The organism is Streptomyces sp. NPDC048277, assembly GCF_040652235.1.
Classification (GTDB): Bacteria; Actinomycetota; Actinomycetes; order Streptomycetales; family Streptomycetaceae; genus Streptomyces.
The window spans coordinates 114,101-171,063 of record NZ_JBEZLQ010000007.1; the positions used below are offsets into that span (position 1 = coordinate 114,101).

The 56,963-nt window shown below is 71.1% G+C and carries 53 protein-coding genes and 1 tRNA gene (1 of these 54 cut by a window edge); 29 read left to right on the forward strand and 25 right to left on the reverse strand.

Going from position 1 to position 56,963, the window contains the following annotated elements:
* From AB0D85_RS17675 to AB0D85_RS17685, 3 genes are all read left to right on the forward strand, one after another.
* Positions 1-407, forward strand: the final stretch of a protein-coding gene (locus tag AB0D85_RS17675; protein ID WP_362320682.1) for an MMPL family transporter. It extends 1,804 nt beyond the left edge of the window; the window shows 407 of its 2,211 coding nt (coding positions 1,805-2,211); the start codon falls outside the window, past its left edge; the stop codon is at positions 405-407.
* A gap of 130 nt (positions 408-537) precedes the next feature.
* A complete protein-coding gene (locus AB0D85_RS17680; RefSeq protein ID WP_362320685.1) occupies positions 538-1,056 on the forward strand; it encodes a YbaK/EbsC family protein in 519 nt (172 codons plus the stop codon).
* Positions 1,053-1,898, forward strand: coding sequence for a DMT family transporter (locus AB0D85_RS17685; RefSeq protein WP_362320688.1), 846 nt, complete (start codon positions 1,053-1,055; stop codon positions 1,896-1,898). Before AB0D85_RS17680 ends, AB0D85_RS17685 begins: the two co-directional genes overlap by 4 nt.
* 208 nt (positions 1,899-2,106) lie before the next feature.
* On the opposite strand, the gene AB0D85_RS17690 is transcribed toward AB0D85_RS17685, so the two are convergent.
* Positions 2,107-3,327 (reverse strand): transposase, encoded by a 1,221-nt coding sequence (locus AB0D85_RS17690; RefSeq protein WP_362320691.1) that lies wholly within the window; start codon positions 3,325-3,327, stop codon positions 2,107-2,109.
* Entirely contained in the window at positions 3,324-3,752 is a 429-nt protein-coding gene (gene tnpA, locus AB0D85_RS17695) for an IS200/IS605 family transposase (protein WP_362321346.1), read from the reverse strand. Before tnpA ends, AB0D85_RS17690 begins: the two co-directional genes overlap by 4 nt.
* A 156-nt stretch (positions 3,753-3,908) precedes the next feature.
* Here tnpA and AB0D85_RS17700 point away from each other — a divergent pair, with 156 nt between their 5' ends.
* From AB0D85_RS17700 to AB0D85_RS17720, 5 genes are all read left to right on the forward strand, one after another.
* Positions 3,909-4,850 carry an ABC transporter ATP-binding protein gene (locus AB0D85_RS17700; protein WP_362320694.1) on the forward strand — a complete coding sequence of 314 codons (942 nt, stop codon included), beginning with the start codon at positions 3,909-3,911 and terminating at the stop codon, positions 4,848-4,850.
* Positions 4,847-6,205: an ABC transporter permease gene (locus tag AB0D85_RS17705; protein ID WP_362320697.1), complete on the forward strand. Its 1,359-nt coding sequence runs from the start codon at positions 4,847-4,849 to the stop codon at positions 6,203-6,205. The genes AB0D85_RS17700 and AB0D85_RS17705 overlap by 4 nt, the downstream gene beginning before the upstream one ends.
* Positions 6,206-6,218: 13 nt before the next feature.
* Positions 6,219-8,972 carry an alkaline phosphatase family protein gene (locus AB0D85_RS17710; RefSeq protein WP_362320701.1) on the forward strand — a complete coding sequence of 918 codons (2,754 nt, stop codon included), beginning with the start codon at positions 6,219-6,221 and terminating at the stop codon, positions 8,970-8,972.
* 134 nt (positions 8,973-9,106) lie between these two features.
* Positions 9,107-9,988 (forward strand): NAD(P)-dependent oxidoreductase, encoded by an 882-nt coding sequence (locus tag AB0D85_RS17715; protein WP_362320704.1) that lies wholly within the window; start codon positions 9,107-9,109, stop codon positions 9,986-9,988.
* A 44-nt stretch (positions 9,989-10,032) separates the two neighbouring features.
* The gene (locus AB0D85_RS17720; RefSeq protein ID WP_362320707.1) at positions 10,033-10,308 is read left to right on the forward strand and encodes a DUF1876 domain-containing protein; all 276 of its coding nucleotides are present in this window, start codon (positions 10,033-10,035) and stop codon (positions 10,306-10,308) included.
* Between the two features lie 50 nt (positions 10,309-10,358).
* Here AB0D85_RS17720 and AB0D85_RS17725 read toward each other — a convergent pair whose 3' ends face one another.
* From AB0D85_RS17725 to AB0D85_RS17750, 6 genes are all read right to left on the reverse strand, one after another.
* Positions 10,359-11,528: a serine hydrolase domain-containing protein gene (locus AB0D85_RS17725; RefSeq protein WP_362320710.1), complete on the reverse strand. Its 1,170-nt coding sequence runs from the start codon at positions 11,526-11,528 to the stop codon at positions 10,359-10,361.
* A 97-nt stretch (positions 11,529-11,625) separates the two neighbouring features.
* The gene (locus tag AB0D85_RS17730) at positions 11,626-12,072 is read right to left on the reverse strand and encodes an organic hydroperoxide resistance protein (RefSeq protein ID WP_362320712.1); all 447 of its coding nucleotides are present in this window, start codon (positions 12,070-12,072) and stop codon (positions 11,626-11,628) included.
* Between the two features lie 132 nt (positions 12,073-12,204).
* A complete protein-coding gene (locus tag AB0D85_RS17735; protein WP_362320715.1) occupies positions 12,205-12,666 on the reverse strand; it encodes a MarR family transcriptional regulator in 462 nt (153 codons plus the stop codon).
* A gap of 53 nt (positions 12,667-12,719) precedes the next feature.
* Complete coding sequence (locus tag AB0D85_RS17740; protein WP_362320718.1) at positions 12,720-13,487, reverse strand: ABC transporter ATP-binding protein; 768 nt, start codon at positions 13,485-13,487, stop codon at positions 12,720-12,722.
* On the reverse strand, positions 13,475-14,236 hold the full coding sequence (gene cbiQ / locus AB0D85_RS17745) for a cobalt ECF transporter T component CbiQ (protein ID WP_362320721.1): 762 nt from the start codon (positions 14,234-14,236) through the stop codon (positions 13,475-13,477). Before cbiQ ends, AB0D85_RS17740 begins: the two co-directional genes overlap by 13 nt.
* Position 14,237: 1 nt before the next feature.
* Positions 14,238-15,278, reverse strand: coding sequence for an energy-coupling factor ABC transporter permease (locus AB0D85_RS17750; RefSeq protein ID WP_362320724.1), 1,041 nt, complete (start codon positions 15,276-15,278; stop codon positions 14,238-14,240).
* Positions 15,279-15,426: 148 nt separating this feature from the next.
* Between AB0D85_RS17750 and AB0D85_RS17755 the strand changes: the two genes are divergently transcribed.
* On the forward strand, positions 15,427-15,774 hold the full coding sequence (locus AB0D85_RS17755) for an SsgA family sporulation/cell division regulator (RefSeq protein WP_362320727.1): 348 nt from the start codon (positions 15,427-15,429) through the stop codon (positions 15,772-15,774).
* Between the two features lie 24 nt (positions 15,775-15,798).
* Here AB0D85_RS17755 and AB0D85_RS17760 read toward each other — a convergent pair whose 3' ends face one another.
* The 3 genes from AB0D85_RS17760 to AB0D85_RS17770 all read right to left on the reverse strand — a co-directional run bounded on the left by AB0D85_RS17760 (position 15,799) and on the right by AB0D85_RS17770 (position 21,117).
* Positions 15,799-17,469, reverse strand: coding sequence for a penicillin-binding transpeptidase domain-containing protein (locus AB0D85_RS17760; protein WP_362320730.1), 1,671 nt, complete (start codon positions 17,467-17,469; stop codon positions 15,799-15,801).
* 103 nt (positions 17,470-17,572) lie between these two features.
* Positions 17,573-19,183: a penicillin-binding transpeptidase domain-containing protein gene (locus AB0D85_RS17765; protein WP_362320733.1), complete on the reverse strand. Its 1,611-nt coding sequence runs from the start codon at positions 19,181-19,183 to the stop codon at positions 17,573-17,575.
* Positions 19,184-19,326: 143 nt separating this feature from the next.
* Positions 19,327-21,117: a phospholipid carrier-dependent glycosyltransferase gene (locus AB0D85_RS17770; RefSeq protein ID WP_362320736.1), complete on the reverse strand. Its 1,791-nt coding sequence runs from the start codon at positions 21,115-21,117 to the stop codon at positions 19,327-19,329.
* A gap of 145 nt (positions 21,118-21,262) precedes the next feature.
* Here AB0D85_RS17770 and rsmI point away from each other — a divergent pair, with 145 nt between their 5' ends.
* The 8 genes from rsmI to AB0D85_RS17810 all read left to right on the forward strand — a co-directional run bounded on the left by rsmI (position 21,263) and on the right by AB0D85_RS17810 (position 30,956).
* Positions 21,263-22,111: a 16S rRNA (cytidine(1402)-2'-O)-methyltransferase gene (rsmI, locus tag AB0D85_RS17775; protein WP_362320739.1), complete on the forward strand. Its 849-nt coding sequence runs from the start codon at positions 21,263-21,265 to the stop codon at positions 22,109-22,111.
* Between the two features lie 453 nt (positions 22,112-22,564).
* The gene (locus AB0D85_RS17780; protein WP_362320742.1) at positions 22,565-22,996 is read left to right on the forward strand and encodes a hypothetical protein; all 432 of its coding nucleotides are present in this window, start codon (positions 22,565-22,567) and stop codon (positions 22,994-22,996) included.
* Between the two features lie 47 nt (positions 22,997-23,043).
* Positions 23,044-23,982, forward strand: a complete 939-nt coding sequence (locus tag AB0D85_RS17785) for a TatD family hydrolase (protein ID WP_362320745.1) — start codon at positions 23,044-23,046, stop codon at positions 23,980-23,982.
* Between the two features lie 376 nt (positions 23,983-24,358).
* Positions 24,359-25,786, forward strand: coding sequence for a ubiquitin-like domain-containing protein (locus AB0D85_RS17790; RefSeq protein ID WP_362321349.1), 1,428 nt, complete (start codon positions 24,359-24,361; stop codon positions 25,784-25,786).
* Positions 25,787-25,824: 38 nt separating this feature from the next.
* Positions 25,825-26,694, forward strand: a complete 870-nt coding sequence (gene rsmA, locus AB0D85_RS17795; protein WP_362320748.1) for a 16S rRNA (adenine(1518)-N(6)/adenine(1519)-N(6))-dimethyltransferase RsmA — start codon at positions 25,825-25,827, stop codon at positions 26,692-26,694.
* Entirely contained in the window at positions 26,691-27,608 is a 918-nt protein-coding gene (locus tag AB0D85_RS17800; protein ID WP_362320751.1) for a 4-(cytidine 5'-diphospho)-2-C-methyl-D-erythritol kinase, read from the forward strand. Before rsmA ends, AB0D85_RS17800 begins: the two co-directional genes overlap by 4 nt.
* Before the next feature lie 122 nt (positions 27,609-27,730).
* Positions 27,731-28,990: a HEAT repeat domain-containing protein gene (locus AB0D85_RS17805; protein WP_362320754.1), complete on the forward strand. Its 1,260-nt coding sequence runs from the start codon at positions 27,731-27,733 to the stop codon at positions 28,988-28,990.
* Positions 28,991-29,153: 163 nt separating this feature from the next.
* The gene (locus AB0D85_RS17810; protein WP_362320757.1) at positions 29,154-30,956 is read left to right on the forward strand and encodes an ABC-F family ATP-binding cassette domain-containing protein; all 1,803 of its coding nucleotides are present in this window, start codon (positions 29,154-29,156) and stop codon (positions 30,954-30,956) included.
* A 102-nt stretch (positions 30,957-31,058) separates the two neighbouring features.
* On the opposite strand, the gene AB0D85_RS17815 is transcribed toward AB0D85_RS17810, so the two are convergent.
* Entirely contained in the window at positions 31,059-31,442 is a 384-nt protein-coding gene (locus AB0D85_RS17815; protein ID WP_362320759.1) for a hypothetical protein, read from the reverse strand.
* 103 nt (positions 31,443-31,545) lie between these two features.
* Here AB0D85_RS17815 and AB0D85_RS17820 point away from each other — a divergent pair, with 103 nt between their 5' ends.
* From AB0D85_RS17820 to AB0D85_RS17835, 4 genes are all read left to right on the forward strand, one after another.
* Positions 31,546-32,007: a MarR family winged helix-turn-helix transcriptional regulator gene (locus tag AB0D85_RS17820; protein ID WP_362320762.1), complete on the forward strand. Its 462-nt coding sequence runs from the start codon at positions 31,546-31,548 to the stop codon at positions 32,005-32,007.
* A gap of 263 nt (positions 32,008-32,270) precedes the next feature.
* Positions 32,271-34,049 (forward strand): PQQ-binding-like beta-propeller repeat protein, encoded by a 1,779-nt coding sequence (locus AB0D85_RS17825; RefSeq protein WP_362320766.1) that lies wholly within the window; start codon positions 32,271-32,273, stop codon positions 34,047-34,049.
* A gap of 110 nt (positions 34,050-34,159) precedes the next feature.
* Positions 34,160-35,890, forward strand: coding sequence for a PQQ-binding-like beta-propeller repeat protein (locus AB0D85_RS17830; protein ID WP_362320769.1), 1,731 nt, complete (start codon positions 34,160-34,162; stop codon positions 35,888-35,890).
* 203 nt (positions 35,891-36,093) lie between these two features.
* Positions 36,094-36,786 (forward strand): LuxR C-terminal-related transcriptional regulator, encoded by a 693-nt coding sequence (locus AB0D85_RS17835; protein ID WP_362320772.1) that lies wholly within the window; start codon positions 36,094-36,096, stop codon positions 36,784-36,786.
* Positions 36,787-36,844: 58 nt separating this feature from the next.
* Here the strand turns inward: AB0D85_RS17835 and AB0D85_RS17840 are convergent, their stop codons facing one another.
* The gene (locus AB0D85_RS17840; RefSeq protein ID WP_362320775.1) at positions 36,845-37,168 is read right to left on the reverse strand and encodes a hypothetical protein; all 324 of its coding nucleotides are present in this window, start codon (positions 37,166-37,168) and stop codon (positions 36,845-36,847) included.
* Positions 37,169-37,195: 27 nt separating this feature from the next.
* A complete protein-coding gene (locus tag AB0D85_RS17845; RefSeq protein ID WP_362320778.1) occupies positions 37,196-38,908 on the reverse strand; it encodes a sodium:solute symporter family protein in 1,713 nt (570 codons plus the stop codon).
* 136 nt (positions 38,909-39,044) lie between these two features.
* Here AB0D85_RS17845 and galT point away from each other — a divergent pair, with 136 nt between their 5' ends.
* Genes galT through galK form a run of 3 tightly spaced genes read left to right on the forward strand, consistent with a single transcriptional unit; the run spans position 39,045 to position 42,226 of the window.
* Positions 39,045-40,103, forward strand: a complete 1,059-nt coding sequence (gene galT, locus AB0D85_RS17850) for a galactose-1-phosphate uridylyltransferase (RefSeq protein ID WP_362320781.1) — start codon at positions 39,045-39,047, stop codon at positions 40,101-40,103.
* Positions 40,103-41,071 (forward strand): UDP-glucose 4-epimerase GalE, encoded by a 969-nt coding sequence (gene galE, locus AB0D85_RS17855; RefSeq protein WP_362320784.1) that lies wholly within the window; start codon positions 40,103-40,105, stop codon positions 41,069-41,071. The genes galT and galE overlap by 1 nt, the downstream gene beginning before the upstream one ends.
* The gene (gene galK / locus AB0D85_RS17860; RefSeq protein ID WP_362320787.1) at positions 41,072-42,226 is read left to right on the forward strand and encodes a galactokinase; all 1,155 of its coding nucleotides are present in this window, start codon (positions 41,072-41,074) and stop codon (positions 42,224-42,226) included.
* A gap of 75 nt (positions 42,227-42,301) precedes the next feature.
* On the opposite strand, the gene AB0D85_RS17865 is transcribed toward galK, so the two are convergent.
* Entirely contained in the window at positions 42,302-42,739 is a 438-nt protein-coding gene (locus AB0D85_RS17865; protein WP_362320790.1) for a LysR substrate-binding domain-containing protein, read from the reverse strand.
* A 383-nt stretch (positions 42,740-43,122) separates the two neighbouring features.
* Here AB0D85_RS17865 and AB0D85_RS17870 point away from each other — a divergent pair, with 383 nt between their 5' ends.
* On the forward strand, positions 43,123-43,734 hold the full coding sequence (locus AB0D85_RS17870) for a Uma2 family endonuclease (RefSeq protein ID WP_362320793.1): 612 nt from the start codon (positions 43,123-43,125) through the stop codon (positions 43,732-43,734).
* A gap of 14 nt (positions 43,735-43,748) precedes the next feature.
* Here AB0D85_RS17870 and AB0D85_RS17875 read toward each other — a convergent pair whose 3' ends face one another.
* A complete protein-coding gene (locus tag AB0D85_RS17875) occupies positions 43,749-44,207 on the reverse strand; it encodes a GNAT family N-acetyltransferase (RefSeq protein WP_362320796.1) in 459 nt (152 codons plus the stop codon).
* 259 nt (positions 44,208-44,466) lie between these two features.
* Between AB0D85_RS17875 and AB0D85_RS17880 the strand changes: the two genes are divergently transcribed.
* Positions 44,467-45,240, forward strand: coding sequence for a response regulator transcription factor (locus AB0D85_RS17880; RefSeq protein WP_362320799.1), 774 nt, complete (start codon positions 44,467-44,469; stop codon positions 45,238-45,240).
* Between the two features lie 107 nt (positions 45,241-45,347).
* On the opposite strand, the gene AB0D85_RS17885 is transcribed toward AB0D85_RS17880, so the two are convergent.
* Positions 45,348-45,845 (reverse strand): MarR family transcriptional regulator, encoded by a 498-nt coding sequence (locus tag AB0D85_RS17885; protein WP_362320803.1) that lies wholly within the window; start codon positions 45,843-45,845, stop codon positions 45,348-45,350.
* Between the two features lie 89 nt (positions 45,846-45,934).
* On the opposite strand from AB0D85_RS17885, the gene AB0D85_RS17890 reads away from it, so the two are divergent.
* On the forward strand, positions 45,935-46,750 hold the full coding sequence (locus AB0D85_RS17890; protein ID WP_362320806.1) for a trans-aconitate 2-methyltransferase: 816 nt from the start codon (positions 45,935-45,937) through the stop codon (positions 46,748-46,750).
* The gene (locus AB0D85_RS17895; RefSeq protein WP_362320809.1) at positions 46,750-47,118 is read left to right on the forward strand and encodes a VOC family protein; all 369 of its coding nucleotides are present in this window, start codon (positions 46,750-46,752) and stop codon (positions 47,116-47,118) included. The genes AB0D85_RS17890 and AB0D85_RS17895 overlap by 1 nt, the downstream gene beginning before the upstream one ends.
* Here AB0D85_RS17895 and AB0D85_RS17900 read toward each other — a convergent pair.
* The gene (locus AB0D85_RS17900) at positions 47,115-47,789 is read right to left on the reverse strand and encodes a TetR/AcrR family transcriptional regulator (RefSeq protein ID WP_362320812.1); all 675 of its coding nucleotides are present in this window, start codon (positions 47,787-47,789) and stop codon (positions 47,115-47,117) included. The two genes, AB0D85_RS17895 and AB0D85_RS17900, sit on opposite strands and share 4 nt — an antisense overlap.
* Complete coding sequence (locus tag AB0D85_RS17905) at positions 47,786-48,796, reverse strand: fatty acid desaturase (RefSeq protein WP_362320815.1); 1,011 nt, start codon at positions 48,794-48,796, stop codon at positions 47,786-47,788. Before AB0D85_RS17905 ends, AB0D85_RS17900 begins: the two co-directional genes overlap by 4 nt.
* A gap of 308 nt (positions 48,797-49,104) precedes the next feature.
* Between AB0D85_RS17905 and ppc the strand changes: the two genes are divergently transcribed.
* Positions 49,105-51,837 (forward strand): phosphoenolpyruvate carboxylase, encoded by a 2,733-nt coding sequence (gene ppc, locus AB0D85_RS17910; RefSeq protein WP_362320819.1) that lies wholly within the window; start codon positions 49,105-49,107, stop codon positions 51,835-51,837.
* Positions 51,838-51,904: 67 nt separating this feature from the next.
* Here the strand turns inward: ppc and AB0D85_RS17915 are convergent, their stop codons facing one another.
* The 6 genes from AB0D85_RS17915 to AB0D85_RS17940 form a co-directional block, all read right to left on the reverse strand.
* Positions 51,905-52,405: a hypothetical protein gene (locus AB0D85_RS17915; protein WP_362320822.1), complete on the reverse strand. Its 501-nt coding sequence runs from the start codon at positions 52,403-52,405 to the stop codon at positions 51,905-51,907.
* A gap of 64 nt (positions 52,406-52,469) precedes the next feature.
* A complete protein-coding gene (gene pth / locus AB0D85_RS17920) occupies positions 52,470-53,087 on the reverse strand; it encodes an aminoacyl-tRNA hydrolase (RefSeq protein ID WP_362320825.1) in 618 nt (205 codons plus the stop codon).
* Between the two features lie 171 nt (positions 53,088-53,258).
* Positions 53,259-53,855, reverse strand: a complete 597-nt coding sequence (locus AB0D85_RS17925; protein WP_362320828.1) for a 50S ribosomal protein L25/general stress protein Ctc — start codon at positions 53,853-53,855, stop codon at positions 53,259-53,261.
* A gap of 196 nt (positions 53,856-54,051) precedes the next feature.
* Positions 54,052-55,032: a ribose-phosphate diphosphokinase gene (locus tag AB0D85_RS17930; RefSeq protein ID WP_362320831.1), complete on the reverse strand. Its 981-nt coding sequence runs from the start codon at positions 55,030-55,032 to the stop codon at positions 54,052-54,054.
* A 150-nt stretch (positions 55,033-55,182) separates the two neighbouring features.
* Positions 55,183-56,631 carry a bifunctional UDP-N-acetylglucosamine diphosphorylase/glucosamine-1-phosphate N-acetyltransferase GlmU gene (glmU, locus tag AB0D85_RS17935; protein WP_362320834.1) on the reverse strand — a complete coding sequence of 483 codons (1,449 nt, stop codon included), beginning with the start codon at positions 56,629-56,631 and terminating at the stop codon, positions 55,183-55,185.
* 125 nt (positions 56,632-56,756) lie between these two features.
* A tRNA-Gln gene (locus tag AB0D85_RS17940) sits at positions 56,757-56,828 on the reverse strand.
* Between the last annotated feature and the right edge of the window lie 135 nt (positions 56,829-56,963).

The following is a 56,963-nucleotide window of genomic DNA, read 5'->3' on the forward strand; positions in this document are numbered from 1 at the left end:
TCGCCATGGACTACGAGGTGTTCCTCGTGACCCGGATGCGGGAGGCGTACGTCCACGGCGAGACGCCCGGCCAGGCCGTGGTGACCGGCTTCCGGCACAGCGCCCGCGTGGTCGGCGCCGCCGCGATCATCATGATGTCCGTCTTCGGAGGCTTCATCACCGCCAGCGAGTCGATGATCAAGATGATCGGCTTCGGCCTCGCCATCGCCGTCTTCTTCGACGCGTTCGTCGTCCGCATGGCGATCGTCCCGGCGGTGCTCGCCCTGCTCGGCAGGAGCGCCTGGTGGCTGCCGAAGTGGCTGGACTGCGTGCTGCCCAACGTCGACGTCGAGGGCGAGGGCCTGCGCACCGCGTCCGACCGGGCGGCCGGCAGCGACGACGAGGACCGGGAACTGGTCCGCGCCTGACGCACGGCGCACGACAGACGGCCGGTGAGGGTCCGTGGGGACGGGGCGCCCTCACCGGCTTCCTCGTACGGGGCGGCGGGCAGGGCGTTAACCACTCGCCGCCCCCGCCCCGCTTGGCTAGCGTGCCCCCATGACGACAGCCGCCACTGACGCCGATGCCCAGGGCTCCGGAGCCCACCCTCGTTTCGCCGCCGCCCTGGAGGAGCTGGGGCTGGGGGAACTGACCTCCCGGATCCGCCGCTTCCCGGACGCGACCCGTACCGCGGCCGAGGCCGCCGCGGCGGTCGGGTGCGAACTGAGCGAGATCTGCAAGTCGCTGATCTTCGCGGCCGACGGGGTGCCGGTGCTGGTGCTGATGGACGGCGCCTCCCGGGTCGACGTGGACCTGGTCCGCAAGGAGCTCGGCGCCGCGAAGGTGACGAGGGCCAAGGCGGACGTCGTCCGCGAGACGACCGGGTACGCCATCGGCGGCGTACCGCCCTTCGGGCACCGCACCCGCACCCGCGTCCTCGCCGACCGGGCGCTGCTCCGCCACGACGTGGTGTGGGCCGCCGCCGGCAACCCCCACGCCGTCTTCCCGATCGCCCCCGCCGCCCTGGTCGAACACGCCGGCGCCACCGTCGTGGACGTGCGCGAGCCCACCGCGTGACCCCTGCCGTCACCACGGCCGTCCTGCTCGCCGCGGTCACGCACGCGTCCTGGAACGCGATCGCCCACCGGATCACCGACAAACTCGTCGGCTCCTCCCTGATCGCCGCCGGAGGAGTGCTGATCGGGCTGGTGCTGATGCCGTTCGCCGCGGTCCCGGCGGCCGGCGCATGGCCGTACCTGATCGCCTCGTCCGTCGTCCATGTCGCGTACTTCGCGCTGCTGATGCTCTCCTTCCGGCTCGGCGACTTCGGGCAGGCGTACCCGATCGCGCGCGGCACCGCGCCCCTGCTGGTCACGCTGTTCGCCGCCGTGTTCGCGCACGAGGTGCCGGACGCCCCGGCGGCCGCGGGGATCGCCGTGTCCTGCGCCGGGCTCACCGGGGTCGCACTGTGGGGGCTGCGCGGCCGCAGGCCCGACTGGGCGGCGATCGGGGCCGCCCTCGCCACGGGCCTGTCGATCGCCGCGTACACCGTCATCGACGGCCTCGGGGTACGGGCCTCCGGCTCCTCCGTCGGCTACATCGCCTGGCTGATGGCCCTCCAGGGCCTGGTGATCCCCGCGTACGCCCTCCACCGCAGACGCGGCGAACTGCTCACCGCCGCCCGCCCGTTCGCCGTGCTGGGACTGTTCGGCGCCGTGCTGTCCGTGTTCGCCTACGGGCTGGTCCTCTGGGCCCAGACCCGCGCCGAACTCGCACCGGTCGCGGCCCTGCGCGAATCGTCGGTCATCGTCGGCGCGGCCATCGGCGCCGTCTTCTTCAAGGAGCGGTTCGGGGCGCCCAGGGTCGCGGCGGCCGGGTTGCTGGTCGTTGGGATCGGGCTGATACTGCACGCCGGTTAGCCGAGCCTTCCCGGTGCATTCGGGTGCTGCCCGGGTTCGGCCGGAATTCGTCTCCCCCTCGAACGACTTGCCGTTGCTTTGACGAACCGTTCGGCGGGCGTTCAGCCATTCGTCTGTGGCTGGGTTGTGTGTCGTCCATAGGGTCCCTGCGGATTGATTGCGGAAGAAGGGACTCGTGACTCCACCCACGCGTAAACGCGCGGGCTTCCTACGGTCGTGGCCAGGCCACGTCGCAGAGGACCAGCCCGGCCCTGTTGAGGACGTTCGTCGCGCCGACGTGGTCCGCGTTCGCCGCGAACCTGCACGCCGCGCATTCGAACTTCGCTTGGCTGACGCGGTTCTCCTTCGCGACATGCCCGCAGGACGGGCACGTGCGGGAGGTGTTGCGCGCGTTCACCGCGACCACGAGACGACCGGCACTCTCAGCCTTGTTCGCCAGGATCGTGAGGAACTGCGCCCAACCCGCATCGAGGATACTGCGGTTGAGTCCGGCTTTCGCGGCAGCGCCGTTCGGCAGGAAGCTGCCGGGCTGCTCGGGTTCGTTTTTGGGTGCGGGGGCTTTGACCGTGCCCGCCGTGTTGAGCTGTTCGTGCGCGATGACGTCGTGGTCGGCGATGAGTGCACGGGCTGTCTTGTGGTGGAAATCGGCGCGCTGCCGCCGGATCTTGGCGTGCAGTTCGGCGACCTTCCGGGCCGCAGCGCGGTGCTTCTTGGTGCGCTGCAGGGTCCGCTTGGGGAATGTCGCAAGGTGCCGCTGAGCCTCGGCCAGTTCCTCGGCCATCGCGTCGAGGAAGCGGGGGTTCGCGATGTGCTCGCCGCCGGAGGTGGTCAAGAAGTGGGTGACGCCCATGTCGATGCCGACCACCGCGCCGGTGAGCGGCAGTTCCTCGGCGGGGACGTCGTCGCAGGACAGCACGGCGTACCAGCGGCGCCCCTCACGCTTCACCGAGATCGTCTTGACACGGCCCTGGACGGGCCTGTGCCGGTGCACGCGGATGTGCCCGATGCCCTGGAGGCGGACGCGGGTGACGTTGTCGTAGGGCGTGGAGTCCCAGCGGCAGCCGTCGCCGTCCTTGGGGAAGACGACGGTGTCGAAGTGCCCGACGCCCTTGAACCTGGGGTAGCCCGGCGTGAGACCAGCCTTGACGCGGCGGAAGAACCCTTGGAATGCCTTGTCGAGGCGGCGCAGGGTGGCTTGCTGGGAGGAGAACGACCAGCGGCCCTGACGCTCGGGGTCGAATGCACGGATGCCCTTGAGCTGGGCGGACTGGTCACCGTAGCGGACGGTGGTCTTCGAGGTGTGCTGGTAGGCGTCCCGGCGCTCCTGAAGGGCGCCGTTGTAGAGCGAGCAGTGATCCCGCAGCATCTCACCCAGCGCGACGGCCTGACGGGCGGTGGGGCGCAGGAGGAACCTGTACGCCCGGATCATGAGTCGTTCCCCGCCTGCTTCTTCCCGGGGAGTTCCCACTGGGTGTGGATGTACCTCTCCACTACCGCCGCCGACACCGCGCCGGCCGACGCCGCGAAGTACGACGACGACCACAGCGTGGGCATCCGCGACTTCAGGTGCGGGAACTCCTCGCGCAGCACGCGGGAGGTGAAGCCCTTGAACTGGTTCGCGACGTACGAGGCCGAAGATTTCGGGTCATGTTTGACGAACAGGTGGACGTGGTCGGGCGTGACTTCGAGCGTCACGATCTCCCAACCCCGTTCGTCGGCCTTCTGTCGGATCAGTTCGTCCAGGCGTTCCGCGACCCGTCCACCGAGTACCGGGCGGCGGTACTTCGGGCACCACACGACGTGGAGGCCGAGGTTGTACACGCCGCCGGAGAATCGGCGAACCTTCCTGGTCACGGTCACGTGATCACTATATACACGCGACAAGTCTAGTGCGTCGGAAAGGCGGTACAGGGTGAACAGTGCAAATCCGTGCACTCAGTTGAGGTCAAGGCAGCCCGGAGGAGTCATTCCCCACCCCGCTAAAATGGGGCGTCCCCTGGCTAGGTTCTGATGGACACACTCCACGCAGTCCGGGCCCGCGGGATCACCAAGTGCTTCGGCGACGTCGTCGCGCTCGACGGCGTCGACCTGGATGTGACGCAAGGTCAGATCCACGGCCTGGTCGGACCCAACGGCGCCGGAAAGACGACACTACTGGGCCTTCTCCTGGGGCTGGCCGTCGCCGACGGCGGTCGGCTCGAGATCCTCGGCACCCCCGTCGAACGGGCGCTCGCCGCTCCCGACGGCGTCGCCGGCTTCGTGGACGCGCCCGGTCTCTACCCCTCGCTCACCGCCCGGCAGAATCTGGCCGCGCTGGCCACGCTCCGCGGCCTCGACGCGGGGACCGCCGGCATCGACGACGTGCTCGGCGAGGTCGGGCTCACCGCTGTCGCCGACGACAAGACCCGCGGCTTCTCCCTCGGCATGCGCCAACGGCTCGGGCTCGCCGCCGCCCTGCTCACCCGGCCCCGGCTGCTCGTGCTCGACGAGCCCGCCAACGGCCTCGACCCGGCCGGCAAGAGACATGTGCACGGTGTCCTCACCCGGCTCGCCGCGGACGGAACCGGCGTGGTGCTCTCCAGCCACCGTATGGACGACCTGGAGGCACTGTGCTCCGAGGTCACCATCCTCGCCACCGGACGCGTCGTGTTCTCCGGCCCGCTGAACAAACTGGCCGCCGAGAACCGCGAACTCGACTACCGGCTGCGCACCTCCGACCCCGAGGCCGCGCGCGGGCTGGCCGCGGACACGGACGGCATCCGGATCGTCGACGACACCGGACTGCGGCAGGACCCGGACGTGGTCGTCGTACGCGCCCTGGTGCCCGCCCTCGACGAACTCGTCGCGAAGGTCGTCCGGGCGGACGTGGCGGTGCGTGAACTCGCCCCCGTCGTGTCGCCGCTGGAGGCCGCGTTCCTCGCCCTCACCGAGCAGCAGGAGGCCGGCCGATGACCGTCGCCGAACAGGCCGTCATGACCGAACCCACCCCCGCCGTCCGCCGTGTCCCGGTGTCGCGCGGCTACCGGTTCGAACTGGTCAAGCTGGTCTCGCAGTGGCGGATCCGGCTGCTGGTCCTCGCCTGCTGGATCGCGCCGGGGCTCTTCGTCGCCGGGGTGAGCCAGCAGAGCACGCTGCCCGCGGACACGCTGTTCGGGCGCTGGATGCACGCGACGGGCTGGGCCGGACCGCTGGTGATGCTCGGCTTCGCGGGCACCTGGGCGCTGCCGCTGCTGACGTCGGTGGTGGCCGGTGACGTGTTCGCCTCCGAGGACCGGCTCGGCACCTGGCGCCACCTGCTGGTGGCGGTCCGTTCGCCCGCGCGGATCTTCGTGGCGAAGACGCTGGCCAGCCTCACCGTCATCCTGCTGCTGGTGGCCGGGCTGGCCGTCTCCAGCACGGCCGGCGGACTGGCGTCCGTCGGCAACCAGCCCCTGGTCGGCCTCGACGGCCACCTGGTGTCGCCCGGCGACGCGGCCGTACGGGTCCTGCTCTCCTGGGCCGCGGCCCTCGCCCCGACCCTCGCCCTCGCCGCGATCGGGCTGCTCGGCTCGGTCGCGCTGGGCCGCTCCCCGATGGGCCTGCTGCTGCCCCCGGTGGTCGCGCTCGCGATGTCGGTCGCCCAGATGCTGCCGCTGCCCGTCGCCGTGCGCCTGGCCCTGCCCGGCTACGCCTTCATCTCCTGGAACGGCCTGTTCACCGCCCCGGCCCAGCTCGCCCCGCTGCTGATCGGCGTCGCGGTCAGCCTGGTGTGGGCCGCGCTCGCGACCGTACTGGCCTATGCGCTGTTCGTACGGCGGGACTTCACCAACCCGGCCTACGACGGCAACGGGCGCCGCGCGCTCACCGTCGGGCTGCTGCCGCTGGCCGCACTGACCGCCGTGACCGTGGGCGCGGTCGCCGTGGCCACCCCCTCGACCGGCTCCGGGATCGACCAGGGCAAGGTCCAGCGCTCCCTCGCCACCGCCTTCGCCCACCTCTACCGGCTGCAGACCCGCCAGCTCCACCGTCCCGCCGTCACCGAGGCCCGGCTGCGGACCTCGGCGGCGTGCACCAAGAGCGACGGCCAGGCCGCCCAGGAAGGGGCGGGCAACGACTGGCGGTGTGTCGTCAGCTGGCATCTGCCCGGTGTCGCGGTCGCGGGGACGGCGATCTATCAGCTCGACATCACCTCGGACGGGCGGTTCGTGGCCGACGGCGACGGTCCGAAGGAAGTCAACGGCTACTTCCTCGTCAGGACCCCGACCGGAGACGCCCCGAATCCGCTGTGGCAGTTCGACGGGAACGTCGAACTGCTCGACACCCAGTGAAGGGAACAGTTCCGTGCAGGTAACCCGCCAGCGTCGGATCAACCAGAAGAGACAGATCAACCTGTTCGGCAGGAACGTCGGCCGCCGGACCCTGCTGGTGACGACCGGCATCGCCGTCGCCCTCGGCGTCACGGGCACCGCGGTCGCCTCCACCTACCAGTTCGGCACCCAGCAGGTCGCCCAGGTCACCGCCAACGGCCAGGTCGTCTCCGCCGACCAGTACATCAACCCCTACGGCAGCCGCACCGTCATCAACGACGGCAAGATCATGTCGTCGGCGGTCAGCCCGGACGGCACCCACCTCGCGGCCTCCATCGCCGACGGCGACGCCTCCCTCGTCGTCATGGACCTGAGCACCGGTCAGGTCAAGCAGAAGGTCGGCACCAACGCGGCGGACGACCTGCGCATCAGCAGCGGCGCCGTCGGCCAGGAAGGCCCGACGTACTCGCCCGACGGCAAGCAGCTGTGGCTGGGCCAGGCGAACGGCTACACCAAGTTCACCGTCAACGCGGACGGCACTCTCTCCACCCCGACGGCCGTACCGATCGCGGCCGACGGCACCAAGCAGGCCCTGGTGGGCGCGGCCGTGTTCTCCGCGGACGGCTCCACCGTGTACTCCGCGGTCAACGGCGAGAACAAGGTGGTCGCCATAGACGCGGCGACCGGCACGATCAAGCAGACCTGGGCTGTCGGCAACGCCCCGCGCGGCATCGCCCTGGTCGGCGGCAAGCTCTACGTCAGCAACGAGGGCGGGCGCCCGGCCAAGGCCGGCGACACCACCATCAACTCGTACGGCACCGACGTCGTCGCGAACCCGAAGACCGGCGCCAGCACCACCGGCACGGTCAGCGTCATCGACACCACGGACGCGTCCGCCGCCGTCGGCACCATCGACGTCGGTCTGCACCCGACCGCCGTGTACGCGAGCAAGGGCGCGGTGTTCGTCACCAACACCGCCGACAACAGCGTGTCGGTCATCGACAGCCGCAAGGACAGGGTCGTCCAGACCATCGCCACCCAGCCGTGGCCCGAGGCCTCGGTCGGCTACGAGCCCAACGCGGTGACCCTCACCGACGACGGCCGCCTCCTGGTGACCCTCGGCCGCGCCAACGCCGTCGCCGTCTACCGCTACTCCTCGCCGCAGCAGCCGGCCCGCTACGTCGGCCTGCTCCCCACGGACTACTACCCCTCGGGGGTCTTCGCCGACGGCAAGCAGGTGGTCGTCGCCAACACCCGTGGCGTGGACGCCCGCCGCCCCGACGCCGCCGGCCACAACACCCACGACACGACGTCGAGCCTGACGCAGTTCACCCTGCCGAGCGACCTCACCATCAAGGCCCAGACGGCCAAGGTCTTCAAGCAGAACGGCTGGACCCCCGGCTCGGTGAAGACGGCCAAGGGCAGGGGCCACACCACGGCGGTCGCGGTCCCCACGCGGATCGGCGACCCGTCGACGATCAAGCACGTCTTCCTGCTCGTCAAGGAGAACCGGACCTACGACCAGGTCTTCGGCGACCTCCCGCAGGGCAACGGCGACTCCTCGCTCACCCAGTTCGGCGCGAACGTGACGCCCAACCAGCACGCCCTGGCCCAGCAGTTCGGGCTGTACGACAACTTCTACGACATCGGCACCAACTCCGCCGAGGGCCACAACTGGCTGATGCAGTCCGACAACCCGGAGTACACGGAGTCGTCGGCCGGCGAGTACACGCGCAGCTACGACACCGAGGACGACGTCCTCGGCCACCAGAAGTCCGGGTTCATCTGGACGGGTGCCCAGGCGGCCGGCAAGAGCGTCAAGGACTTCGGCGAGTTCCAGTCGCTGGAGACCAAGCCGTCCGGCGCCACCTGGCAGAACCTGTACTGCGACAGCAAGACCATGGCCGCGACCGGGGCCCAGACCCAGTACCCGATCAAGACGGGTTCGGCGATCCCCTCGCTCAACGACGTGTCGGTCCAGGGCTTCCCGCTGTTCGACCTCAACGTCCCGGACATCTACAAAGAGCAGATCTGGAAGCAGGACTTCGAGAAGAACGGTCCGGCGAACCTGAACATGTTCTGGTTCTCCAACGACCACACCGGCGGTCCGGCGAACGCGGCGGCCGAGGTCGCCGACAACGACCTCGCGGTCGGCCGGATGGTCGACGAGATCACCCACAGCAAGTACTGGAAGGACTCGGCGATCTTCGTCGTCGAGGACGACTCCCAGGCCGGCCTCGACCACGTCGACGGCCACCGCGCCCCGGTCCAGGTCATCAGCCCGTACGCCCAGCACGGTGCGGTCGACAACCACTACTACTCGCAGATCACCATGGTCCGCACCATCGAGCAGATCCTCGGGATCCACCCGATGAACCAGCTCGACAGCGCGGCCACCCCGATGTACGGGGCGTTCACGAACAAGGCCGACGACACCCCGTTCACCGCGGTGGCCAACCGGACCTCGCTGACCCTCGGCGTGAGCCCGCAGCCGTCCTGCGGCTCGGACACCCCGGCGGCCCAGGACCCCGAGGCGGCGGCCGCGCCGACGACCGTGTCGGTGCCGGCGGCCGAGAAGACGGTCGCGGCCCAGTGGAAGACCTGGGCGTCGCACCAGCGGCTGACCGGCCCGAACGCCGTTCCGGACTACGCGAACGCCATGCAGATGAACCGCTACACCTGGTACCAGACCCACAACTGGACCAAGGCGTACCCCGGTGACAAGAAGATCTACACACCGAACGACGTCCCGGGCGCCTACCTGCCGACGTCGGAGAACGACGGCTGACCCACGGTCCGTTCCGGTCGGGAACCCCGGGCCGCCGGCCCGGGGTTCCCCGCGTTTTCCGGCCGGATGCCGTGCGCCGCCGGCCGCGCGGTGCGCCAAGCTTGCTGCGGAACGTACGAGGACAGGGAGACGTCATGACCGACAAGCCGACCGTGGGCGTGCTGGGCACCGGCATCATGGGCGCCGCGATGGCCCGCAACCTCCTGAAGGCCGGGCACACCGTCCGCGCCTGGAACCGCACCCGCGCCAAGGCCGAACCCCTCGCCGCCGACGGCGCCCAGGTCACCGACTCCCCGGCCGCGGCCGTCGAGGGCGCCGACATCGTCCTGACGATGCTGTACGACGGCAACACCGCCCTGGAGACCATGCGCGAGGCCGCTCCCGCGCTGCGCCCCGGGACGGTCTGGGCCCAGTCGACCACCGCGGGCCTCGACCAGATCCCCGAACTGGCCGCCTTCGCCCGCGAGCACGGTCTGGTCTTCTACGACGCCCCGGTCCTCGGCACCCGCCAGCCCGCCGAGGCCGGACAGCTCACCGTGCTGGCCGCCGGGCCCGAGCGGGGCCGGGAGACGGTCACGCCCGTCTTCGACGCGGTCGGCGCCCGTACGCTGTGGACCGGCGACGACGGGGCGACGGCCGCCGCGACCCGGCTCAAGCTGGTCGCCAACAGCTGGGTCCTCGCCGCCACGGCGGCCACCGGCGAGGTCGTGGCCCTCGCCCAGGCCCTCGGTGTCGACCCGCAGAACTTCTTCGACATCATCGCGGGCGGTCCGCTCGACATGGGCTACCTGCGGGCCAAGTCCCGGCTGATCCTCGACGGCGCGCTGACCCCGCCGTCCTTCGCGGTGGACACGGCGGAGAAGGACGCCCGGCTGATCGTCGCCGCCGGCGCGAGCCACGGCGTCCGCCTCGACGTCGCGGAGGCGGCTGCCGAACGGTTCGCCCGGGCCGCCGCCCAGGGGCATGCCGACGAGGACATGGCCGCCGCCTACTTCGCCAGCTTCGACAAGGAGTAGACAGGAGGAGCACCCTGGAAGCAGCGATTCCGGAGGTGATCCCCATGATGAAGACCGCTGTGGGATGGCATGTGGAGCTGGAGTTCCAGGAGGACGACACGCACACCCGCGCGGCGGCCCTGGTCCGCCTGCCCGACGGCACCGAGGTGCGCGCCCACGGCCATGCCAGCCGTCACGACTCCGACAACAACCAGCCCAGAGTCGGCGAGGAGATCGCAGGCGCCCGTGCGTTGAACGAACTGGCCATGCAGTTGCTGACCAAGGCGCACGGCGAGATCGACGCGGACTCGGGGCGCCACTCGCATCCGATCAACGTGTGACGGGTGCGCGAGTCAACGTGTGAAGAGCGTCGGCGTGCGGGGCGTCGCGGTCACGACAGCGCCGTGCGTACCGCCCGTACCAGCGCCTGCGCCCGTGGGTCCGCGGTCACGCTCTTGTGGAAGCCGTTGGTGACATAGCCGAAGGAGATGCCCGACTCCGGGTCGGCGAAGCCGAGCGCGCCGCCGCGGCCCGGGTGGCCGAAGGAGGCGGGGGACAGCAGCGGGGAGGCGCTGCCGTGCAGCATGTAGCCGAGCCCGAAGCGGGTGGCGACGACCAGCACCCGGTCCGGCCCCGCCGACTGCTCGGCCCGCGCCAGTTCCATGGTCTCCGGCGTGAACAGGCGGGTGCCGCCGTCGACCTCGCCGATGAGGGAGGCGTAGAACCGGGCCAGGCCGTCGGCGGTGGCGATGCCGTTGGAGGCGGGGAGGGCGGCCGCGCGGTAGCCGGGGTCGTTCTCGTCCGGGAGCGGGCTGATCGCGCCGAACGCCCGGCGGGTCAGCGACCCGGGGTCGGCGTACGCCTCGGAGACGGCGCGCTTGGGCCGGGTCCGCAGCGCGCCGGCGGTCCCGGGCGCCTCGACGGGTCCCACGCGCCCCACGCGCGCCTGCTCCGCCTCCGGCAGCCCCAGCCACAGTTCCGCGCCGACCGGCCCGGCGATCCCGTCCGCGATCCACTCGCCGACGCTCCGCCCGGTCACCCGGCGCACCAGCTCACCGGTCAGCCAGCTGTACGTCTGCGCGTGATAGCCGTGGTCGGTGCCCGGCTCCCACACCGGTGCCTGCGCGGCCACCGCGGCGGCGCCGAGACCGGGGTCGGCGGCTTCGGCGGGCGTGAGCGGCCGGTCCAGCACCGGCACGCCCGCGCGGTGCGCGAGCAGGTGCCGTACCAGTGTCCGTTCCTTGCCGGCCGCCTTGAACTCCGGCCAGTACGCGCCGACCGGGGCGTCCAGGTCCAGCTCCCCGCGCTGCCGCAGAAGCAGCAGTACGGCGGCGGCGACGCCCTTCGTCGCCGAGCGCACGATCTGGGCGGTGTCCCGCTCCCAGGGCGCCGCACCGGCGTCCCCGTCGAAGTCCCGGGCGCCGGCCCACAGGTCGACGACCCGGTGCCCGTCCCGGTAGACGGCCACCGCCGCGCCCCGGTCCCCGAGCACCTCGAAGTTCCGCAGGAACGCTTCCCCGACCGGCTCGAAGCCCTCGGCCACAGTGCCGTGCACGTCCACGTCCGGATCCCTCCACTCGCTCGCGACAGTGAGTGAAACATGGCCGCCAGGGCTCGGATTCCTCGCTACGGCGTGGTCTGCGGCACGTGCTCCGGGCTCAGCCGAGGACGATCGTCACCTCGATGTTCCCGCGCGTCGCGTTCGAGTAGGGGCACACCTCGTGCGCGGCGTCCACCAGCTTCGCCGCGATCTCCGCGTCCAGCACCGGCAGGGAGACGCTGAGGGCGACCGCGAGACCGTAGCCGCGTGTCTTGTTCGGGCCGATACCGACCTTCGCGGCGACGGTGGAGCCGGTCAGGTCGTAGCCCGAGCGGTTGCCGACGAGGATCAGCGCGTTGTGGAAGCAGGCGCTGAAGCCGGCCGCGAACAACTGCTCCGGGTTGGTGCCGTTCCCGTCCCCGCCCAGCTGCGGCGGCATCGCGACCTTGAGGTCGATCTGGCCGTCCTGGCTGGTGACGTACCCGTCCCGGCCGCCGTGCGCGGTCGCCTCGGCGACATACATGATCTTCGTCGGACGGGTGTCGACGGCGGCGCCTTCGATCACGACGGGACCTCCCCCAGGGCGGAAACAGTGGTGGGCAACACAGATGTGTGCAAGCACATCGTGCACAAGGTACCGACCGGTAGGAAGCCCTGGGAGCGGCAGGGGGTGGAAACCGCGGGTAACAGCAGGTGGCTACGCCGGCCGGGAGGCCGCCCCGCCCGCCCGTTCCGCGAGCTCCCGCAGCTCCTCGCGCAGCCGTGCCACCTCCGCGCCGCCGAGCCCCGTCGCGGTGAGCAGGGTGCCGGGTATGTGCGCCGCGCGCGCCCTCAGTTCCTCCGCGCGCCCGGTGCACGCCACGAGCACCGAGCGCTCGTCCCGCTCCGAGCGCTCCCTGCGCACCAGACCCGCCCCCTCCAGCCGCTTGAGCAGGGGCGAGACGGTGCCGTAGTCGAGGCGGAGCGCACCGGCCAGGTCCTTCACCGTGGTCTCGCCGCGCTCCCACAGGACGAGCAGCACGAGGTACTGCGGGTAGGTGAGCCCGAGTTCGTCGAGGAGCGGGCGGTAGGCGGCGGTCACGGCACGCTGCGCGGCGTACAGCGCGAAGCACAGCTGGTCGTCCAGCCGTGGCGATCCCGCGTCCTCTTGATGCGTCACGCGCCCATTGTCCCGGACACGGGGAGGCGCGGGACGGCCGTCACGGAAACGCGTCACACCTCCCCGCGCCCCGCCGTCGCCGCGCGTGGGTCGAAACCGAACGGCAGTTCCAGCCGGTGTGCGCGCATCAGGGCGTCGTCGGAGAGGAGTTCGCCGGTGGGCCCGTCGGCGGCGATCGTGCCGTCGCTCAGGATCAGGGAGCGCGGGCACAGCTCCAGGGCGTACGGCAGGTCGTGCGTGACCATGAGGACCGTGACGTCCAGGGAGCGCAGGATGTCCGCGAGTTCGCGCCGGGAGGCCGGGTCGAGGTTGGAGGAGGGCTCGTCGAGGACGAGGATCTCCGGCTCCATGGCGAGGACGGTCGCCACCGCCACCCGGCGGCGCTGCCCGAACGACAGGTGGTGCGGCGGGCGTTCGGCGAAACCGGCCATGCCGACCCGGTCCAGGGCGGTACGCACGCGTGCGTCGAGTTCGGCGCCCTTCAGCCCGGCCGCCGTCGGTCCGAACGCCACGTCCTCGCGCACCGTCGGCATGAACAACTGGTCGTCCGGGTCCTGGAAGACGATGCCGACCCGGCGCCGGATCTCCGCCATGTGCCGCTTGCCGACCGGCAGTCCGGCCACGGTCACGGTGCCCGTGCCGCCGCTCAGGATGCCGTTGAGGTGCAGCACGAGGGTGGTCTTCCCGGCGCCGTTCGGCCCGAGCAGCGCGACGCGTTCACCGCGCGCGACGCCGAAGTCGACGCCGAACAGGGCCTGGTGCCCGTCCGGGTAGGCGAAGGCGAGGCCGGAGACCTCCAGCGAAGCAGTCACAGGGCCCATCCCAGGAGGCAGACGACGCATGCGGACAGGGGCAGCGCGAGGGCGTACGACCACTGCGCCCGGGAAGCGGTCACCTCGTCGATGACCGGCATCGAACCGGCATATCCCCGGCTCACCATGGCCAGGTGGACGCGCTCCCCGCGCTCGTAGGAGCGGATGAACAGCGCGCCGGCGGACTTGGCGAGCACGCCCCAGTGGCGCACGCCCCGCGCCGCGAACCCACGCGACTCCCGGGCGATCCGCATCCGGCGCATCTCGTCGGTGATGACGTCGCCGTAGCGGATCATGAAGGAGGCGATCTGGACGAGCAGCGGCGGGAGCTTCAGCCGCTGGAGCCCGAGGAGCAGTTCGCGCAGCTCCGTGGTGGCCGCCAGGAGGACGGAGGCGGCGACACCGAGGGTTCCCTTGGCGAGGACGTTCCAGGCGCCCCACAGGCCGTTCACGCTGAGCGAGAGGCCGAGGACATCGACGCGCCCGCCCTCCGCCACGAACGGCATCAGCACCGCGAAGGCGACGAACGGCACCTCGATCAGCAGCCGCTTCAGCAGGAAACCGGCGGGCACGCGCGCGTGCCGGGCGACGAACGCGAGCAGCACGGCGTACAGCGCGAACGCCCACATCGCCTCGCGCGGTGTCGAGACCACGACGACCACGAAGGCGAAGGCCGCGGCGAGCTTGGTGTGCGGCGGGAGCGCGTGCACGGGGGAGTGCGCGTGCCGGTAGAGCCGGTGCGAGTGGCCCGCGCCCATCTCAGGCCGCCCCGGAGGGAGTACGGCGCCTGCGCACCGCCCAGAACACCGCACTGCCCGCGACGACGGTCGCGCCCACCCCGATGACGCCCGCGAGGCCGCCGGAGAGGCGGGCGTCGGAGACGTCCTCGACGCCGTAGTCGGCGAGCGGGGAGCCGGCGGCGGCGTGCTCCTCCGTCTTCGCGTCGATGCCCTGGTCGTGGGCGACCTTCTCCAGGCCGTCGGGATGGGAGGAGGCGTAGAAGCTGACGAAACCGGCGAGCACCAGCGAGGCCGCCAGACCGGTGATCCACAGCGCGCGGCGGGAGGTGCGCGCCGCCACGGGCGCCGTGGGCGCCGCCTGTGACGAGGGCACGTCCACCAGCACGCCGTTCACGCGCAGCTTCAGCCCCTGCCGCAGCCCGCGCGCCCCGTGCACCAGGTCGGGGCGTACGGCGATGACGGCGCCGACCGTGAGCGCGGTGATCGCGGCCTCGCCGACGCCGATGAGGACGTGCACGCCGATCATCGCCGTGGCCACCTTGCCGATGGACACGTCGGTGGTGCCGCCGACGGCGTAGAGGAGGGTGAAGGCGGCGGAGGCGGCCGGGACGGAGAGCAGGGCGGCGACGAAGGACGCGGCGGTCACCGAGCGCCGGGTGCGCGGCAGGACCTTCAGCAGGCCTCGGAAGACGGCGTACGCGACCACGGTGGTCACGATCGCCATGTCGGTGATGTTCACGCCGAGCGCGGTGAGCCCGCCGTCCGCGAAGAGGATGCCCTGCATCAGCAGGACCACGGACACGCACAGGACGCCGGTGCAGGGGCCGACGAGGATCGCGGCGAGCGCACCGCCCAGCAGATGGCCGCTTGTTCCGGCCGCGACGGGGAAGTTGAGCATCTGTACGGCGAAGATGAACGCCGCCACCAGCCCGGCCAGCGGAGCCGTCCGCTCGTCGAGTTCACGGCGGGCGCCACGCAGGCTCAGGGCGAGGGCGCCGGCCGCGACCGCTCCGGTGACCGCGGAGGTGGGGGCGTCTATGAATCCGTCAGGTACATGCACCCGTCGATTTTAGAGTCCTATTGCGAAGCTTTTGCAAGAGCGAGGAAGTATGGAGACGTCTTCAGGCGCATTTCGGAAAATATGGGACATTGGAGAAGAAGCGGATGCGCAACTGTCGCAGGGGTCACGGAGCGTAGAGGGTAGTCCGATGTCTGTAGTCGAGCAGTACGCGCGAGCACACATCGTCACGGACGAGGACGCGCGGGAGGAGCCGCCCGCGGTGCCCGTCGTCCTGCGCTACGACCCCGACGCCGACCCGCGGTCGGTACGGGTCGGGCTGCCCGGGACGGACGAGTGGACGTTCTCGCGCGCGCTGCTGGAGCAGGGCCTCAGGGCGCCGGCCGAGGCCGGTGACGTACGGGTGTGGCCGTTGGGGCGGGTACAGGCCGTGGTGGAGTTCCACTCCGACCACGGCACGTCGGTGGTGCAGTTCGAGTCGAAGGCGCTGCTGCGCTTCCTCAGGCGCACCTACATGGCCACGCCCGTCGCCGGCTGATCCCGCGCTCCTGCGGGGAGCCGTCTACAGGGAGCCGCCCAGCTTCAGCAGCGCCGCCACGATCGGTCCGGCCGTGTCGCCGCCGTGGCCGCCCGCCTGCACCACGCCCGCGGAGGCGAGGTCGCCGCAGTAGGCGGTGAACCAGCCGTTGGGCTTCTTCTGGCCGTCGACCTCCGCCGAGCCCGTCTTGGCGCCGCAGCTCGAACTCAGACCGGACATCGCCTTGGCCGCCGTACCGTATCCGGCCGTGTAGGACATGACCTCCTTCAGCTCGGACTGCGTCTTCGACGACATCGTCCGCGAGGCCTTGGCGATCGTCCGGTTGTCGACGCTCGGGGCGACCAGGTACGGCTGGTGGAAGGTGCCCGTCTCCACGGTCGAGGACACCGACGCCATGTTCAGCGGGTTCATGCGGACCCCGCCCTGCCCGATCAGCGAGGCGCCCATCTGCGCGCCGCTCTGCACCGGGACCGAGCCGTCGAAGGTCGGGACGCCGATGGCCCAGTTGTTCATGCCGAGGCCGTAGACCTGCTGGGCCTCGGTGGTGAGGTCGCTGTTGGACAGCTTCGGCGCGAAGTCGATGAAGGCGTTGTTGCAGGAGGCGCCGAAGCTCAGCTTGAACGTGCCCTGCTTGATCTCGGAGTTGTCGTCGTTGTGGAACGTCCAGCCCGCGAGCTTGTACGTCTTCGGGCAGGGGTGCGACGCGTCCGGGGTGATGAGGTTCTTCTCGAACAGCATCGTCGACGTGATGATCTTCATCGTCGAGCCGGGGGCCAGGGAGCCCTGGAAGGCGACGTTGAAGCCGTGGCTGCTGTTGGCGACGGCGTAGATCTCCCCGGTCGACGGGCGCATCACGACCACCGAGGCGTTCTTCTGCGTGGTGACCTGCTTCTCCGCGGCCGCCTGCAGGGTCGGGCTGAGCGTCGTCTTCACCGTGCCCGGGGTGCCCTTGCTGAGCTCCATCAGCGTCTTGTCGGACAGCTTCGCCTTCTCGGACGCCTTGCCGCGCACCACGCGCAGCTCGACGCCGGCCTTGCCGCCGGCCGTCTTGCCGAACTTCTCGCGCAGCCCGTCGAGGACCGAGCCGAGCGAGGGGTACTTGGCGGTGGTGATCTCCCCGCCGTCGCGGTCCAGGGCCTTGATGGGCGGGGTGCCGGACTCCCCGGTGACCAGGGTGTCGCCGTCCTCCATGTCCGGCTGCACGACCGAGGCGTGCCAGTCGACCAGCGGCTTGCCGTCGCTCTTGCGCCGGACGACGCTGAACGAGGAGTTGTACGCGAGCGGCTTGCTGACGCCCTTGTACGACACCGTCGCCTTCACGGAGAACGGGACCTTGGCCCCGGTGCGCTTGCCCTCGGTGAGGGTGACGTCCTTGATGTGGGCGTCCTTGGAGTAGCCGGTCAGCAGCCGGATGCAGGCCGCGGCGTCGTCCGTGACGGCGGCGGCCCGGGTGGGCCTGCCCTGCTGCCAGGACGCCAGGAAGGTCCGGGCCGTCGTCTGCACCTCGGTCGCCGACAGCGGGCCGGTCTTGACGGCCTTGTGGGCCGACGACGTGGACGCCGCGTCGGCCGCCGCGCCGCCGCCGTAGAGGGCGTAGACGCCGAAGCCGGCACCGCCGACGACGACGGCGATCATCCCGCCGATGACGGCGGGTCTTTTCTTCCGTCGCTCGGCGACGCGCCTTCTCTTGCCCACAGCTCAGTTCCTCCGCGCACTTCCCCAGGGCCCCCGCCGCCCCGTAGCCCTCACGCTCCCCAACGACTGCACCAGCCTAGAGTCCCGGCCTGTGGGAGTGACTTCAGCCACCGATCCGTAGCACACTCGCGACAATCGGGCCGGCCGCGTCGATGCCGTGACCGCCGTCCTGGGTCATGGCCGCGGCCGCGACGTCGTCGCGGTAGCCGGCGAACCAGCTGTTCGACTTGGACTGCCCGTCGACCTCGGCCGAGCCGGTCTTGGCGCCGATGCTGCCGCTCAGCCCGCGCATCACCCCGGCCGCGGTGCCGCTGGTCGCGGTGCGGTTCATCATGGCGCGCAGCTGGGCGGCGGTACCGGCCGACAGGCCCTTCGCGGTGGCCAGCGCACGGCCGTCCAGTTTCTGCGCGACGAGCACCGGCTGCCGGAAGGCGCCCGTCGAGGCGGTCGCCGCCACGGAGGCCATGTTCAGCGGGCTCATCTGCACCTGGCCCTGGCCGATCAGGTTGGCCGCGGTGTCCGGACCACCGGAGGCCGGCACCCGGCCGTCGAAGCTCGGAACGCCCACCTTCCAGTTGTTCCTCCCCAGCCCGAAGCGGTCCTCGGCCTCCTTGGTGAGCGAGTCGACCTGGACCGAGTCCGCGTACTTCACGAAGGCCGTGTTGCAGGACCGCGCGAAACTGTCCGAGAGGGTGGCCTTCTCGTCCGGCTGGAGCCCCTTGAGGTTGCTGAAGGTCTGGCTCTGCCAGGTCGCGGTCGGCGGGCAGGGGGCCGGCCCTGTGGCCGTCGTCAGCCCTGTGTCGATGAGGGCGGCCGCGCTGATGATCTTCATGGTGGAGCCGGGCGCCAGCTCGCCGAGGAAGGCCGCGTTGAAACCGTCCTCGCGGTGGTTGGCGACCGCGAGCACCTCGCCGGTGCTGGGCTTGACGGCGACCACCGACGACTCGGCGTACTTCGTCACCGCCGTCTCGGCGGCGGCCTGCACGCGCGCGTCGAGCGTCGTACGCAGCTTGCCGGCCTTCCCCGGGGCGAGGGTCAGCAGTGTGGTGTCGGCGGACTCCTCGGACGCGTGCCGGATCACCAGCTCGACCCCCGGGGTGCCGCCCGACTTGTCGCCGTACCGGCTGCGCAGCTCGTCCAGGATCGGGCCGAGGGACGGGTAGGTGTCCTTCGTGAGGACCTTGCCGTTGCGGTCCACGGCCTCGATCGGCGGGCTTGCCGCCTCGCCGGTGGACAGGGTGTCGCCGCGCCTCAGCTGCGGATGGACCACGGTCGGGTCCCAGTCGACGAGCGCGCGGTGCGTGGTCTCACCGCGCACGACCGTCAGACGGCTCTTGTAGGCGAGCGGTTTCGACGTCCCGCCGTAGGACACGGTCGCCTTCACCGAGAACGGCACGGTGGCGCCGGTCGCCGTGCCGGATGTGATGTGCACGTCCTTGATGTGCGCGGTGGCGCTGAAGGACGTGAGGACCGGTTCGGCGTCGGCGGAGTCGTTCGTGAACGACGCGGCGGTCACCGACGCGCCCTTCTCCCAGGCCGCGAAGAACTTCTGCGTGGTGTCCTTGATCTCGTCCTTCGTGGGCGGCCCGCTGCGCACGGCCGGCGTGCCGTCACCGTGGAGCGCCGACAGAACGGTGTAGGCGGCGTACCCGCCCCCGCCCAGCATGGCTGCGCAGACGCCGCCGACGATGGCGCCCTTGACCCCCTTGCGCATGGTGCGAAATCCCTCCCCGTGCGCTTTTGCCGCATTTTGTGAACGCGTTCAAAAGCTGGTTGTGGCTCGCACTTTAAGTCGTTGTGAGGACCCTGTGGCAGGTGTTGCTCGAATGTTGTCCGAACGGCGACCAGGGTGGTGACTCAGACCCAGGTGTCCAGCCACATGCGTGACCGCCACGAGTCGATGGGGATCGCCGTGCCCGTGTACAGCGGCCAGAAGTAGATGAAGTTCCAGGTGATCAGCAGCACCAGGACGCCCGCGCCCGACGCGCCGATCAGGCGGCGGGTGTCGCTGGAACCCGGCGGGCCGATGATCGCGCCGATCATCATCGCCACCGCGAGACACAGGAACGGCACGAAGACGACGGCGTAGAAGAGGAAGATCGTGCGCTCCTGGTACATGAACCAGGGCAGGTAACCGGCCGCGATGCCGCAGGCGATGGCGCCGGCCCGCCAGTCGCGGCGGAAGGCCCAGCGCCACAGGACGTAGGCGATCGCGAAGCAGGCCGCCCACCACAGCAGGGGCGTGCCGATCGCGAGCACCTCGCGCGCGCACTTCTCGCCCGCGTTCGTCGGGCAGCCGTCCACGCCGGGGGAGGGCGACTCGTAGAAGTACGACACCGGGCGGCCGAGGACGAGCCAGGACCACGGGTTCGACATGTACGTGTGCGGCGACGACAGGCCGACGTGGAACAGGTAGACCTCATGCTCGTAGTGCCACAGGCTGCGCAGCCAGTCCGGCAGGAACGTCCAGCTGCCGCCCTTGCCGTCGGTGGCCGCCCAGTTGCGGAAGTAGCCGCCGGTGCCGTCGGTGGGGGACAGGATCCAGGCGGTCCAGGAGACCAGGTAGACGGCGATCGCCACCGGCACGGTCGCCAGGAACGTGATCCCCGTGTCGTACTTCAGGACCGCCTTGTACGGGTGCACCGCACCGGCCACCTTGCGGGCGCCGACGTCCCACAACAGCGCCATCAGGCAGAACGCGGCCAGGATGTAGAGGCCGTTCCACTTGGTGCCGATCGCGAGCCCGAGCAGCACGCCCGCGGCCCACCGCCAGGGACGCCAGCCGAAGCGGAAACCGTCGGCCACGCGCGCGTCGGGGCGCACCCGGCCGTCCGCGTCCGGCTGGAGCGCGGCCGCGAGTTTCTCCCGTGACCTGTCCCGGTCGATGATCAGACACCCGAAGGCGGCCAGTACGAAGAACATCAGCACGCCGTCGAGCAGCGAGGTGCGGCTCATCACGAAGTGCAGTCCGTCCACCGCCATCAGCCCGCCGGCCAGGCAGCCCAGGAGCGTGGAACGGAACATCCGGCGCCCGATCCGGCACAGCAGCAGCACGCTCAGCGTGCCCAGCAGCGCCGTCATGAAGCGCCAGCCGAACGGGTTGAAGCCGAAGATCAGCTCCCCGAGCCCGATGACGTACTTGCCGACCGGCGGGTGCACGACGTAGGCCGCGTCCGCCGGGATCGTGACATGGCCGTTGGCCTGCAGGATCAGATCGTTGGCGTTCTTGTCCCAGTTGACCTCGAAACCGCGGTGGACGAGCGCCCACGCGTCCTTCGCGTAGTACGTCTCGTCGAATATCACCGCCTTCGGGCTGCCCAGGTTCCAGAACCGCAGCAGACCCGCCATCAGCGTCACCAGGAGCGGGCCGCCCCAGGCCGACCAGCGCGTGATCCGCTCGGCCAGCACCGGGGGCACGCCCAGCCCGAGCCACAGCCGTGAGCTGGGTTCGGCGTACGGCGGGACCAGACGGTCGACGACATCGGCGTGCGCGCCGGTGCCGGCGGCCCCTCTGCCGCCGGTGGTGTGCACCGTGTGCGCCGGGCTCGCCGTGTAGCCGAATCGGCGCAGCCGCTGCTGCCACGTCGGCCGCTCGTCGAGCGCTGCCTGGCCCTGCCGGGTGTCCGTGGAGGACGCGGTACTGGTCACCGCGCCATCGTAGGGAACCGTTCTGTGTGAGTCCCGTGCAATGGGGCTTAGAGGTGGGTTCCTTTGCTATCGGCGATCGCGCGGTCCCGGTCCCCGTCCCGGTTCCGGGAACGGCGCTGTCAGTGGCTGCTGCGAGGATGGGGAGGTGACTGGAACCCTTGTCCTCGCAGGCACCCCCATCGGCGACGTCGCGGACGCGCCGCCCCGGCTCGCGGCCGAGCTGACCGGCGCCGACGTGATCGCGGCCGAGGACACCCGGCGGCTGCGGTGGCTCACGCAGGCGCTCGGTGTGACGCCCAAGGGGCGCGTGGTGTCGTACTTCGAGGGCAACGAGGCCGCCCGCACCCCCGAACTGGTCGAGGAACTCGTCGGCGGCGCGCGCGTGCTGCTCGTCACCGACGCCGGGATGCCCTCCGTCTCCGACCCCGGCTACCGCCTGGTCGCGGCCGCCGTGGAGAAGGAGATCCGGGTCACCGCCGTCCCGGGACCGTCCGCCGTGCTCACCGCGCTCGCGCTGTCCGGGCTGCCCGTGGACCGGTTCTGCTTCGAGGGCTTCCTGCCGCGCAAGGCGGGCGAACGGCGCTCCCGGCTCCAGGAGGTCGCCGAGGAGCGCCGCACCCTCGTCTACTTCGAGGCCCCGCACCGCCTCGACGACACCCTCGCCGCCATGGCGGAGGTCTTCGGAGCGGAGCGGCGGGCCGCCGTCTGCCGTGAGCTGACCAAGACGTACGAGGAGGTACGGCGCGGTCCGCTGGCCGAGCTCGCGGTGTGGGCCGCCGAAGGCGTGCGCGGCGAGATCACCGTCGTCGTCGAGGGCGCGCCCGAGAGGGGCCCCGAGGAACTCGACGCGGAGGAGCTGGTGCGGCGGGTGCGGGTGCGGGAGGAGGCCGGGGAGCGGCGCAAGGAGGCGATCGCGGCGGTGGCGGTGGAGGCGGGGATTCCGAAGCGGGTGGTATTCGACGCTGTGGTTGCCGCGAAGCGTGTTGATGGGTGAGGTCGGTTTCCGTAGCGCCGTTGTGGTTGCTTTTGTGCAGTCGGCCGCGGGTGCGCGGGGGCTGGTCGCGCAGTTCCCCGCGCCCCTGGCGGGGCGCCTCCGTCCCCGCGTTCCCGGGCGGGCGCGCGTTGATCTCTGAGCGGGTCGCGTCTCCCCTGAGCGTGCGCCCCTGACCTGCGGAGATGGTTCCTCTGAGCGGGGGGCATCTCCTCTGAGCGGGCGCCCCACGGGACGGTAAAGCGGGGGCGGGAAACGCAAAGCCCAGCCCTATGCGGCGAGGCCGATTTGGCAAGCAAAGTCCAAAACGGCTCCAACACTCGACAGGCCTGCTGCATTCGCGCCGGTGAAGGCGTCCACTGGTCAGCAGGGACGCACCCGTCCCTCACCCCCATGGGGATTCCGGGGGGAATCCCCGCGCCGGGGGTGCTTGTCCAGCGGACAAGAGGAGCTGGCATGAGTGAGATCGCAGGGCAGACCGGCCTCCGCGGTGCGGCCACAGCCGTCGTCCACGAGTCGTATTCCTTCGCCTGCATGCGATGCGGGCACGGCTGGGAGCAGTCGTACGAGATAGAGCACCACACCGACGCCGACAACCACGAGTTCGTCATGTATGTGGCGAACGGGCAGGTCGTCCCGTCCCCGCTGAGCCGGCCGGCGTGCCAGAACTGCGACGGCCAGGTCGTCCGGATCATGCGCGCGGGGCAGGTCTCGTCGGTGCGGAACGCCACGCAGCGGTCGTATCGGCGACCGGTGCAGGGCCCTCCGGCCGAGGCGGAAGGTGAGGAGACCACGGCGGCGGCGACGGAGCCCTCCGCTCAGGTCGAGGAGCCTCACCACTGGCACCTGTCCGATCTCCTGCACCCCTTCCACCGCAAGGCGGGCTGACCCGGGCGCGGGTCGGACGGGGCATGCCCCTTTCGTAGGATCGGGGCATGCCTTCGAACGCCTCCGGTACGGCCGCCGCCTCGGCCAAGGCCGACAAGAACGCGGCGCCGCCGCTGCCGGAACCCCTCCGGGTCCCCGTCGCCGACTCGCACACCCACCTCGACATGCAGTCCGGCACGGTCGAGGAGGGCCTCGCGAAGGCCGCGTCGGTGGGCGTGACGACCGTCGTCCAGGTCGGCTGCGACATCAAGGGCTCGCGGTGGGCGGCCGAGACGGCCGCCGCGCACGAGAACGTCCACGCGACCGTGGCCCTGCACCCCAACGAGGCCCCGCGCATCGTCCACGGCGACCCTGGGGGCACCTCCCAGCCCCCTGGGGCCGGGGGAGGTTGGTCCCGGCAGGGGGCCCGCGCGGGAGGCGGCGACGCGGCGCTGGACGAGGCGCTCGCCGAGATCGACCGGCTGGCCGGGCTGCCCCAGGTGAAGGGCGTCGGCGAGACGGGCCTGGACTACTTCCGCACGGGACCCGAGGGCAAGGCCGCCCAGGAGCGCTCCTTCCGCGCCCACATCGAGATCGCCAAGCGGCACGGCAAGGCCCTCGTCATCCACGACCGCGACGCTCACGCCGACGTCCTGCGCGTGCTGAAGGAGGAGGGCGCCCCCGAGCGGACCGTGTTCCACTGCTACTCCGGGGACGCCGAGATGGCCGGGGAGTGCGCCCGCGAGGGCTACTTCATGTCCTTCGCCGGCAACGTCACCTTCAAGAACGCCCAGAACCTGCGCGACGCCCTCGCCGTCGCCCCGCTGGAGCTGGTCCTCGTGGAGACGGACGCGCCCTTCCTGACTCCGGCGCCGTACCGCGGACGGCCCAACGCCCCGTATCTCATTCCGGTCACGGTGCGTGCGATGGCCGCCGTGCGCGGCATCGGCGAGGACGCGCTGGCGACGGCCCTGGCCGCGAACACGGCCCGCGCCTTCGGTTACTGAGGGTGTATCGATCATAACTGGCGCATAACGCTCACTTGCGTGCGGCCCGGGCTCGGCCGTGACTGGGCGTAGCCGTGCCGCTTTGGAGAGTGACGAACGCTCCGCTAGGTTCTGGTGGCCCGATCCGGACCCCTCTGGCCTTCTGGAGCGTGTCGGCGTGAGCACATCGCAGTACGAGACGTTTGGGGCGTACGACCCCTATGGTGCGCCCGGGGCGCACGGCGCGGGAGGCGCGCACGGGCACCAGGGCGCCCACGGACACCCCGGCGCGCCTGGCCGGCAAACCGCGCCTGGCCAGCAGGTCGCGCCCGGTGCGTACGGTGCGCCGGGCGTGCGGGGCGCGCACGAGGAGCAGGGCGGGTATGACGCGCCCGGAGTGCAGGGCGTGCCCGGTGTGTCCGGCGTGCACTCCGCGTACGGCGTGCACAACGCCGCGACGCTGGGATACGGCCTGGCGTACGGGGGCGACACGTACCGGCCGGCGTACGAGGTCTCGGCGGGGGCGGGGGGCTCGTCGGCGGGGCAGCCGCAGGCGCAGCGGACGCCGCAGGCGGATGCGCGCGCGGGAGCGGCGCGCGGGCACGTGAGCGAGCCGGTGCTGCCGCGACAGGGCGGACGCGTGCCGGACGGCGCGGCGCGCGAGGCGGATGCGCACGCCGTGGTGGGACGGCGTGCCGCGCGCCGACGGAAGGCGCGGTACACCCAGCGCCCGGACTCCGCCGTGCGCCGTCTGCTGCCGCAGGCGCTGGTCGTCGCGTTCCTCGCCGGCGGCACCACCGCGTTCCTCGCCAAGGACAAGGCGATCGAGCTGACCGTCGACGGCAGGCCGCGCACCCTGCACACGTTCGCGGACGACGTGACCGGTCTGCTGACCGAGGAAGGCGTACAGGTGGGGGCGCACGACATGGTGGCGCCCGCCCCCGGCGCGGCGCTGGCCAGCGGTGACGAGGTCGCGGTGCGCTACGGCCGCCCGGTCCGGCTCACCCTGGACGGCCGGCGGCGCGAGGTGTGGACGACGGCGCGCACGGTGGAGGGAGCGCTCGCGCAGCTGGGGGTGCGTGCCGAGGGCGCGTACCTGTCGGCCTCGCGCTCCCAGGGCATCGGACGCACCGGGCTGGCGCTGGACGTCCGCACCGAGCGCACCGTCACGATCCTGGCGGACGGCCGGGCCCGCACCATCCGCACCAACGCCGCGACCGTCCGCGAGGCCGTCGAGGAGGCCGGGGTCACCCTGCACGGCCAGGACACCACCTCCGTGCCGCCGGGCGATTTCCCGCGCGACGGGCAGACGGTGACCGTGCTGCGGGTCACGGGCAGCAAGGAGGTGCGCGAGGAGGTGATCCCGTTCGAGGTGCGGCGGACGCAGGATCCCACCCTGTTCAAGGGCACCGAGGTGGTCGAGCAGGCCGGGCGGCCCGGGCTGCGCCGCGTCACGTACTACCTGCGGACCGTCAACGGGGTCCGGGGGAAGCCGCACCGCGAGACGTCCGAGCTGGTGCGCGAGCCGCGCGCGCAGCTCGTGAAGGTGGGCACCAAGCCGCACCCGGACTCCGTGAAGGGCGCCGACGGCCTGGACTGGCACGGTCTCGCCGCCTGTGAGTCGGGCGGCCGCCCCGACGCGGTGGACCCCTCCGGGACGTACGGCGGGCTGTACCAGTTCGACCGCCGCACCTGGCACAGCCTCGGCGGCAGCGGGCGCCCGCAGGACGCGCCGGCCGGGGAGCAGACGTTCCGCGCGAAGAAGCTCTACGTGACCCGCGGCGCCACCCCCTGGCCGCACTGCGGGGCCCGGCTGCACGGGTGACCGGCGGGAAGGCTCCCGGCGGCCCGTACCCTTGTCCCGTGAGCAGCCCCACCCCCGACGCCCTCCTCGGCCCCGCCGACATCCGTGAGCTCGCGGCAGCGCTCGGTGTACGCCCCACCAAGCAGCGCGGCCAGAACTTCGTGATCGACGCCAACACGGTCCGCCGTATCGTCCGCACCGCCGAGGTCCGCCCGGACGACGTCGTCGTCGAGGTCGGTCCGGGACTCGGTTCCCTCACCCTCGCCCTCCTGGAGGCCGCCGACCGGGTCACGGCCGTCGAGATCGACGACGTCCTGGCGGGCGCCCTGCCCGCGACGGTCACGGCGCGCATGCCGGCGCGCGCGGACCGGTTCGCGCTGGTCCACTCCGACGCGATGCACGTCACCGAGCTGCCCGGCCCGGCGCCGACCGCGCTCGTCGCGAACCTCCCCTACAACGTCGCCGTCCCCGTCCTCCTGCACATGCTCGACACCTTCCCGAGCATCGAGCGGACGCTGGTGATGGTGCAGTCCGAGGTCGCCGACCGGCTCGCCGCCGCACCCGGCAACAAGGTGTACGGCGTGCCCTCCGTCAAGGCCAACTGGTACGCCGAGGTCAAGCGCGCCGGCGCCATCGGACGCAACGTCTTCTGGCCCGCGCCGAACGTCGACAGCGGACTGGTCTCCCTGGTCCGGCGCGCGGAGCCGGTCAAGACGACGGCGTCGAAGCGCGAGGTCTTCGCGGTCGTCGACGCGGCGTTCGCGCAGCGGCGCAAGACCCTGCGGGCGGCGCTCGCGGGGTGGGCCGGGTCCGCGGCGGCCGCCGAGGCGGCGCTGGTCGCGGCCGGGGTCTCGCCGCAGGCGCGCGGGGAGTCGCTGACGGTCGAGGAATTCGCGAGGATCGCCGAGCACAAGGAGTCCGGTAAGTGAGCGTCACGGTACGGGTGCCCGCGAAGGTCAACGTCCAGCTCGCGGTGGGCGCCGCCCGCCCCGACGGCTTCCACGACCTGGCCAACGTCTTCCTCGCCGTCGGCCTCTACGACGAGGTCACGGTCACGCCCGCCGACGAGCTGAGCGTCACCTGCGAGGGCCCGGACGCCGACCAGGTCCCCCTGGACCGCACGAACCTCGCCGCGCGCGCCGCGATCGCGCTCGCCGGGCGCCGGGGCATCGAGCCGAACGTGCACATCCACATCGCCAAGGACATCCCGGTCGCCGGCGGCATGGCCGGGGGGAGCGCGGACGGGGCGGGCGCGCTGCTCGCGTGCAACGAGCTCTGGCGCGCGGGCGCCTCCCGCGCCGAACTCCTCGCCATCTGCGCCGACCTGGGCAGCGACGTGCCCTTCAGCCTGGTCGGCGGCGCCGCCCTCGGCACCGGGCGCGGTGAGCGGTTGACCGCCCTGGAGGTCGGCGGCACCTTCCACTGGGTCTTCGCGATGGCCGGGCGCGGGCTGTCCACCCCGGCCGTGTTCCGCGAGTTCGACCGGCTCGCCGAGGGGAGCGACATCCCCGAGCCCGTCGCCTCCCGCGACCTCCTCGACGCGCTCGCCGAGGGCGACCCCGACGCGCTCGCCGCCGCCGTCTCCAACGACCTCCAGCCGGCCGCGCTCTCCCTCTTCCCGGAACTCGCGGACACCCTCGACGCGGGCCGCGCGGCCGGCGCCCTCACCGCGCTGGTCTCCGGCTCCGGTCCCACGACGGCGTTCCTGGTCCGCGACACCGAGTCGGCGGCGAAGGTCTCCGAGGCGCTCCTCGCCTCCGGCACCTGCCGCACGATCCGCACGGCGACGTCCCCCGCGCCGGGCGCGCGCGTCCTGTCACCGGCGCTCGACGGCCCCGCGTAAATCACCTGCCCCGCGTCCGCGGCCCCCGGTAGGCTCCCCCGGCCGGCCTCCGACCAGGGCCGGGGGGCACGGCCGGCGGCTCGACAGGGCCGGCCCGGTCACGGGAACGGGGGCGCCCGCGCATGACCATCCACGAACTTGTCGCGGCCGTACGGAACGGGGACGCGGACGGGGTCCGGCGGCTGCTGGACGACGACACCGACCCGGACATGCTCGACCCGGACGCCGGGGTGCCGCTGCTCTGCGTCGCCGTGGCGGCGTACGACGAGAAAGTCGTCGACGCGCTGATCGACGGGCGGGCCGACTCGCTGGCGTTGCTGTCCGACGGGAGCACGCCGGTGCAGCGGGCGGTGGACGGCGGGTCGATCGAGATCGTGTCGGCGCTCACGAGCGACCCGGTGAGGTTCCCGGAGAGCGCCCGGCGCGAGCTGCTGGAGCGGGCCCGGCGGTGGGCCGGAGCCGGCGTGGCGGCGGAACTCGGGCGCCTGAGCGGTGCCCGCGGGCCGGTGGACCGGGCGGTGGTCGGGGACAGGTATTCGGTGTACGAACAGTTCACCGTGGGCGGGCTGACCGCGCGGGACGGGCACGACGGGATCCTCACGGTGCTGGAGGCGCGTTTCGGGGTGCGCGCGCCGTTCGAGGAGGTGCTCGCGCGGGCGCTGGTGCGCGGGAACCCGGACCACGCGGTGTGGTCCCAGGCGGTCTGCACCCTCAGCGGCCGCATGGACGAGGAGACCTGGGCGGCCGCCGTGGCGCTCAGCCGCAGCGGGGACCGGCTCCGGCGGCTGTTCGCGGCGGAGCTGCTGATGCTCCTCGTACTGGGCCCGCCCTGGCCTCCGGGCCCCGAGCCGTTCGAAGGGCGCGGCACGGAGGTCCTGCTGCCCTGGGCGCGCGAGGAACGGGATCCGGAGGTGCTGCGGGCCGTTCTCAACGCGCTGACCGAGGAACAGGGCCCGGAGATCGAGGCGCTGGGGCGGTCGTACCTGACGCATCCCGACGCCGGGGTGCGCCGCACGCTGCCGCACACGCTGGAGCGGGCGGAGACGCGGCTGGTGGTGCGCCCCGAGAGCCTGCGGACGGTGTTCGCGCTGGCGCGGGACCACGACGCCGGCGTGCGCTCGGCGGCATGCGCCTGGCTCGCGGAGTATCCGGGACACGACCCCGGGATCGCGGACGCGCTGGCCGGACTGGTGCACGACGAGGACCAGGTGACCCGGATCCACGCCGTGTTCGGACTGGCTTACCAGGACGACCCGCGCTGCGTGGCGGCCGAGCGGCACATCGGTCCGGTGGACTTCGACACGTGGTCGGACACCTGGCTGCTCCGCGCGGTGGAGCGGTACCGGGAACGCGCGGCGCGGCGGGCCGCCGGTCCCGGGTGACACGGACCCGGTGCACCGCGGCACCCTTCGCGCCGTCCTCGCGACGCCCTACGACCTCCTCGGCGGGGTACGCCCGTGGGCGGGCGGAAAGCGGCTCACGGCCGGGCGGCCTCCCGGCGCGCATTACGCTGGGAGGCTGACCGTCCCCGTGCGCAGGAGTGAAATGGCCGTCAACCTGGTCAATGTCGAGAACGTCAGCAAGGTCTACGGCACCCGTGCCCTGCTGGACGGCGTCTCGCTCGGCGTGTCGGAGGGCGACCGCATCGGCGTGGTGGGCCGCAACGGCGACGGCAAGACCACCCTCATCCGGATGCTCGCCAAGCTGGAGGAGGCCGACACCGGCCGCGTCACGCACTCCGGCGGGCTGCGCCTCGGCGTCCTCACCCAGCACGACTCCCTCGACCCCGAGGCCACCGTCCGCCACGAGGTCATCGGCGACATGGCCGACCACGAGTGGGCCGGCAACGCCAAGGTCCGCGACGTGCTCACCGGCCTCTTCGGCGGACTGGACCTGCCGGGCTTCCCCAAGGGCCTGGACACCGTCATCGGCCCGCTCTCCGGTGGCGAGCGGCGCCGTATCGCGCTCGCCAAGCTGCTCATCGAGGACCAGGACCTGCTCGTCCTGGACGAGCCCACCAACCACCTCGACGTCGAGGGCATCTCCTGGCTGGCCAAGCACCTGCGCGAACGCCGCTCGGCCCTCGTGTGCGTCACCCACGACCGCTGGTTCCTCGACCAGGTCTGCACCCGCATGTGGGACGTGCAGCGCGGCGACGTCTACGAGTACGAGGGCGGCTACTCCGACTACGTCTTCGCCCGCGCGGAGCGCGAGCGGATCGCCGCGACCGAGGAGACCAAGCGGCAGAACCTGGTCCGCAAGGAGCTCGCCTGGCTGCGCCGCGGCGCCCCGGCCCGTACCTCCAAGCCGCGCTTCCGCGTCGAGGCCGCCAACGAGCTGATCAAGGACGTGCCGCCGCCGCGCGACACCTCCGAGCTGATGAAGTTCGCCTCCTCGCGGCTCGGCAAGACCGTCTTCGACCTGGAGGACGTGACCGTCCAGGCCGGGCCCAAGGTGCTGCTCAAGCACGTCACCTGGCAGCTCGGCCCCGGCGACCGCATCGGCCTGGTCGGCGTCAACGGCGCCGGCAAGACCTCCCTGCTGCGCGCCATGGCCGAGGCGGCCCGCACGGAGGGCGAGGCGCAGCCGGCGGCCGGCCGGGTCGTCGTCGGCAAGACCGTCAAGCTGGCCTACCTCTCCCAGGAGGTGGCCGAGCTGAACCCCGCCACCCGGGTCCTGGAAGCCGTCCAGCAGGTCCGCGAGCGCGTCGACCTCGGCAAGGGGCGCGAGCTGACCGCCGGGCAGCTGTGCGAGACGTTCGGCTTCAGCAAGGAGAAGCAGTGGACGCCGGTCGGCGACCTCTCCGGCGGTGAACGGCGCCGCCTCCAGCTCCTGCGCCTCCTGATGGACGAACCGAACGTCCTCTTCCTCGACGAGCCCACCAACGACCTCGACATCGAGACCCTCACCCAGCTGGAGGACGTCCTCGACGGCTGGCCCGGGTCGATGATCGTCATCTCCCACGACCGGTTCTTCGTGGAGCGGACCACCGACCGGGTCTTCGCCCTCCTCGGCGACGCCACGGTGCGGATGCTGCCGCGCGGCATCGACGAGTACCTGGAGCGCCGCCGGCGCATGGAGGAGGCGGTCGCCGCCACGGCCGTGGCCCCCAAGGCCCCCTCGGCCGAGCGGAGCGCCGCCGATCAGCGCGCCGCGAAGAAGGAGCTCCAGAAGATCGAACGCCAGCTGGACCGCGTCTCCGAGAAGGAGACCAAGCTGCACGACCAGATCGCCGCCAACGCCACGGACTTCGCCAAGGTCGCCGAACTCGACGCCCAGCTGCGCGACCTGGCCGGGGAACGCGAGGACCTGGAGATGCGCTGGCTGGAGCTGGCGGACGACGCGTAGCGCTCCGCTGGGAGCGCCGTGATGGGTCGTCGGTCGGCTGAGGGTGCGTCGTGGCTGGTCGCGCAGTTCCCCGCGCCCCTTCGGGGGCGCTGCACGCGCCGGTCAGGCCACCCGGCCGCCGATGCCCGAGCGGCCCTCGGGTACGGACAGCAGGCCGACGGTCGTCTGCTCGCGGACCTCTTCGCCGAGTACGGCGGTCACCGCGTCGGTGATCGCGGTGATCAGGCGGGCGGGTGCGTCCGGGACCCGCGGGTGCCGGTAGGCCGCCTCGCGCAGGCTGAGGGTGATGTCCGGGGCGGCCCGGCCGGTCACGGCCCCGCCCGTACCGCGCCGGTGCGGCGGAACGCCGATGAGGTCGACCGCGACCAACGTGCCGAACTGCTCGCCGTAGACGGAGCCGACGGCGTCCGCGAGCCCGCGGATCAGCCCTTCCTCGGCCTTCCGGTCGAGCGCCGTCTCGCTGATGTGCACGGTGAAGTGGGGCATGGTGGAATCTCCGTTCGTGTCCGCGGCTGCGGGCAGGCCGGTTCCGAATGTCTTTGAGAGCAAAGCATCTTTGCTCTCAAAGGTAAATGGCGAGGGGTGCGATATGGCCGGATCCGCGGGTGACGTGGACGCCACCGTGCGCGAGCTCCTGTTGCTCATGCCCCGGATGGTGGGCCGGGCGAAGCGCATCCCCGTGCCGCAGGCGCTGGAGTCGCTGGCGCTGGCACCCCGTCATCTCTCCCTGCTGGCCTGTCTGCTGCTCGACGGACCCATGACCGTCAACGAACTGGCCGCGCGGCTGGAGGTGGCGCCCACCACGGTCAGCCTGATGGTGGGGGACCTGAGCGGGAAGGGCGTCCTGGACCGTCGCGAGGACCCCTCCGACCGGCGGCGCCGGATCGTGGCCATCGCCCCCGCCCAGCACGAGGCGATCGCCGGCTGGCTCGCGCCCGGCGCCGCCGCCTGGCGTCGGGTGCTCACCCCGCTGACCCCGGCGCAGCGGAGCCTGTTCGTCGAGACCCTGCACGCGTACGAGGCCGCGGTGGCGGAGGAGCGCGAGCGCTGACCGTCACGGGCGGTCCCGCCGGGCGCCGGCGCGAATCAGCCGCGCGCAATCTCCTTGCGTACACCTGGTGCAGAGGCCGTGAAGGCACGTAACGACGGCATCACGGGGCGGTTCTCCCTTGGGAACAGCGGCAGATGCGGGCCCGTGGCCTGTCGGTCCCGAGTGGTAGAAAGGTCCGTCCGAGAACTGTCCGAACGCGGCCCTGGGCCCGTCACGAGCCTCGGACATGGCTAAAAATCAGTGAACGAGGGGGAAGAACGCTGATGGCTCAGCCGCCCGACCAGCCGCCGCACGGCGGTTTCGGAGCACCGCAGGACCAGTCGCCGCCGGGCGGAGGGTTCGGTGCCCCGCAACAGCCGCCCGCGCAGGGAGGGTTCGGCGCGCCACCGCCCCTGCCTCCCCAGCCGCCCCACGCACCCCCGGTGCCACCCCAGCAGCCCCAGCCCGGCTACGGCTACCCGCAGCAGCCCGGTCCCTACGCGCAACCGGGCCCGTACGGCGCGCCGGTGGGTGCTCCAGGGCCGTACGGGCCGCAGCCCGGGTACGGCTACCCGCCGCAGCAGCCGTACCCCGGCGGCCCGGGGATGCCCCCGTCGTCCGGCGGCGGCAGCGACGGGCCGTTCAAGGGGAAGCCCGCGCTGGTCGTGGCGGCCGCGGTGGCGGGGCTGCTGGTCGTCGGCGGCACGGTGTACGCCGTGACCGGCGGCGGGGGCGGCGGCGACAAGCCGGTCGCCCAGCACTCCGGCGACCCCAAGGCCTCCGGCACCGACACCCCGGTCGACCCCGGAGATGGCAGCGGTGCCGGCGGTGCGGACCCGGAGAACCTCAACGAGGGCCGCAAGTCCGGCGAAGCCAAGGTGCTCTGGTACAAGTCGGCCCCCGACGCACCCGCGAACGGCGCCGACGCGCCCGGTATGTGGATCACCGGGAAGACGGCGGTGAAGGCGGCGTACAAGCAGGTCTTCGCCTACAACGTGGGCAACGGCGACCCGACATGGGCCCCGGTCACCTTCCCGCAGAAGATCTGCGCGGTCACGACGCACAAGTCGGCGGACGACAAGGTCGTCGTGGCGTACATGAACGGCACCAGCGACCGGGCCAAGTGCAACCAGCTCCAGGAGATCGATCTCGACACCGGCAAGAAGGGCTGGACCGCGACCGTCGCCGACGGCGGGCTGTTCGACAGCGCGCTCAGCATCGAGCTGACGATCAGTGGGAAGACGCTGATGGTCGGCCGTTCCGAGTCGGGCACCGCGTACGACCTCGGCAGCGGCGACAAGTTGTACGACAAGAAGAAGTACGGTGCGGCCTGTTTCCCGTCGTCGTTCGCGGGCGGCACGAACCGGCTGATCCAGGTGGCCTCCTGCGGGGCCGGCGGCAGCAACGAGCACGACGAGATCTCGGAGCTCGACCCCGCCACCGGCAAGGTCAGGTGGACCCAGCCGGTCAAGAAGGGCTGGCAGGTCGAGCGGACCTACTCGGTCGACCCGCTCGTGGTCTACATGACCAACGAGGAGAAGAAGGCCTGGAACATCTCGACGCTGGACGCCAAGGGCACGTTCCGTTCCGAGGTCAAGGTCGACGAGAAGTTCGCGCCCCAGTGCGGCTGGGCGGTCCTCGCCCGTGATCTGCAGGGCTGCCAGGGCGTGGCCGTCGACGCGAACACCCTCTACCTGCCGACGGACGTGAGCGGCGGCGCCAACGAGATCGTCGCGATCAGCCTCACCGACGGCAGGGCGAAGTGGCGTACCAAGTCGCCCACGGACGAGTCGATGTACCCGGTCAAGGCCGAAGGCGGCAAACTCGTCGCGTACGTACGGCCGTCGTACGACGCGGGCGGCCAGGTCGTGTCGATCCCGACCGCCGGCGCGAGCCACCGGACCACCAGGCTGCTGCAGAACCCGCAGCACACCGCCGAGATCGAGGACGGCTTCTACGACGGCGCGGTCGACTGGGTCGACGGCCGCTTCTACCTCTCCTCCACACGGCTGACCGGCAGCGACGAGGCGAAGGAGAAGCTGATGATGGCCTTCGGCGACTGAGCGGGGCCCGTCCCACGCCGTCCGCAGTCCGTCAGGGCCGTCACAGCAGTCCAGTCCGTCAGCCCGCGCCGCCCCAGCCGTCCCACGCGCCGTCCCCGAGGTACCCCGTCATGACCCAGCCGCCCCCTCCGCCCCCCAACCAGCCGCCGCAGCAGCCCGGTTTCGGCGCCCCCGCCGGCCCACCGCAGCCGTCCGGGCCCCCGGCCCCGCAGCCGGGCTACGGCTATCCCCAGCCGGCGCAGCCCGGCTACGGCTACCCCCAGCAGCCGCCCCAGCCCGCGCAGCCCGGCTACGGCTACCCCGCCCAGCCTCCGAACCCGTACGCGCAGCAGCCCGGTTACGGCTACCCCGGTCACCCCGGCGGCCCCACCCTGCCGAGCCCGTCCGCCCCGCCCCCGCCGAAGAACAACGCCGCGCTGTTCATCGTCATCGCCGCGGTCGTCGCGATCGCGCTGATCGTCGGCGGCGGCATCTGGTACGCCAAGTCCTCCGGCGGCGACGGCGGGAAGGACGACACCGCGAGTTCCAGCGGCGGCGCCACCGGCGGCCAGGACACCGGCAAGGACGGCAAGGGCGGCAAGGGCGCCGAGAAGGTGCCGGCCGACACCGCCTCCAAGGTCCTCTTCCAGGTCCCGCTGCCCGCCGCCAAGGACACGACGGTCACCGCCGGCTCCTGGCTCACCGGCAAGGTGTACGCGAAGAGCGGTGTCGCCCGGATCGTCGGCTACGACCCCGACTCGGGCGCCCAGCTGTGGACGGTCCCGCTGTCCGGCCCGGTCTGCTACGCCAGCGGCCACGTCAGCGCGGACGGCAGGACGGCGGTCGTCTTCCAGCCGAGGATGCCGGCCAAGGGCTCCTCGGCGGGCTGCACCCAGGTCGCCGCGATCGACCTGAACGCCGGTAAAAAGCTGTGGACGCAGACGATCAAGTCCGGTGACGTACCCATCAACTTCAGCAATGTGACGGTCTCCCGGCAGACGGTCGCGGTCGGCGGCAGCAGCGGCGGCGCCGCCTTCGACCTCGCCTCCGGCAAGGTCCGCTGGCAGCCGAAGCCGGACGACGCCTGCTACGACGCCGGTTACGGCGGCGGCGCCAAACTGGTCGCGGTCCGCAGGTGCGGCAGCGGCGACACCGGTCAGCTGCACATCCAGACCATCGACCCGGTCTCCGGCAAGTCGGTCTCCGACTACACGATGACCTCGGGCATCGACTACGCCAGCGTCGTGTCGACCGACCCGCTGGTGGTGGCCGCCGACGTCAACGACAGCGCGGGCGACGGCAGCGGCTTCTCGGACGTCTTCTCCATCGACAACAGGACGGGGAAGCTGCGGACCCGTATCTCCACCCCGGGCAGCTCGTACGCGGTCCGCTGCGACGGCATCTACGAGCTGGAGAAGTGCAAGGGCGTGACGGTCGGCAACGACCGGCTGTACCTGGCGACCGAGCAGCACGACGGCAGCGGCGACTACACGAAGACCAACGAGATCGTCGCCTTCGACCTGGCCACCGGGGAGCAGACCGGCCAGCGCGCCGACGCCGGGAACAACTACACGATCACACCGCTGCGCATGGACGGTCCGAACGTGATCGCGTACAAGAGCGCGCCGTACGACAAGGGCGGTCAGATCGTCAGTATCGACGGCGGTTCGTTCAAGGAGACCAAGCTGCTGGAGAACCCGGCGACCGAGGCGGTCAAGGCGATCGAGACCAGCATGTCGCCCGAGTACGCCGAGGTCCTCTACTCCCAGGGGCACCTGTACATGTCGGCGGTCTACGCCCGCACCGGGAGTTCGTCGTCGGACAAGGCGTACCTGGTCGCCGCGTTCGGCACGAGCGGCTGATACGCGCTCATCACCCGCGAATACCAGAAAAGCAAGAGATTCCTCCGAACCGGGGCAGTTCTCATCAGTAGGGGCAGCGCAACGTCGAACAAGCGTGTAGCTTCCGGGGGCATGAAGGACGAGGTGCCGGGGGGCCCTCTGTCCATGCGGACCAGTGGGCATCCATAGTGGGGCATCCATTGGGGGGACTGGGGGGTTGCTCTATGGGAGTGCGGCTCATGGTGGTCGACGACCACCGGCTGCTCGCGGAGGCACTGGCCTCGGCGCTGAAACTGCGCGGCCACCGGGTGCTCGCGGCGGCGGCGCCGGCGGCGGGCGCGGCGGAACTGGTGATCACACGGGCGCCCGAGGTGTGCCTGCTCGGTACGGCGGTACCGGCCGAGCCGGGGATCTTCGACCCGGTGGTGCGGATCAAGAAGGAGCGGCCGCAGGTCGCGGTGCTGGTGCTGGGCCCGGTGCCGTCCCCGCGGGGCATCGCGGCGGCCTTCGCCGCGGGCGCGTCCGGGTACGTACGGCACGACGAGCGGATAGAGGGCGTCGAGCGGGCGATCATGAAGGCGCGGGCCGGGGAGGCGGCCGTGGCGCCCGCCCTGCTCCAGGGCGCGTTCAGTGAACTCCTCAACCCGGCCGCCCAGCCCGACGACGAGGGCCAGCGCCTCCTCCAGATGCTCACCCCGAGGGAGGTCGAGGTCCTGGTCCGCGTCGCCGACGGCGAGGACACGAGGCTGATCGCCGCGGGCATGGGCATCGCCCCGAGCACGGCCCGCACCCATGTGCAGAGGGTCCTGATGAAACTGGGCGTGGGATCGAGGCTGGAGGCAGCGGCCCTGGCGGCGAGGACAGGCCTGCTGGACCGAGCCGGACCTCTCAACGGCGGCACAGAAGCGCCCCGTTAGGGGCGCGGGGAACTGCGCGACAAGCCCCTACGCACCCGCACCCGAACAACACCCGCTGTTAGTCCTCGGCCTCTTCCGCCGGAGGCACCGGCGGCGTAGGACGCAACTTCAGCCAAACCAAGAAGAACACCCCGAGCAACAGCATCCCGATGCCCGTCCACAGGTTGATGTTGATCCCCTGCGCCTTGTCGATCTCCGCCTGGGAGTCCGTGATCCCGGCGATCGTGACGATGACCCCGTACAGGACGAACAGCCCGCCGATGATCCGCCGCAGATCGAAGATGCGCGCGGCGGTCGTGGACCTGCCCTCCAGCTCGGTGACCTCGCGCTGGACGTCCTGCTCGGAGTAGTGGAATCCGGAGTGCCCGGAGTCGTCGGTCATGGCTCCTCCATCCTCCCGCGACCGGGACTAGAACGAGAACGGGACGTAGCAGAGGGCGGCGATGATCACCGCGCCCCAGCCGAGGAGCGCCGGCCGCCGGTACCACGCCTCGTCGCCGGGCGCGGGCGCCTCGGTCATGCCGGGGGACGTCGTGCCGTAGACCAGGCCCGCGAGCTCCGCCGCCGGCTTGGGCGCGGTGAACAGGGACACGATCACCATCACCACCGCGCCGGCGACGAAGCCGGCGATCGCGGAGACGAAGTTGGCGCCCTGGTCGGTGGGGATGTCGATGATGTGCCGCTTGTAGAGGACGAAGTAGTTGACCATCGCGGTCACCGTCCCCGCGAGCAGCCCCCAGAAGCCGGATTTCGCCGAGGCGCGCTTCCAGAACATGCCGACGACGAAGACGACGAACATCGGCACGTTGAAGAAGGAGAACAGCGTCTGGAGGTAGCTCATGATGTTCGAGAAGGACGACGCGAGGAACGCCGTACCGACGGACGCGCAGACGCCGATCACGGTGATGAGGCGTCCGAAACGCACGTAGTACGCGTCCTCGCGGCCCCTGACCACGTACTTCGCCCAGATGTCGGTCGTGAAGACGGTGTTGAAGGACGACACGTTGGCCGCCATGCCGGCCATGAAGGCCGCCAGCAGACCGGTCACCGCGATGCCGAGCACGCCGTTGGGCAGCAGCTGCGACATCAGGTAGGGGATCGCGTCGTTGTACTGGAGGCCCGAGGCGGACGTGCCGATGCCGGGCACGATCGCGGCGGCGACCAGGCCGGGGATCATCACCAGGAAGACGATGAAGATCTTCGGGTACGCGGCGATCAGCGGGGTGCGCTGGGCGGCGGAGAGGTTCTTCGCCGACAGGGCGCGCTGGACCTCGGCGAAGTTCGTCGTCCAGTAGCCGAAGGAGAGGACGAAGCCGAGGCCGAGGACGATGGTCAGCCAGTTCGCGCCGAGCGGGTTGACGGTGCCGATGCCGGTGCCGCCCCAGGCGGTCGTGAAGTTGTGGCCGTGGGTGGCGGTGAGCCTGTCGACCAGGCCGCCCCAGCCGCCGACCTTCTTCAGGCCGAGCACGGAGAGCGGGATGAGGGCGGCCAGGATCACGAAGAACTGGAGCACCTCGTTGTAGATGGCCGAGGAGAGGCCGCCGAGGGTGATGTACGCCAGCACGAACGCGCCGGCGACCACGATCGCCACCCACTGCGGCCAGCCGAGGAGCGCCTCGACGACGATCGCCAGGGCGTACAGGTTCACACCGGCGATCAGAATGGCGGCGAAGGCGAACAGGATCGCACTGAGCAGGTGTGCGGCTCTGTCGAAGCGGAGCAGCAGCATCTCGGGGACCGAGCGGACCTTGCTGCCGTAGTAGAAGGGCATCATCACCAGGCCGAGGAAGACCATGGCCGGAATGGCGCCGATCCAGTACCAGTGCACGGTGTACGCGCCGTACTGCGCGCTGTTCGCGGCCATGCCGAGGATCTCGGTGGCGGCCAGGTTGGCCGAGATGAACGCGAGGCCGGTGATCCACGCGGGCAGCGACCGTCCGGAGAGGAAGAAGTCGAGGCTCGTCCTCACCGAGCGGCGGGCCGCGAAGCCGATGCCGAGGACGACCACGAAGTAGATCGCGAGGATCGTGTAGTCCAGGCCGTTGGTGGGGAGCCGCAGCGTCGCCGCGAGGTCTGTCGCTGGGTATGTGGGGGATGTGGGGACATTTGTGGGGTTCTGCACCCGGTAATTCAACACTTTCGTTGTCTCACCTTGATTGATTGCGATGTTGACTGCCGTGGTGAGTTGTGTTTTGGTGTGTTCGGTTCTGTTTGGTGGTTGGCTGACTCGAACAACGCTCGAAATTCGGGAGTCCGCAGTGAAGAAGACCTCGACCCGGCTGGCCGACGGTCGCGAGCTCATCTACTACGACCTGCGCGACGACACCGTGCGGGACGCGGTGGACCGTCGTCCGCTGGAGCGGACGCACACCACCTCCGAGGTCCGCCGCGATGTGCTGCTCGGCGACCAGGTGGCCATCGCCTCGCACCGGCAGGGCCGCACCTACCACCCGCCGGCCGACCAGTGCCCGCTGTGCCCGACCCAGGGCGAGCGGCTGAGCGAGATCCCGGACTCGTCGTACGACGTGGTGGTCTTCGAGAACCGTTTCCCCTCGCTGGCCGGCGACTCCGGGCGCTGTGAGGTGGTCTGCTTCACCTCGGACCACGACGCGTCCTTCGCCTCCCTGAACGAGGAGCAGGCACGCCTGGTCCTGGACGCGTGGACCGACCGGACGTCGGAGCTGTCGCATCTCCCCTCCGTCGAGCAGGTGTTCTGCTTCGAGAACCGCGGCGAAGAGATCGGCGTGACGCTCGGTCACCCGCACGGCCAGATCTACGCCTACCCCTTCACCACCCCGCGCACCGCACTGATGCTGCGCTCACTCGCCGCCCACAAGGAGGCGACCGGCGGCGAGAACCTCTTCGACGCCGTCCTGGAGCGTGAACTCGCCGAGGAGCGGGTCGTCCTTGAGGGTGAACACTGGGTCGCCTTCGTGCCGTACGCGGCACACTGGCCCTACGAGGTCCACCTGTACCCGAAGCACCGCGTCCCCGACCTGCTCGCGCTGGACGAGGCGGCACGCTCAGAGTTCCCCAAGGTTTATCTGGAACTCTTGAGGCGCTTCGACCGTATCTTCGGTGAGGGTGAACCTCCCACGCCCTACATCGCCGCCTGGCATCAGGCGCCGTTCGGGACGCTGGAGGAGTTCGAGGGTGTCACGCGCGACGACTTCGCGCTCCACCTCGAGCTTTTCACCATCCGCCGAACGACCGGCAAGCTGAAGTTTCTCGCGGGTTCCGAATCCGGCATGAGCGTGTTCATCAACGACGTGCCGCCGGAGCGCGCGGCCGAGCGACTGCGAGAGGTAGCGAGTTGATGAAGTACCTGGTGACGGGCGGGGCGGGTTACGTCGGCAGTGTGGTCGCCCAGCACCTGCTGGAGGCGGGCCACGAGGTCACCGTCCTCGACAACCTCTCCACCGGCTTCCGCGAGGGCGTCCCCGCGGGCGCCGCCTTCGTCGAGGGCGACATCCGCGACGCCGCCAAGTGGCTCGACTCCTCCTACGAGGCGGTGCTGCACTTCGCCGCGTTCTCCCAGGTCGGCGAGTCGGTCGTGAAGCCCGAGAAGTACTGGGACAACAACGTCGGCGGCACCATGGCGCTGCTCGCCGCGATGCGCGAGGCCGGCGTCCGCAAGCTGGTCTTCTCCTCCACGGCGGCCACCTACGGCGAGCCGGAGCAGGTCCCGATCGTCGAGACCGCCCCGACCAAGCCGACCAACCCGTACGGCGCCACCAAGCTCGCCGTCGACCACATGATCACCGGCGAGTCGGCCGCCCACGGCCTGGCCGCGGTATCGCTCCGCTACTTCAACGTGGCCGGTGCCTACGGCGCGCAGGGCGAGCGCCACGACCCCGAGTCGCACCTGATCCCCCTGGTCCTCCAGGTCGCCCAGGGCCGCCGCGAGGCCATCTCCGTCTTCGGCGACGACTACCCGACGCCCGACGGCACCTGCATCCGCGACTACATCCACGTCGCGGACCTGGCCGACGCCCATCTGCTGGCCGTGGCGGCCGCGCGGCCCGGCGAGCACCTGATCTGCAACCTCGGCAACGGCGAGGGCTTCTCGGTCCGTGAGGTCATCGAGACGGTCCGCCAGGTCACCGGCCACCCGATCCCCGAGGTCGTGGCCCCCCGCCGGGGCGGCGACCCGGCGGTCCTGGTCGCCTCGGCGGCCACCGCCCGCGAGAAGCTGGGCTGGAACCCGACCCGCGCGGACCTCGCGGGGATCGTCGCGGACGCCTGGGAGTTCGCGCAGCACATCAGCGCAGCGAGGGAGCAGTAAGTGGGGGCACAGCAGGTGCGGGACGGTTTCGTGGAGCTCTACGGAACCGCCCCCGAGGGTGTCTGGGCCGCGCCCGGCCGGGTCAACCTGATCGGCGAGCACACCGACTACAACGACGGCTTCGTGATGCCGTTCGCGCTGCCGCACGTGGCGACGGCCGCGGTCTCCCGCCGCACCGACGGAGTGCTGCGCCTGCACTCCGCGGACATCGAGGGCGGGGTCGTCGAGCTCGCCCTGGACGCCCTGGAGCCCGGCACCGACCATGCGTGGACGGCGTACCCGGCGGGCGTGGTCTGGGCGCTGCGCGAGGCCGGCCACCCGGTCACCGGCGCCGACGTCCACCTGGCCTCCACGGTCCCGACCGGCGCCGGCCTGTCCTCCTCCGCGGCCCTGGAGGTGGTGATCGCCCTCGCCCTCAACGACCTCTACGAGCTCGGCCTGCAGCGCTGGCAGCTGGCCCGCCTGTGCCAGCGCGCGGAGAACGTCTACGTGGGCGCCCCGACCGGCATCATGGACCAGACGGCGTCGGCGTGCTGCGAGCAGGGCCACGCCCTGTTCCTCGACACCCGCGACCTCTCGCAGCAGCAGATCCCCTTCGACCTCGCGGCCGAGGGCATGCGTCTGCTGGTGGTCGACACCCAGGTCAAGCACGCCCACAGCAACGGCGAGTACGGCAAGCGCCGCGCCGGCTGCGAGAAGGGCGCGGCCCTGCTCGGGGTGGACGCCCTGCGGGACATCCCCTACGACGAGTTGGACTCCGCGCTCGACCGCCTCGGCGACGAGGAGGAGGTACGGCGCCTGGTCCGCCACGTCGTCACCGAGGACCACCGCGTCGAACGCGTCGTCGCCCTCCTCGAAGCGGGCGACACCCGTGCCATCGGCCCGGTCCTCACCGAGGGCCACGCCTCGCTGCGCGACGACTTCCGGATCTCCTGCCCGGAGCTGGACCTGGTCGTCGACACCGCCCTCGCCTCCGGCGCCCTGGGCGCCCGGATGACCGGCGGCGGCTTCGGCGGCTCGGCGATCGTCCTCACTGAGGCGGCCGACGTCGACACGATCACCAAGGCGGTCGAGGAGGCCTTCGCCGCGGCCGGCTTCACGACACCGCGCGTCTTCGAGGCGGTGCCGTCGGCGGGCGCCCGCCGCGTGAACTGACCTCGCCGGCACCAGCCGTCAGCCCCGCGTTCCCCGTCGAACGCGGGGCTGACGGCAACTCGGCCCGGGCCCGAGTCACCCGGTGACCATGGCCCGGCACGCCTCGGCGTACGCCCGCACCAGCGGCCGGTGCGCGTCCTCACGGCGCCAGGCCAGGGCGTAGCGGCCGGCGCCGATACCCCGCACCGGACGGGTGGTCACACCGCCCCGAGTGATCAGCGGGGCGTTGCCCGCCGCCACCAGACAGATACCGAGACCCGCGATCAGGGCCTCGTAGGTCTCCTCCGCACCCGCGATCTCGGCGCCGATGCGCGGCGGTCGGCCGGCACGGGCGTCCAGGGCCAGCCAGTGGTCCCGCAGCGGACCCGCGCTCCGGGGCAGGGCGAGGAACGGCTCGTCGACCGGCTTCTGGGGCGTACCCGCGACGTGTTCGCGGCGCGCGGTCCGAACGCTGGTGAGGTGACGGACACTGGCGGCCCGGTTGGCCGATGCCCTCGCCGATGCGCTGCGCATCGCGAGCTCGTGAGGCGCTCGCCGAGTCGGTGAAATGGTGGTCGCCGGCCCTGAAGCATCCTGGGTGCACGACCTGTACTACGTTCCTGGCGATGACCTCGCCTCCGCGGCTGCTGCCCGGCGTCGCGCGCGTGACACGGCCTGCTCGTGGGGCCTGCCACCCGGCGTCACGGTCGCCTGCGCTCTCAGGGCCCGGACCACGAGCAGGGCCGCGGACTGCTCATCATCGAAGCCCTGGCCGCCCGGTGGGGAACCTGGCGGACGCGGACCGGTAGCGGCCTGACGGTCCGGGCCGAGATCCTTGTCGACTCGGCCGCCCCGGCCTGCCACGCGACGACCGCATCGGTAGGTCCTCCCCGTCATACTGGAACGCGGGAGGCCCCATGACTCAGCAGACCCTGTACCGGCGGTTGCGTGACATGCGTGACCACTTCACCCCACCGCCGGGGCTCGCCTGGCCCGAGATCAGTGACGGACAGCTCGTGATGATGATGAGCCCGCGCCCGCGACACCAGCTGACCGCGACGCGGGTGCGGGACATGCTGGCCCCGCAGCTCCCGGCCGGCCTCGGTGTATTCGAGGCGACTGACACCGACGACGAGTCGCTCGGCAAGCTGCGCGTCCCCGACCTGCATGTGTGCCCGTACGACGCGATGGAGACGGACGATCCCCTCGACCCCCGCGAGATCCTCCTGACGATCGAGATCGTCTCTCCGTCCAACCCTGACAACGACTACCGGGACAAGACCCGCGACTACCCCGCCATGGGCATCCCGCGCTACTTGATCCTGGATCCTCGCGACGGAACGTGGACCTACCAGTGGGGCATCGGCCGTACCGAGGGCCGCCCCGCCTACGAGAACCGGTTGCACCTCCCGTACGGCGAGCCGGTCACCATCGTCACAGACCTCGGCACCTGGACGATCGACACCACCGACCTGCCCCGTTACAGCGCCAAGGACATGGGACTGGCGCCGGAGCAGCCGGAGCAATAGCAAGCGCGGGCCGCTCAGCCCAGCCGCTTCACCAGCGTGTACTCCGTGATCCCCGGCGGATAGTCGGGGATCACGCACACCACGTCGTAGCCGTGCTTCCGGTAGAACTCCGGGGCCTGGAAGTCCCAGGTCTCCAGGCGGACGGCGGTGCAGGCGCGGTCGGTGCGGGCGGTGCGTTCGGCCTGCGCGAGCAGTGCGCCGCCCAGGCCCGCGCCGCGGTGGCGGCCGGCCACCCACAGGTACGTGACATGCAGCCAGCTCGTCCAGGTGTGGCCGACCAGACCGCCCGCCAGTTCGCCCGAACGCTCGTCCATCGCCCAGACGTGCAGCGGCACTTGGCGTTCGCCGGGGGTACCGCGCAGGGCCGCGAGGACCGGGGAGGCCGCCGTGTTGGTGTCGCGCAGCCGCGCGTGGAGCAGATCCCGCCGTTCCTTGTCGACTTCCGTCTCAATACGAAACATGCGGCACACCATAAACGCGTCGGCCGGGCAGTTCTGCAAATTGCCTTCCGCTCCCGGCCCCCGGCCGTACCCTGAAGAGCAGTACCGGTGGGGGCCGGTGCTGATCAGGGGGCGAGACAAGTCGGGTACGACGCCCGCGGTGGGGGTAGCAGTTCAGGCACGGCGGCGGCCGTGCGGTTCCGTCCTCCCGTGGGTGTCGTGTCCGCATGGGTCGTCGTTCTCCGGACCTTGGGGTATCCCCTGCTCGGAAGAGCTTGGGGAAGGGGGTTTCGTGGTTCGTATCCGAGTTCTGGTCGTCGACGACCACCGCATCTTCGCCGAGTCGCTGGCCGCAGCACTGGCCGCCGAGCCCGACGTCGACGTGTCCGCGGCCGGCAGCGGTCCGGCCGCGCTGCGCTGCCTGGAGCGCGCGGTCGCCGAGGGCCGCCGCTACGACGTGCTGCTCGTCGACGCCGACCTGGGCGGTCAGCTGCCCGGCGGCCGCCCGGCCGTGCCGGTGCAGGTGGGCAACGAGGAGGGACTGGTCGACGGGATATCGCTGGTCGCGGGCGTCCGCTCGGCCCAGCCCGCCGTCCGGGTCGTCGTCCTCGCCGAGAAGGACGACCCGCGGCGCGCGGCCCTGGCCCTGCAGGCCGGTGCCTCCGGCTGGGTCGCCAAGGACTGCTCGCTGTCCCGGCTGCTGAACGTCATCCGGGGCGTGCTGCGCGACGAGACCCATCTGCCGCCCGCCCTGCTCACGGGCGTCCTGCGGGAGTTGACGGCCGCGCGCAAGCACCGCACCGAGAGCGAGCGGCTCGTGGAGTCCCTCACGCCGAGGGAGCGGGAAGTGCTCCGGTGCATGGTGGCGGGCCTGGGGCGCAAGGCGGTCGCCGAGCGCCTGTTCCTGTCCCCGCACACCGTCCGCACCCATATGCAGAACGTCCTCGGCAAACTGGGCGTGCACTCCACCCTCGCCGCCGTGGCGCTCGCGCGCCGGGCCGGGGTGGGGCCGGCGGACCTGGGGCCTGCCGGGCGGATCATGTCGGAGGAGAGCAGCAGCGCCTGATCAACGCCGGGCGCTCCGCTGGAAGTGCCGCACCAGGCCGTATGCCGACTGCGGCGCCGTCGTGGCTGGTCGCGCAGTTCCCCGCGCCCCTTCGGGGCGCTGCCCGCCTAGCCCGGGATGTTGTCGAACGGGGCGGTCAGCTGGCGTAGCAGGCCCGCCAGTTCGGCCCGCTGGGTGCGGGAGAGTTCGGCGAGGATCGCCCGTTCCTGGGCGAGGAGTCCGGCCAGGGCCTGGTCCGCGCGGTCCTGGCCCTCCTCGGTCAGCCGTACCAGTACACCCCGCCGGTCGCTCGGGTCCGGCAGCCGTTCCACCAGGCCCTTCTTGGTCAGCCGGTCGATCCGGTTGGTCATCGTGCCCGAGGTGACCAGGGTCTGCGTCAGCAACTGCCCGGGGGAGAGCTGATACGGCGTCCCCGCGCGCCGGAGCGCGGTCAGCACGTCGAACTCCCAGGGCTCCAGACTGTGCTCCGCGAAGGCCAGCCGACGTGCCCGGTCCAGGTGCCGGGCCAGTCGGCTCACCCGGCTGAGCACCTCAAGCGGTTCCACGTCGAGGTCCGGGCGCTCCCGGCGCCACGCAGCCACCAGCCGATCGACCTCGTCCTCCATGACGATCAGTGTAGTGGTTGTGTCGACATGAAGTCTCTTGATGTCGAGTCTCTTGACATCAAGATATGTGCGGCGGGAACGTAGGACACATGACCTCTCCCGTCTGGGACCCCGCCCAGTACCTCCGGCACGCCGGCCACCGCGCCCGCCCCTTCGCCGACCTCCTCGCCCGCGTCCCCGGCCTCCCCGGCGAACCCCCGGTCGTCGCCGACCTCGGCTGCGGTCCCGGCAACATGACCGCCCTGCTCACCGAACGCTGGCCGACCGCGCACATCACCGGCTACGACAACTCGCCCGAGATGCTCGACAAGGCGCTCGTGGAGTACGCGGGGCCCACCGCGGGCGGCGGCCGCCTCGACTTCTCCCCCGCCGACGTCCGCACCTGGGCGCCCGAGGGGCCGTACGACCTGATCGTCAGCAATGCCACGCTCCAGTGGGTCCCCGGGCACGCCGACCGCTTCGCCGACTGGATCGCCGCCCTCGCCCCCGGCGGCACCTTCGCCTTCCAGGTCCCCGGCAACTTCGCCGCCCCCAGCCACCGGCTGATGCGCACCCTCGCCCACTCCGCCCGCTGGCAGGGCCGCCTCGCCGACACCCTCCGCCACGACGACGCCGTCCTCACGCCCGAGGCCTACCTGGAGCGGCTGACCGCGCTCGGCTGCACCGCCGACGTCTGGGAGACGACGTACATCCATCGCCTGACCGGCGAGGACCCGGTCCTGGACTGGGTGAAGGGCACCGGGCTGCGGCCCGTGCTCACCGCCCTCGCCGACGATCCGCAGGCCCGGGACGCCTTCCTCGCCGACTACCGGACCGCCCTGCGCGAGGCCTACCCGGCCGGCCCGCACGGCACCCCGTTCCCGTTCCGGCGGGTCTTCGCCGTCGCCCGGAAGGAGGAGGCCTGATGCTCGCCGCCCTCGACCACGTCCAGCTGGCCGCGCCGGCCGGTTCGGAAGACCTGCTGCGTGCCTACTACCTCGACGTCCTGGGGATGACCGAGGTGCCCAAGCCACCCGTGCTCGCGGCACAGGGCGGCTGCTGGTTCCGGGCAGGGGCCGTTCACCTGCACATCGGCATCGAGGACAACTTCCGCCCGGCACGCAAGGCCCACCCGGGGCTGCGGGTCACGGACATCGACGCCTACGCCGAACGCCTCGAAGCGGGTGGCGCCCCGGTCACCTGGGACCACGACCTGCCGGGCCACCGCCGCTTCTACTCCCAGGACCCCGTCGGCAACCGGCTGGAGTTCCTGGAGCCCATGGCCGCCGGCTAGGCCTTGCGGTGGCCTATGAGCCGCGGCTTCTGCTCCAGCCCGTCCAGCCCGTGCCAGGACAGGTTCACCAGGTGGGCGGCCACCTCCGCCTTCTTCGGGCGGCGCACGTCCAGCCACCACTGGCCGGTCAGCGCGACCATGCCCACCAGCGCCTGCGCGTACAGCGGGGCCAGCTTGGGGTCGAAGCCGCGGGACTTGAACTCGCGGCCCAGGATGTCCTCCACCTGGGTGGCGATGTCCGAGATGAGGGACGCGAAGGAACCGGTCGACTGGGGGATGGGGGAGTCCCGCACCAGGATCCGGAAACCGTCCGTGTACTCCTCGATGTAGTCGAGGAGGGCGAACGCGGCCTGCTCGAGGAGCTCCCGCGGATGCCCTGCCGTCAGGGAACTGGTCACCATGTCCAGCAGCCGGCGCATCTCGCGGTCGACCACCACCGCGTACAGCCCCTCCTTGCCGCCGAAGTGCTCGTACACCACCGGCTTGGAGACCCCGGCCTTCGCCGCGATCTCCTCCACCGACGTGCCCTCGAAGCCCTTCGCCGCGAACAGCGTGCGACCGATCTCCAACAGCTGCTGGCGGCGCTCCGCACCGGTCATCCGGGTGCGGCGCGCCCGCCGCTGCTTTTCGGGACTGGGGGTGCTGGAGTCGGTCGCCACGCTGTCAATCATGCCGCCTCGACGGCCTCCGCCCCCTGCCGGGAGCCGCCTTCCCCGCTGTTACGGCGTGAATCGATACGTGAGCGTGACGGCCAGCGCACGTCGTACGCCCACCCCAGCTGCTCGCACCAGCGGATGATCCGCGCCGACGAGTCCACCTGGCCCCGGTCCACACCGTGCCGCGCCGAGGTCGGGTCGGCGTGGTGCAGGTTGTGCCAGGACTCACCGCAGGACAGCACCGCCAGCCACCACACGTTCCCCGAACGGTCCCGCGACTTGAACGGCCGCTTGCCCACCGCGTGGCAGATCGAGTTGATCGACCACGTCACATGGTGGAGCAGCGCCACCCGGACGAGGGAACCCCAGAAGAACGCGGTGAACGCGCCCCACCAGGACATCGTCACCAGACCGCCGATCAGCGGGGGCAGCGCCAGCGAGGCGATCGTCAAGTAGACGAACTGACGGGAGATCATCCGGATCGCCGGGTCCTTGATCAGATCCGGCGCGTACTTCTCCTGTGACGTCTGCTCCTCGTCGAACAGCCAGCCGATGTGCGCCCACCACAGGCCCTTCATCAGCGCGGGCAGGGTCTCGCCGTACCGCCACGGCGAGTGCGGGTCGCCCTCCGCGTCGGAGAACTTGTGGTGCTTGCGGTGGTCGGCCACCCAGCGCACCAGGGGCCCCTCCACCGCCATCGATCCCGCGACCGCCAGCGCGATCCGCAGCGGGCGCTTCGCCTTGAACGAACCATGGGTGAAATAACGGTGGAAACCGATCGTCACGCCGTGACAGCCCAGGTAGTAGAAGAACACCAGCAGGCCCAGATCGAGCCAGCTCACGCCCCAGCCCCACGCCAGCGGCACGGCCGCCAGCAGCGCGAGGAACGGCACGACGATGAACAGCAGCAGGGCGATCTGCTCGATCGAACCTTTCTGCTCCCCGCCCAGCGTGGCGGACGAGAACGAGGTGTCGGCCGGCTTCTGGGCGTCTTCGATCACATCGGAACTAGACGAGGTCATGCGCGTCCCCTGTGGGGTCGAGGGTTGAGACAGGTGCCGATCCGCGGCGACCGAACGGGACTCTAGAACTCATTCCCTACGGTTCCGTAACCTACGGCGACGTAAGTATGGCAGCGAGGCGTCTCGCAGCAAGAGCCCGAGAGCCTGCGCGTCCTCATGGACACCTATCCTTGGAGTCGGTCGGACAGCGCGGTCCGCTCTGTTTCCTTCCCGGATGTCCGGCCCGTATGCGGACAGGCCCCGCCTGCCGCCCGGCCGACGGACGGGTTCCCTCCAGACGAGCTTCACCACTGCAAGGAGCCGCACCTGTGAGCAGTGCCGACGACCAGACCACCACGACCAACAGTGAGCTGCGAGCCGACATCCGGCGACTGGGTGACCTCCTCGGCGAGACCCTCGTCCGGCAGGAGGGCCCCGAGCTGCTGGAGCTCGTCGAGAGGGTCCGCCGCCTCACCCGCGAGGACGGCGAGGCCGCCGCCGAACTGCTGCGCGGCACGGAACTGGAGACCGCCGCCAAGCTGGTCCGCGCCTTCTCCACCTACTTCCACCTCGCCAACGTCACCGAGCAGGTCCACCGCGGCCGCGAGCTGCGCGCCCGCCGGGCGGCCGAGGGCGGGCTGCTGGCCCGTACCGCCGACCGGCTCAAGGACGCCGACCCCGAGCACCTGCGCGAGACCGTGCAGAACCTCAACGTCCGCCCGGTGTTCACGGCACACCCCACCGAGGCCGCCCGCCGTTCGGTCCTCAACAAGCTCCGGCGCATCGCCGCGCTCCTGGAGACGCCGGTGATCGAGTCCGACCGCCGACGCTACGACATCCGCCTCGCCGAGAACATCGACCTGGTGTGGCAGACGGATGAACTCCGGGTCGTCCGCCCCGAGCCCGCCGACGAGGCCCGCAACGCCATCTACTACCTCGACGAGCTGCACGCCGACGCGGTGGGAGACGTCCTGGAGGACCTGACCGCGGAACTGGAGCGGGTCGGCGTCAAGCTGCCCGACACCACCCGCCCGCTGACCTTCGGCACCTGGATCGGCGGCGACCGCGACGGCAACCCCAACGTCACCCCCCAGGTCACCTGGGACGTCCTGATCCTCCAGCACGAGCACGGCATCAACGACGCCCTGGAGATGGTCGACGAACTCCGCGGCTTCCTCTCCAACTCCATCCGCTACACCGGCGCGACCGAGGAACTCCTGGAGTCCCTCCGGGCCGACCTGGACCGGCTCCCGGAGATCAGCCCCCGCTACAAGCGCCTCAACGCCGAGGAGCCCTACCGGCTCAAGGCCACCTGCATCCGGCAGAAGCTGGAGAACACCAAGCTGCGGCTGGCCACGGGCACCCCGCACGAGCCCGGCCACGACTACCTCGGCACCGCCGAACTCCTCGCCGACCTGCGCCTCCTCCAGACCTCCCTGCGCGCCCACCGCGGCGGCCTGTTCGCCGACGGCCGTCTGGCCCGTACGATCCGCACGCTCGCCGCGTTCGGCCTCCAGCTCGCCACCATGGACGTCCGCGAACACGCCGACGCCCACCACCACGCCCTCGGCCAGCTCTTCGACCGCCTGGGCGAGGAGTCCTGGCGGTACACCGACATGCCCCGCGAGTACCGCGGCAAGCTCCTCGCCAAGGAACTCCGCTCGCGCAGGCCGCTGGCACCGACCCCGGCGCCGGTGGACGCGGCCGGCGAGAAGACCCTCGGCGTCTTCCAGACCGTGAAGAAGGCCCTGGAGGTCTTCGGACCCGAGGTCATCGAGTCGTACATCATCTCCATGTGCCAGGGCGCCGACGACGTCTTCGCCGCGGCGGTGCTCGCCCGCGAGGCCGGGCTGCTCGACCTGCACGCCGGCTGGGCGAAGATCGGCATCGTGCCGCTCCTGGAGACCACGGACGAGCTCAAGGCCGCCGACACGATCCTGGAGGACATGCTCTCCGACCCGTCGTACCGCCGCCTGGTGGCGCTGCGCGGGGACGTCCAGGAGGTCATGCTCGGCTACTCGGACTCCTCCAAGTTCGGCGGCATCACCACCTCGCAGTGGGAGATCCACCGGGCGCAGCGCCGGCTGCGTGACGTCGCCCACCGCTACGGCGTCCGGCTGCGGCTCTTCCACGGCCGTGGCGGCACGGTCGGCCGCGGCGGCGGTCCCTCGCACGACGCGATCCTCGCCCAGCCCTGGGGCACCCTGGAGGGCGAGATCAAGGTGACCGAGCAGGGCGAGGTCATCTCCGACAAGTACCTCATCCCGTCCCTGGCCAGGGAGAACCTGGAACTGACGGTCGCGGCCACGCTCCAGGCCTCGGCCCTGCACACGGCCCCGCGCCAGTCGGTGGAGGCGCTGGCCCGCTGGGACGCCGCGATGGACGTGGTCAGCGACGCCGCCCACGCGGCCTACCGCCGCCTGGTCGAGGACCCGGACCTGCCGACCTACTTCCTCGCGTCGACGCCGGTGGACCAGCTCGCCGATCTGCACCTGGGCTCCCGGCCCTCCCGCCGCCCCGGCTCCGGCGTCTCGCTCGACGGCCTGCGCGCCATCCCGTGGGTGTTCGGCTGGACCCAGTCCCGGCAGATCGTCCCCGGCTGGTTCGGCGTCGGCTCCGGCCTCAAGGCCCTGCGCGAGGCCGGCCTCGACACCGTCCTCCACGAGATGCACGAACAGTGGCACTTCTTCCGCAACTTCATCTCCAACGTCGAGATGACCCTCGCCAAGACCGACCTGCGGATCGCCCAGCACTACGTCGACACCCTCGTCCCCGACGAGCTCAAGCACGTCTTCGACACCATCAGGGCCGAGCACGAGCTGACCGTCGCCGAGGTTCTGAACATCACCGGGGAGACCGAACTCCTCGACGCCACCCCGGTGCTCAAGCAGACCTTCACCATCCGTGACGCCTACCTGGACCCGATCTCCTACCTCCAGGTGGCCCTGCTCAAGCGGCAGCGCGACGCGGCGGCGGCCGGCGAACCGGCCGACCCGCTGCTCGCCCGCGCCCTGCTCCTCACGGTCAACGGCGTGGCGGCGGGCCTGCGCAACACCGGCTGACCGTTCTCGGACACGGCGGTGCCCCCGGGGTCGTACGGCGATTTCCCGGGGGCACCGCCATGTGTGCTCACTGCACCGCGAAGAAGGCCGCGGTGAGCAGCGCGATCCCCGAACCGCCCAGCACCCACGCCACCCGGGACAGCCGCAGCCCGCCGGCCACCACCACCGACGCCAGCAGCAGCGCACCGCCCAACGGCACCCAGGAGTACAGGATCCCGGCGGGGCCCGACCGGACCACGTCCTCGGTGCCGGGCTTCACGATCACGTCGTACGTCTGCCCCTTGCGCACCGCGACCGACTTGTCGATGACGACACGCGAGCGCGCCGACGCGCCGGACGAGACGGGCGTGAACGGCCCCGTGCAGCTGTCCGCACCGCACGCGGTCACCTTGACCGTGCCCTGCTCCTTGCCCTTCGTCAGCATCACGTGCTGCGCACTGCCCCAGGAGCCCCACACCCCGGCGACCAGGATCAGCACGGCGACCGCGCCCATCGACACGACACGCAGCGCGTCGACAGGAGCCGTACGGGAGGAAGCGGCGGAGGCAGCAGGCATGGCCGGGATCATTGGCCATTTCCCTACGGCCGGTCAACTGCCGTGGGGGACAGGCAGGGTACGAACAGGTGACAAGTCAGGAGTTGTACGAGCTTTGCGCCCGCTCCAGCCCCTCGGTGACCAGCGCCTCCACGGCATCGGCCGCCCGGTCCACGAAGTAGTCCAGCTCCTTGCGCTCGGCGCCGGAGAAGTCCTTCAGCACGAAGTCCGCGACCTGCATACGACCCGGAGGGCGCCCGATCCCGAACCGCACCCGGTGATAGTCCGCGCCCATCGCCTTCGTCATCGACTTCAGCCCGTTGTGCCCGTTGTCCCCGCCGCCCAGCTTCAGGCGGAGGACGCCGTAGTCGATGTCCAGCTCGTCATGGATCGCGACGATGTTGGCGAGCGGCACCTTGTAGAAGTCCCGCAGCGCGTTCACCGGGCCGCCGGACAGGTTCATGAACGACATCGGCTTGGCCAGGATCACCCGACGGCCGGCCGGCCCCGGCGCCCCGATCCGCCCCTCCACGACCTGCGCCTGCGCCTTCCCGGCCCGCTTGAACTTCCCGCCGATCCGCCCGGCGAGCAGATCCACGACCATGAAACCGACGTTGTGCCGGTTCGCCTCGTACTCGGGCCCGGGGTTGCCGAGACCGACGATCAGCCAGGGGGCGTTGGCGGGCGGGGCGCCTGCGGGGGTGGTCACGTCCATGTCTCCTTGATACGCGCCAGCCGCCGCTCCCGGGGGAACGACGGCTGACCGTTGCTCAACCGCTTGCCGCTTCGGCGCACGGCTTACTGCTGTGGGCAGGCGTTCCGCAGGGCGGAACGGGTGGGCACAGCCACCAGCGCCGGGCGCCTAAAAAGCAGACGGTGCCTGGACTCAGGCCTCGGCGGCTGCCTCGCCCGCGGCCTCGCCGCCCTCGGGCGCCTCCTCCGCCTGCGCGGCCAGGACCTGGAGGACGACCGCGTCCTCCTCGACGGCCAGGGTCACGCCGGACGGCAGGGTGATGTCCTTGGCGAGGACGGAGGCACCGGCCTCCAGGCCCTCGACGGAGACCGTGACGGCCTCGGGGATGTGGGTGGCCTCGGCCTCGACCGGCAGCGCGTTCAGGACGTGCTCCAGCAGGTTGCCGCCGGCGGCCAGCTCGCCCTCGGTGTGCACCGGGACCTCGACGTTGACCTTCTCGCCGCGCTTGACCAGCAGCAGGTCGACGTGCTCCAGGAAGCCCTTGATCGGGTCGCGCTGCACGGACTTCGGGATCGCCAGCTCGCTGGTCTTGCCGTCGATGTCCAGGGAGATCAGGACGTTCGGCGTACGCAGCGCGAGCAGCAGCTCGTGGCCCGGGAGGGTCAGGTGGACCGGGTCCGAACCGTGGCCGTACAGGACACCGGGAACCTGGGCGTCACGGCGGATACGACGCGCGGCACCCTTGCCGAACTCGCTGCGCGTCTGGGCGGCGATCTTCACCTCGGACATGTGGATCACTCCTCGTAGAGATAGAGACGGACGTGGTCACCCGGCCACGAACGGCCTGCTACGAAGAGCGCGTCGATAACGGAGGCGTGGCCTCCCTCGCCGAGCAACTGGAGAAGTCTACTCGGCGCGGGAGGCCACGGAGAAATCGATCAGCGCCCGCAGGGCGCGAGCGATCTTGCAGAAGCGTTTTTACAGCTCACTGCTCGTCGAAGAGGCTCGTCACCGAACCGTCCTCGAACACCTCGCGCACCGCACTCGCGATCGTCGGCGCGATCGACAGCACCGTGATCTTGTCCAGATCCCGGCTCAGCTCGCCCGGCGTCGGCAGCGTGTTCGTCAGCACGAACTCGCTCACCCGGGAGTTCTTCAGCCGGTCCGCCGCCGGACCCGACAGCACGCCGTGGGTGGCGGTGACGATGACGTCCTCGGCACCGTGCGCGAACAGCGCGTCGGCCGCCGCGCAGATGGTCCCGCCCGTGTCGATCATGTCGTCGACCAGGACGCACACGCGCCCCTCGACCTCGCCCACGACCTCGTGGACGGTCACCTGGTTGGCCACGTCCTTGTCACGCCGCTTGTGCACGATCGCCAGCGGCGCACCGAGGCGGTCGCACCAGCGGTCGGCCACCCGCACCCGGCCGGCGTCCGGGGACACGATCGTCAGCTTGTCCTTGTCCACCTTCGTGCCCACGTAGTCCGCGAGCAGCGGCAGCGCGAACAGGTGGTCCACCGGACCGTCGAAGAAGCCCTGGATCTGGTCGGTGTGCAGGTCGACCGTCAGGATCCGGTCCGCGCCGGCCGTCTTCATCAGATCGGCGATGAGCCGCGCCGAAATCGGTTCACGGCCGCGGTGCTTCTTGTCCTGCCGCGCGTAACCGTAGAACGGCACAATCACCGTGATGGAACGGGCCGACGCACGTTTCAGGGCGTCGATCATGATCAGCTGCTCCATGATCCACTGGTTGATCGGAGCCGTGTGGCTCTGGATCACGAAGCAGTCGGCACCGCGCGCCGACTCCTGGTACCGGACGTAGATCTCGCCGTTCGCGAAGTCGAAGGCCTTCGTCGGGACGACCCCGACACCCAGCTGGTGGGCGACCTCCTCGGCAAGCTCGGGGTGGGCGCGGCCGGAGAAGAACATCATCTTCTTCTCGCCGGTCGTCTTGATCCCGGTCACAGCACTGTCTCCTCAGAGGTGTCTCAGCCGTACAGCCGATTCAGCCGGGTGGCCGACGACCTCCGCGCTGGGCGCGAGAGGCCGAATCAGCTGGTTAGGTGCGGGTGTGCACTTATCACGGTACGACGTCTTCGGCGCACCTGTTTCCGGTCAGTCTTCGCTCGCGCCCTGCCGGGCGGCCGCCTCGGCGGCCTTCGCGGCCGCGCTCCCCGGCCGCTTCCGGGCCACCCAGCCCTCGATATTCCGCTGCTGGCCACGGGCCACGGCCAGCGAACCGGGCGGTACATCCTTCGTGATCACGGACCCGGCGGCGGTGTACGCACCGTCCCCGACCGTGACGGGAGCCACAAACATGTTGTCCGAGCCGGTCTTGCAGTGCGACCCGACGGTCGTGTGGTGCTTGTTCTCCCCGTCGTAGTTCACGAACACGCTCGCCGCGCCGATGTTCGTGTGGTCGCCGATCGTCGCGTCGCCCACGTAGGAGAGATGCGGAACCTTCGTCCCCTCCCCGATCGAGGCGTTCTTCGTCTCCACGTACGTGCCGATCTTGCCCTTCGCCCCGAGCCGGGTCCCCGGCCGCAGATAGGCATACGGTCCCACGGTCGCGCCCGGACCGATATGAGCGGAATCGGACACCGTGTTGTCCACCCGCGCCCCGGCGTCGACCCGGGTGTCCTTCAGCCGGCTGTTCGGCCCGACCTCGGCGCCCTGCCCCAGATGCGTGGATCCCTGCAGCTGCGTCCCCGGGTTGACGACGGCGTCCTGGTCGAACGTGACCGTCACGTCGACCCAGGTCGTCGCCGGGTCCACCACCGTCACGCCGGCGAGCATCGCCCGCTCCAGCAGCCGGTCGTTGAGGATCCGCCGCGCCTCGGCGAGCTGTACCCGGTTGTTGATCCCGGCGATCTCCCGGTGGTCGCCGGCCACCGACGCGCCCACGCGGTGCCCGGCCTCCCGCAGGATCCCGAGCACGTCGGTCAGGTACTCCTCGCCCTGGCTGTTGTCCGTCCGCACCTTGCCCAGCGCGTCCGCGAGCAGCTGTCCGTCGAACGCGAACACACCCGAGTTGATCTCCCGGATCGCCCGCTGCGCGTCACTGGCGTCCTTGTGCTCGACGATGGCCGTCACGGCCCCGGTGGCGTCGTCGCGCACGATACGGCCGTACCCGGTCGCGTCCGGGACCTCGGCGGTCAGCACGGTCACGGCGTTGCCGTCGGAGTGGTGCGTCCCGGCGAGCCGCTCCAGCGTCTCCCCGGTCAGCAGCGGGGTGTCGCCGCAGACGACCACGACGGTCCCGTCGACCACTCCGCCCAGCTCCTCCAGGGCCATCCGTACGGCGTGCCCGGTGCCGTTCTGCTGCTCCTGCACGGCGGTTCGGACGGTGGCGTCGACCTCGCCGAGATGCGCGGCCACCTGCTCGCGCGCGTGCCCGACGACGACGACCAGGTTCTCGGGGTCCAACTCGCGGGAGGCGGCGAGCACATGGCCGACCAGGGAACGGCCACAGATCTCATGCAGGACCTTGGGTGTGGCCGACTTCATACGGGTGCCCTCACCCGCTGCGAGAACGACGACGGCTGCCGGGCGAATGGCGCTCACGGAGTTGCCCTTCGGCTTTTTGGATGGGTGGGGGTGACATCCGCAGGATACCGGGGCGTTTCATGGGTGACATGAGAGTGGGCCCTGACGGAGCTGTCGCTGGTCAGGGCCCGAAGTGAGGAGGGCTCCCCCGCCAGGACTCGAACCCGGACAAATGGCACCAAAAGCCACGGTGCTGCCAATTACACCACGGGGGAATGTTCTCGACAGAACCGGACATTTAGTCAGGTTGCCGAGTGGCGAGTCCTACTATGCCGCACCGAGTGCCCTTGATGCGACGGTACAGATCTGCGCCATCGGCGGGTTTCGGTGCTGTTCGGTTACCGCGTGTG

Bases quoted from the DNA above. Each gene is read 5' to 3' on its own strand.
- AB0D85_RS17720 (WP_362320707.1), top strand. From the start codon at position 10,033: ATGATGAAGACCGCTGTGGGATGGCATGTGGAGCTGGAGTTCCAGGAG.
- AB0D85_RS17780 (WP_362320742.1), top strand. From the start codon at position 22,565: ATGAGTGAGATCGCAGGGCAGACCGGCCTCCGCGGTGCGGCCACAGCC.
- AB0D85_RS17885 (WP_362320803.1), bottom strand. From the start codon at position 45,845: ATGGAGGACGAGGTCGATCGGCTGGTGGCTGCGTGGCGCCGGGAGCGC.
- AB0D85_RS17785 (WP_362320745.1), top strand. From the start codon at position 23,044: ATGCCTTCGAACGCCTCCGGTACGGCCGCCGCCTCGGCCAAGGCCGAC.
- AB0D85_RS17870 (WP_362320793.1), top strand. From the start codon at position 43,123: ATGACTCAGCAGACCCTGTACCGGCGGTTGCGTGACATGCGTGACCAC.
- AB0D85_RS17830 (WP_362320769.1), top strand. From the start codon at position 34,160: ATGACCCAGCCGCCCCCTCCGCCCCCCAACCAGCCGCCGCAGCAGCCC.
- pth (WP_362320825.1), bottom strand. From the start codon at position 53,087: ATGGACGTGACCACCCCCGCAGGCGCCCCGCCCGCCAACGCCCCCTGG.
- AB0D85_RS17840 (WP_362320775.1), bottom strand. From the start codon at position 37,168: ATGACCGACGACTCCGGGCACTCCGGATTCCACTACTCCGAGCAGGAC.
- AB0D85_RS17825 (WP_362320766.1), top strand. From the start codon at position 32,271: ATGGCTCAGCCGCCCGACCAGCCGCCGCACGGCGGTTTCGGAGCACCG.
- AB0D85_RS17690 (WP_362320691.1), bottom strand. From the start codon at position 3,327: ATGATCCGGGCGTACAGGTTCCTCCTGCGCCCCACCGCCCGTCAGGCC.
- AB0D85_RS17905 (WP_362320815.1), bottom strand. From the start codon at position 48,796: ATGACCTCGTCTAGTTCCGATGTGATCGAAGACGCCCAGAAGCCGGCC.
- galE (WP_362320784.1), top strand. From the start codon at position 40,103: ATGAAGTACCTGGTGACGGGCGGGGCGGGTTACGTCGGCAGTGTGGTC.
- AB0D85_RS17895 (WP_362320809.1), top strand. From the start codon at position 46,750: ATGCTCGCCGCCCTCGACCACGTCCAGCTGGCCGCGCCGGCCGGTTCG.
- AB0D85_RS17835 (WP_362320772.1), top strand. From the start codon at position 36,094: ATGGGAGTGCGGCTCATGGTGGTCGACGACCACCGGCTGCTCGCGGAG.
- AB0D85_RS17700 (WP_362320694.1), top strand. From the start codon at position 3,909: ATGGACACACTCCACGCAGTCCGGGCCCGCGGGATCACCAAGTGCTTC.
- AB0D85_RS17925 (WP_362320828.1), bottom strand. From the start codon at position 53,855: ATGTCCGAGGTGAAGATCGCCGCCCAGACGCGCAGCGAGTTCGGCAAG.
- cbiQ (WP_362320721.1), bottom strand. From the start codon at position 14,236: ATGGGCGCGGGCCACTCGCACCGGCTCTACCGGCACGCGCACTCCCCC.
- AB0D85_RS17875 (WP_362320796.1), bottom strand. From the start codon at position 44,207: ATGGTGTGCCGCATGTTTCGTATTGAGACGGAAGTCGACAAGGAACGG.
- AB0D85_RS17815 (WP_362320759.1), bottom strand. From the start codon at position 31,442: ATGCCCCACTTCACCGTGCACATCAGCGAGACGGCGCTCGACCGGAAG.
- AB0D85_RS17900 (WP_362320812.1), bottom strand. From the start codon at position 47,789: ATGATTGACAGCGTGGCGACCGACTCCAGCACCCCCAGTCCCGAAAAG.
- AB0D85_RS17680 (WP_362320685.1), top strand. From the start codon at position 538: ATGACGACAGCCGCCACTGACGCCGATGCCCAGGGCTCCGGAGCCCAC.
- AB0D85_RS17865 (WP_362320790.1), bottom strand. From the start codon at position 42,739: ATGCGCAGCGCATCGGCGAGGGCATCGGCCAACCGGGCCGCCAGTGTC.
- AB0D85_RS17715 (WP_362320704.1), top strand. From the start codon at position 9,107: ATGACCGACAAGCCGACCGTGGGCGTGCTGGGCACCGGCATCATGGGC.
- AB0D85_RS17755 (WP_362320727.1), top strand. From the start codon at position 15,427: ATGTCTGTAGTCGAGCAGTACGCGCGAGCACACATCGTCACGGACGAG.
- AB0D85_RS17705 (WP_362320697.1), top strand. From the start codon at position 4,847: ATGACCGTCGCCGAACAGGCCGTCATGACCGAACCCACCCCCGCCGTC.
- AB0D85_RS17915 (WP_362320822.1), bottom strand. From the start codon at position 52,405: ATGATCCCGGCCATGCCTGCTGCCTCCGCCGCTTCCTCCCGTACGGCT.
- AB0D85_RS17805 (WP_362320754.1), top strand. From the start codon at position 27,731: ATGACCATCCACGAACTTGTCGCGGCCGTACGGAACGGGGACGCGGAC.
- AB0D85_RS17765 (WP_362320733.1), bottom strand. From the start codon at position 19,183: ATGCGCAAGGGGGTCAAGGGCGCCATCGTCGGCGGCGTCTGCGCAGCC.
- AB0D85_RS17740 (WP_362320718.1), bottom strand. From the start codon at position 13,487: ATGGGCCCTGTGACTGCTTCGCTGGAGGTCTCCGGCCTCGCCTTCGCC.
- AB0D85_RS17820 (WP_362320762.1), top strand. From the start codon at position 31,546: ATGGCCGGATCCGCGGGTGACGTGGACGCCACCGTGCGCGAGCTCCTG.
- AB0D85_RS17890 (WP_362320806.1), top strand. From the start codon at position 45,935: ATGACCTCTCCCGTCTGGGACCCCGCCCAGTACCTCCGGCACGCCGGC.
- AB0D85_RS17810 (WP_362320757.1), top strand. From the start codon at position 29,154: ATGGCCGTCAACCTGGTCAATGTCGAGAACGTCAGCAAGGTCTACGGC.